The sequence below is a fragment of the Tenacibaculum aquaeponti genome, assembly GCF_057221555.1.
In genome coordinates this window covers 346,027-403,697 of the sequence record NZ_CM170147.1, presented here as the reverse complement: position 1 = coordinate 403,697, position 57,671 = coordinate 346,027, and the positions used below count along the sequence as shown (strand labels likewise).

General features: G+C 29.0%; 49 protein-coding genes and 2 tRNA genes (2 of these 51 only partly in view). 31 read left to right on the top strand and 20 right to left on the bottom strand.

Features of this window, described 5'->3' with window-relative positions:
• On the bottom strand, positions 1–1,681 hold the 5' portion of the coding sequence (rpsA, locus tag AC2TEO_RS01895) for a 30S ribosomal protein S1 (RefSeq protein ID WP_442266486.1). 92 nt of this gene lie to the left of the window's left edge; the window shows 1,681 of its 1,773 coding nt (coding positions 1–1,681); its start codon is at positions 1,679–1,681; its stop codon lies beyond the left edge, outside the window.
• Positions 1,682–2,062: 381 nt separating this feature from the next.
• Here rpsA and AC2TEO_RS01890 point away from each other — a divergent pair, with 381 nt between their 5' ends.
• The gene (locus tag AC2TEO_RS01890) at positions 2,063–3,232 is read left to right on the top strand and encodes a T9SS type A sorting domain-containing protein (protein ID WP_442266485.1); all 1,170 of its coding nucleotides are present in this window, start codon (positions 2,063–2,065) and stop codon (positions 3,230–3,232) included.
• Positions 3,233–3,300: 68 nt separating this feature from the next.
• Here the strand turns inward: AC2TEO_RS01890 and AC2TEO_RS01885 are convergent, their stop codons facing one another.
• The 6 genes from AC2TEO_RS01885 to AC2TEO_RS01860 form a co-directional block, all read right to left on the bottom strand.
• Positions 3,301–4,647 (bottom strand): hypothetical protein, encoded by a 1,347-nt coding sequence (locus tag AC2TEO_RS01885; protein WP_442266484.1) that lies wholly within the window; start codon positions 4,645–4,647, stop codon positions 3,301–3,303.
• Positions 4,648–4,715: 68 nt separating this feature from the next.
• The gene (locus AC2TEO_RS01880; protein ID WP_442266483.1) at positions 4,716–5,321 is read right to left on the bottom strand and encodes an IMPACT family protein; all 606 of its coding nucleotides are present in this window, start codon (positions 5,319–5,321) and stop codon (positions 4,716–4,718) included.
• 4 nt (positions 5,322–5,325) lie between these two features.
• On the bottom strand, positions 5,326–6,192 hold the full coding sequence (locus tag AC2TEO_RS01875; RefSeq protein WP_442266482.1) for a GRP family sugar transporter: 867 nt from the start codon (positions 6,190–6,192) through the stop codon (positions 5,326–5,328).
• Complete coding sequence (locus AC2TEO_RS01870) at positions 6,189–6,800, bottom strand: HAD hydrolase-like protein (protein WP_442266481.1); 612 nt, start codon at positions 6,798–6,800, stop codon at positions 6,189–6,191. Before AC2TEO_RS01870 ends, AC2TEO_RS01875 begins: the two co-directional genes overlap by 4 nt.
• A complete protein-coding gene (ribD, locus tag AC2TEO_RS01865) occupies positions 6,793–7,830 on the bottom strand; it encodes a bifunctional diaminohydroxyphosphoribosylaminopyrimidine deaminase/5-amino-6-(5-phosphoribosylamino)uracil reductase RibD (RefSeq protein ID WP_442266480.1) in 1,038 nt (345 codons plus the stop codon). The genes AC2TEO_RS01870 and ribD overlap by 8 nt, the downstream gene beginning before the upstream one ends.
• Before the next feature lie 10 nt (positions 7,831–7,840).
• Positions 7,841–8,305 (bottom strand): LEA type 2 family protein, encoded by a 465-nt coding sequence (locus AC2TEO_RS01860; RefSeq protein ID WP_442266479.1) that lies wholly within the window; start codon positions 8,303–8,305, stop codon positions 7,841–7,843.
• A 50-nt stretch (positions 8,306–8,355) separates the two neighbouring features.
• Here AC2TEO_RS01860 and prmC point away from each other — a divergent pair, with 50 nt between their 5' ends.
• Both prmC and AC2TEO_RS01850 read left to right on the top strand, forming a co-directional pair.
• Entirely contained in the window at positions 8,356–9,201 is an 846-nt protein-coding gene (prmC, locus tag AC2TEO_RS01855; RefSeq protein WP_442266478.1) for a peptide chain release factor N(5)-glutamine methyltransferase, read from the top strand.
• A gap of 10 nt (positions 9,202–9,211) precedes the next feature.
• Positions 9,212–10,159, top strand: coding sequence for a pentapeptide repeat-containing protein (locus AC2TEO_RS01850; RefSeq protein ID WP_442266477.1), 948 nt, complete (start codon positions 9,212–9,214; stop codon positions 10,157–10,159).
• Positions 10,160–10,215: 56 nt separating this feature from the next.
• Here AC2TEO_RS01850 and AC2TEO_RS01845 read toward each other — a convergent pair whose 3' ends face one another.
• A complete protein-coding gene (locus AC2TEO_RS01845) occupies positions 10,216–11,013 on the bottom strand; it encodes an outer membrane beta-barrel protein (RefSeq protein WP_442266476.1) in 798 nt (265 codons plus the stop codon).
• Between the two features lie 113 nt (positions 11,014–11,126).
• On the opposite strand from AC2TEO_RS01845, the gene AC2TEO_RS01840 reads away from it, so the two are divergent.
• From AC2TEO_RS01840 to AC2TEO_RS01810, 7 genes are all read left to right on the top strand, one after another.
• Entirely contained in the window at positions 11,127–12,308 is a 1,182-nt protein-coding gene (locus AC2TEO_RS01840; protein WP_442266475.1) for a THUMP-like domain-containing protein, read from the top strand.
• A gap of 196 nt (positions 12,309–12,504) precedes the next feature.
• Positions 12,505–13,131: an SPOR domain-containing protein gene (locus AC2TEO_RS01835; protein ID WP_442266474.1), complete on the top strand. Its 627-nt coding sequence runs from the start codon at positions 12,505–12,507 to the stop codon at positions 13,129–13,131.
• A gap of 6 nt (positions 13,132–13,137) precedes the next feature.
• On the top strand, positions 13,138–14,676 hold the full coding sequence (locus AC2TEO_RS01830) for a hypothetical protein (protein WP_442266473.1): 1,539 nt from the start codon (positions 13,138–13,140) through the stop codon (positions 14,674–14,676).
• 35 nt (positions 14,677–14,711) lie between these two features.
• A complete protein-coding gene (gene smpB, locus AC2TEO_RS01825; RefSeq protein ID WP_173862354.1) occupies positions 14,712–15,167 on the top strand; it encodes an SsrA-binding protein SmpB in 456 nt (151 codons plus the stop codon).
• A gap of 2 nt (positions 15,168–15,169) precedes the next feature.
• On the top strand, positions 15,170–15,751 hold the full coding sequence (locus AC2TEO_RS01820; protein ID WP_442266472.1) for a Maf family nucleotide pyrophosphatase: 582 nt from the start codon (positions 15,170–15,172) through the stop codon (positions 15,749–15,751).
• Positions 15,752–15,801: 50 nt separating this feature from the next.
• Positions 15,802–16,752 carry a transketolase family protein gene (locus AC2TEO_RS01815; protein ID WP_442266471.1) on the top strand — a complete coding sequence of 317 codons (951 nt, stop codon included), beginning with the start codon at positions 15,802–15,804 and terminating at the stop codon, positions 16,750–16,752.
• A gap of 51 nt (positions 16,753–16,803) precedes the next feature.
• Positions 16,804–17,427 carry a porin family protein gene (locus AC2TEO_RS01810; protein WP_442266470.1) on the top strand — a complete coding sequence of 208 codons (624 nt, stop codon included), beginning with the start codon at positions 16,804–16,806 and terminating at the stop codon, positions 17,425–17,427.
• Positions 17,428–17,520: 93 nt separating this feature from the next.
• Here the strand turns inward: AC2TEO_RS01810 and bamM are convergent, their stop codons facing one another.
• Positions 17,521–18,438 carry a beta-barrel assembly machine lipoprotein BamM gene (gene bamM / locus AC2TEO_RS01805; RefSeq protein ID WP_442266469.1) on the bottom strand — a complete coding sequence of 306 codons (918 nt, stop codon included), beginning with the start codon at positions 18,436–18,438 and terminating at the stop codon, positions 17,521–17,523.
• 76 nt (positions 18,439–18,514) lie between these two features.
• Here bamM and hslR point away from each other — a divergent pair, with 76 nt between their 5' ends.
• Both hslR and AC2TEO_RS01795 read left to right on the top strand, forming a co-directional pair.
• On the top strand, positions 18,515–18,895 hold the full coding sequence (hslR, locus tag AC2TEO_RS01800; RefSeq protein ID WP_442266468.1) for an Hsp15 family ribosome-associated heat shock protein: 381 nt from the start codon (positions 18,515–18,517) through the stop codon (positions 18,893–18,895).
• Between the two features lie 9 nt (positions 18,896–18,904).
• Entirely contained in the window at positions 18,905–19,408 is a 504-nt protein-coding gene (locus AC2TEO_RS01795) for a phosphoribosyltransferase family protein (protein ID WP_442266467.1), read from the top strand.
• Here the strand turns inward: AC2TEO_RS01795 and AC2TEO_RS01790 are convergent.
• Positions 19,389–19,913, bottom strand: coding sequence for a shikimate kinase (locus AC2TEO_RS01790; protein ID WP_442266466.1), 525 nt, complete (start codon positions 19,911–19,913; stop codon positions 19,389–19,391). The two genes, AC2TEO_RS01795 and AC2TEO_RS01790, sit on opposite strands and share 20 nt — an antisense overlap.
• Before the next feature lie 108 nt (positions 19,914–20,021).
• Here AC2TEO_RS01790 and AC2TEO_RS01785 point away from each other — a divergent pair.
• From AC2TEO_RS01785 to purL, 5 genes are all read left to right on the top strand, one after another.
• Positions 20,022–20,094 (top strand) — tRNA-Lys (locus AC2TEO_RS01785).
• Between the two features lie 37 nt (positions 20,095–20,131).
• Positions 20,132–20,215 (top strand) — tRNA-Leu (locus AC2TEO_RS01780).
• Positions 20,216–20,326: 111 nt separating this feature from the next.
• A complete protein-coding gene (locus AC2TEO_RS01775) occupies positions 20,327–21,112 on the top strand; it encodes a carboxypeptidase-like regulatory domain-containing protein (RefSeq protein WP_442266465.1) in 786 nt (261 codons plus the stop codon).
• 37 nt (positions 21,113–21,149) lie between these two features.
• Complete coding sequence (locus AC2TEO_RS01770; RefSeq protein WP_442266464.1) at positions 21,150–23,297, top strand: endonuclease; 2,148 nt, start codon at positions 21,150–21,152, stop codon at positions 23,295–23,297.
• A 102-nt stretch (positions 23,298–23,399) separates the two neighbouring features.
• Positions 23,400–27,071 carry a phosphoribosylformylglycinamidine synthase gene (gene purL, locus AC2TEO_RS01765; RefSeq protein WP_442266463.1) on the top strand — a complete coding sequence of 1,224 codons (3,672 nt, stop codon included), beginning with the start codon at positions 23,400–23,402 and terminating at the stop codon, positions 27,069–27,071.
• A 60-nt stretch (positions 27,072–27,131) separates the two neighbouring features.
• Here purL and AC2TEO_RS01760 read toward each other — a convergent pair.
• Positions 27,132–28,426 (bottom strand): IS3 family transposase gene (locus AC2TEO_RS01760; RefSeq protein WP_442266462.1). Its coding sequence is split into 2 segments (ribosomal slippage): positions 27,132–28,060 and positions 28,060–28,426, totalling 1,296 coding nucleotides; the frame shifts between segments, so codons are not numbered across the junction.
• Positions 28,427–28,889: 463 nt separating this feature from the next.
• Between AC2TEO_RS01760 and AC2TEO_RS01755 the strand changes: the two genes are divergently transcribed.
• Positions 28,890–29,321 (top strand): helix-turn-helix domain-containing protein, encoded by a 432-nt coding sequence (locus tag AC2TEO_RS01755; RefSeq protein ID WP_484730874.1) that lies wholly within the window; start codon positions 28,890–28,892, stop codon positions 29,319–29,321.
• 233 nt (positions 29,322–29,554) lie between these two features.
• On the opposite strand, the gene AC2TEO_RS01750 is transcribed toward AC2TEO_RS01755, so the two are convergent.
• Positions 29,555–31,297, bottom strand: a complete 1,743-nt coding sequence (locus AC2TEO_RS01750; RefSeq protein WP_442266460.1) for a hypothetical protein — start codon at positions 31,295–31,297, stop codon at positions 29,555–29,557.
• 247 nt (positions 31,298–31,544) lie between these two features.
• Between AC2TEO_RS01750 and AC2TEO_RS01745 the strand changes: the two genes are divergently transcribed.
• The 3 genes from AC2TEO_RS01745 to AC2TEO_RS01735 are packed head-to-tail and all read left to right on the top strand — an operon-like array spanning position 31,545 to position 35,283.
• Positions 31,545–32,060, top strand: a complete 516-nt coding sequence (locus tag AC2TEO_RS01745) for an RNA polymerase sigma factor (RefSeq protein WP_442266459.1) — start codon at positions 31,545–31,547, stop codon at positions 32,058–32,060.
• Between the two features lie 54 nt (positions 32,061–32,114).
• The gene (locus tag AC2TEO_RS01740) at positions 32,115–33,011 is read left to right on the top strand and encodes a FecR family protein (RefSeq protein WP_442266458.1); all 897 of its coding nucleotides are present in this window, start codon (positions 32,115–32,117) and stop codon (positions 33,009–33,011) included.
• The gene (locus AC2TEO_RS01735) at positions 32,995–35,283 is read left to right on the top strand and encodes a TonB-dependent receptor plug domain-containing protein (RefSeq protein WP_442266457.1); all 2,289 of its coding nucleotides are present in this window, start codon (positions 32,995–32,997) and stop codon (positions 35,281–35,283) included. Before AC2TEO_RS01740 ends, AC2TEO_RS01735 begins: the two co-directional genes overlap by 17 nt.
• An 18-nt stretch (positions 35,284–35,301) precedes the next feature.
• Here the strand turns inward: AC2TEO_RS01735 and AC2TEO_RS01730 are convergent, their stop codons facing one another.
• Both AC2TEO_RS01730 and AC2TEO_RS01725 read right to left on the bottom strand, forming a co-directional pair.
• Positions 35,302–35,661, bottom strand: a complete 360-nt coding sequence (locus AC2TEO_RS01730; RefSeq protein ID WP_442266456.1) for a DUF3887 domain-containing protein — start codon at positions 35,659–35,661, stop codon at positions 35,302–35,304.
• A 137-nt stretch (positions 35,662–35,798) separates the two neighbouring features.
• Entirely contained in the window at positions 35,799–37,448 is a 1,650-nt protein-coding gene (locus AC2TEO_RS01725; protein ID WP_442266455.1) for a M1 family metallopeptidase, read from the bottom strand.
• A 167-nt stretch (positions 37,449–37,615) separates the two neighbouring features.
• Between AC2TEO_RS01725 and gcvT the strand changes: the two genes are divergently transcribed.
• Positions 37,616–38,698: a glycine cleavage system aminomethyltransferase GcvT gene (gene gcvT / locus AC2TEO_RS01720; RefSeq protein ID WP_442266454.1), complete on the top strand. Its 1,083-nt coding sequence runs from the start codon at positions 37,616–37,618 to the stop codon at positions 38,696–38,698.
• Between the two features lie 20 nt (positions 38,699–38,718).
• Here the strand turns inward: gcvT and AC2TEO_RS01715 are convergent, their stop codons facing one another.
• Positions 38,719–39,276, bottom strand: a complete 558-nt coding sequence (locus tag AC2TEO_RS01715) for a 1-acyl-sn-glycerol-3-phosphate acyltransferase (protein WP_442267739.1) — start codon at positions 39,274–39,276, stop codon at positions 38,719–38,721.
• A gap of 50 nt (positions 39,277–39,326) precedes the next feature.
• Between AC2TEO_RS01715 and AC2TEO_RS01710 the strand changes: the two genes are divergently transcribed.
• From AC2TEO_RS01710 to AC2TEO_RS01685, 6 genes are all read left to right on the top strand, one after another.
• Complete coding sequence (locus AC2TEO_RS01710; protein ID WP_442266453.1) at positions 39,327–40,766, top strand: DNA recombination protein RmuC; 1,440 nt, start codon at positions 39,327–39,329, stop codon at positions 40,764–40,766.
• Positions 40,767–40,784: 18 nt separating this feature from the next.
• Positions 40,785–41,489, top strand: a complete 705-nt coding sequence (locus AC2TEO_RS01705; protein ID WP_442266452.1) for a DUF4178 domain-containing protein — start codon at positions 40,785–40,787, stop codon at positions 41,487–41,489.
• Between the two features lie 6 nt (positions 41,490–41,495).
• Complete coding sequence (locus tag AC2TEO_RS01700; protein WP_442266451.1) at positions 41,496–42,395, top strand: DUF350 domain-containing protein; 900 nt, start codon at positions 41,496–41,498, stop codon at positions 42,393–42,395.
• Complete coding sequence (locus AC2TEO_RS01695; protein ID WP_442266450.1) at positions 42,396–43,952, top strand: polyamine aminopropyltransferase; 1,557 nt, start codon at positions 42,396–42,398, stop codon at positions 43,950–43,952.
• 2 nt (positions 43,953–43,954) lie between these two features.
• Positions 43,955–44,263 carry an S-adenosylmethionine decarboxylase gene (locus tag AC2TEO_RS01690; RefSeq protein ID WP_442266449.1) on the top strand — a complete coding sequence of 103 codons (309 nt, stop codon included), beginning with the start codon at positions 43,955–43,957 and terminating at the stop codon, positions 44,261–44,263.
• A 303-nt stretch (positions 44,264–44,566) separates the two neighbouring features.
• Positions 44,567–47,185, top strand: coding sequence for a starch-binding protein (locus AC2TEO_RS01685; RefSeq protein ID WP_442266448.1), 2,619 nt, complete (start codon positions 44,567–44,569; stop codon positions 47,183–47,185).
• Positions 47,186–47,272: 87 nt separating this feature from the next.
• On the opposite strand, the gene glyA is transcribed toward AC2TEO_RS01685, so the two are convergent.
• From glyA to AC2TEO_RS01670, 3 genes are read right to left on the bottom strand one after another with little or no spacing between them, the layout of a single operon-like run.
• Complete coding sequence (gene glyA, locus AC2TEO_RS01680) at positions 47,273–48,547, bottom strand: serine hydroxymethyltransferase (RefSeq protein WP_442266447.1); 1,275 nt, start codon at positions 48,545–48,547, stop codon at positions 47,273–47,275.
• 9 nt (positions 48,548–48,556) lie between these two features.
• Positions 48,557–48,850 carry an LETM1 domain-containing protein gene (locus AC2TEO_RS01675; RefSeq protein WP_442266446.1) on the bottom strand — a complete coding sequence of 98 codons (294 nt, stop codon included), beginning with the start codon at positions 48,848–48,850 and terminating at the stop codon, positions 48,557–48,559.
• Positions 48,850–50,013: a proline dehydrogenase family protein gene (locus AC2TEO_RS01670; RefSeq protein ID WP_442266445.1), complete on the bottom strand. Its 1,164-nt coding sequence runs from the start codon at positions 50,011–50,013 to the stop codon at positions 48,850–48,852. Before AC2TEO_RS01670 ends, AC2TEO_RS01675 begins: the two co-directional genes overlap by 1 nt.
• A gap of 100 nt (positions 50,014–50,113) precedes the next feature.
• Between AC2TEO_RS01670 and aroB the strand changes: the two genes are divergently transcribed.
• Positions 50,114–51,172 carry a 3-dehydroquinate synthase gene (aroB, locus tag AC2TEO_RS01665; protein ID WP_442266444.1) on the top strand — a complete coding sequence of 353 codons (1,059 nt, stop codon included), beginning with the start codon at positions 50,114–50,116 and terminating at the stop codon, positions 51,170–51,172.
• Positions 51,173–51,454: 282 nt separating this feature from the next.
• Here the strand turns inward: aroB and bshA are convergent, their stop codons facing one another.
• Positions 51,455–52,576 (bottom strand): N-acetyl-alpha-D-glucosaminyl L-malate synthase BshA, encoded by a 1,122-nt coding sequence (gene bshA / locus AC2TEO_RS01660; RefSeq protein ID WP_442266443.1) that lies wholly within the window; start codon positions 52,574–52,576, stop codon positions 51,455–51,457.
• A 126-nt stretch (positions 52,577–52,702) separates the two neighbouring features.
• On the bottom strand, positions 52,703–53,548 hold the full coding sequence (locus tag AC2TEO_RS01655; protein WP_442266442.1) for a transketolase: 846 nt from the start codon (positions 53,546–53,548) through the stop codon (positions 52,703–52,705).
• Between the two features lie 313 nt (positions 53,549–53,861).
• On the opposite strand from AC2TEO_RS01655, the gene AC2TEO_RS01650 reads away from it, so the two are divergent.
• Both AC2TEO_RS01650 and AC2TEO_RS01645 read left to right on the top strand, forming a co-directional pair.
• A complete protein-coding gene (locus AC2TEO_RS01650; RefSeq protein ID WP_442266441.1) occupies positions 53,862–55,562 on the top strand; it encodes a helix-turn-helix domain-containing protein in 1,701 nt (566 codons plus the stop codon).
• 78 nt (positions 55,563–55,640) lie between these two features.
• A protein-coding gene (locus tag AC2TEO_RS01645; RefSeq protein ID WP_442266440.1) for a S41 family peptidase crosses the window boundary here: on the top strand, positions 55,641–57,671 show its 5' portion. It continues 1,212 nt past the right edge of the window; only the first 2,031 of its 3,243 coding nucleotides appear in the window; the start codon lies at positions 55,641–55,643; the stop codon falls past the right edge of the window.

Below are 57,671 nucleotides of genomic sequence, written 5' to 3'. Positions count from 1 at the left end.
CTTTCACATTTCTTTGCTCTTCTTCTCTGAAGATAGAAGTGTGAGAAACAACAATCTTACGATACTCTTTACTAAATTCAGTTACCATAAACTCTACAGTATCTCCTTTAGCTAATTTACTACCGTCTTCTTTTTCTAAGAAACGAGATGGTGCAAATGCTTCAATACCATCTTCAAAAGTTACAGTAGCTCCTTTGTCATTCTTGTTTGTTATAGTACCTTCGAATTTAGATCCGATAGCATACTTAGCTTCGTGAGCATCCCAAGGGTTATCTTGAGTTTGCTTATGACCTAAGTTTAACTTACGGTTCTCTACATCTAATTCTAATACTTGAACAGCTAATTTATCACCTACAGTTACAAACTCAGATGGGTGCTTAACTTTCTTAGTCCAAGATAAATCAGAAATGTAAACTAATCCATCAATTCCTTCTTCTAACTCTACGAATACACCAAAGTTAGTGTAATTGCGTACAGTTCCTTCGTGTTGAGAACCAACAGGGAATTTATTAGTGATATCTGTCCAAGGGTCTGGGTGTAATTGCTTCATACCTAAAGACATCTTACGCTCATCTCTATCTAAAGTTAAAATTTGAGCTTCAACTTCGTCTCCAACTTGCACAAAATCTTGAGCAGAACGTAAGTGTGTAGACCAAGACATTTCAGATACGTGGATTAATCCTTCTACTCCATCTTCTACTTCTACAAACGCACCATAGTCAGCTAATACAACTACTTTACCTTTTACTTTATCTCCTACTTTTAATCCTCCATCTAAAGCGTCCCATGGGTGAGCAGATAATTGTTTTAATCCTAATTGAATTCTAGATTTGTTATCATCAAAATCTAAGATTACAACGTTTAATTTTTGATCTAATTCAACAACTTCACTTGGGTGGTTGATACGAGACCAAGATAAATCAGTAATGTGAATTAATCCATCAACACCTCCTAAGTCAACAAATACACCATAAGAAGTTACATTCTTAACAACTCCTTCTAATACTTGTCCTTTCTCTAATTGACCAATGATTTCACGTTTTTGATCTTCTAAATCAGCTTCAATTAATGCTTTATGAGAAACTACTACATTCTTAAATTCGTGGTTGATTTTAACAACTTTGAATTCCATAGTTTTTTCAACATACTGATCGTAATCACGGATAGGTTTAACATCGATTTGAGAACCTGGTAAGAAAGCTTCAATACCAAATACATCTACGATCATACCACCACGAGTTCTACACTTAACAAAACCATTAACGATTTCTCCAGTTTCGTGTGCATTATTAACTCTATCCCATGCTTTAATCACACGAGCTTTTTTGTGAGATAATACTAATTGACCAGAAGAATCTTCTCTTTTGTCAACTAATACTTCTACTTTATCACCAACAGCTAAATTTGGGTTATAACGGAATTCATTTAAAGAAATAACTCCTTCAGATTTAGAGTTAATATCAATAATTGCATCACGATCTGTTACACGTACAACTTCACCTTCAATTACATCACGCTCGTTTACGAAACCAACAGTTCCTTCTAATGCTTGTTCGAATTCTTTTAATTTAGACTCATCAACTTCATCAATACCTTCTTCGTATTTATGCCAGTTAAAAGTTGCTAAAAATTGTGCTGGGTCTACAGTTGGATCAACTGTCTTTTTTGTTTCTTCAGACATGTCTGAAATAATTTTGTATCTTTTTGTTATTCAGATTTTTAACGGCAATAACTCAAAGAGAGATTAAACTTATAAATATAATTTTCAACCTTTTTAATAATCTGTTACCGTAAAAAGGCGTGCAAATTTACGGATTATTAATGAGTTAACCTATTTTAATTTCTTTTTTTATTTTAAGTTGTTATTTTATTTAATATGAAAAACATATAAAATCAAGATACTAATATTAAATATTTTTGTATCATTGCTAAAAAAAGAACTATAAAAAAAATACTACTATCTTTTTTGCTATACTTTATATTTTCAAATCTATCTTACTCACAAATTAATTGGAAGAAAGTTATTGATTTATCTGAAAAAGGGATTATAAATATAGAAAGCATGAAAGTTATAGATAAAAACAATGTTTACATATCATCTTTTCATGGATACCCTTTTAAAAGAAGAATACATCATTCTAAAGATGGAGGATTAACTTGGAGTGAAATTTATGACGAAAGAAGCTCTTTTTTTAGTTTTGATTTTGTTGATATAAAAAATGGATATTTTGTAAACGATAAATCTGGTGAAATTTATTTTGGTTCTACAAATAATGGAGGAGAATCATGGACCATTAAGAAAATTTCTTTGTGTAGTTCTTGTGGTACAAGAGCTTATAAAATCTTCTTTGAAGACACAAATAATGGATTCATTATAACTAATGAAGCTATTATTAACACATCAGATGGAGGCGCTACTTGGAACAAAAACTCTTCATTTTCTTTAAGAGATTTTAAAATAGATAAATCAACAGGTAAAGGTATTGGGACTGCGGATAAGAAAATATATAAAACAAGTAATTACGGAAGAGATTGGATAAAATCTTTTGATATGCCTACATCTGGTTCTGTTGAAAGTTATTCTGTGATTGATTTAGATGCACAAAATAATGTTTTTACAGGTATATACGATTATGGTGATTCTGGTTATCCTAGCGGTACTGAAGGAGCTATATTTAGAATACCAGAAAATAAAGTTTCCTATCAAAGAATTTATCAAAACAACCAAGAATTTACCTCTATAGCTAGTTTTGATAATAAAATTTTATATGCTTACAATAGAGAAAACAAGTACATTTATAAGATAATCAATTATAAGGATGCTAATATTAACCCAACATTTGAAAAAGATTTTGAAGCTGACAAATCTATATCTGAAATAATTATAAGAGAGGATTACGGCTACGCTTTTTCCTATTACGGAGACATATATAAGCTAGATAAAGAAACATTAAGCATTAAAGATGATTTATTGAATAATAACTTTAACATCTTCACTAAAGAAAATAAAGTTATTTTAGAATTAAAAAACAATAACTTTCAAGAAAACATTTTGATTAAACTTTATTCTATGAAAGGAGAATTAATTAATCAATTAGAGAATATTAATTTAAACTTAAATAACTCTAAAATAATCATCAACAAAAAACCTGTTTCTTCGGGAGTTTACATTGTAGTTATTAAAAGTGAGAAAGAAGAAATTACTAAAAAAATTCTTTTAAATTTTAAATAAACTAATTCAAAAACAATAAACACCTATCTTCAAATGAAGAAGGGTGTTTAATTCAATTAAAAGTAATTTTATAGCTTAATTAGTTCATCAATAATAAATCGATATGTTAACAACACATTGATGTTATTTTTTTTCAATCCTTTTAAATTAGGACTTAATCTTCCAATATTATTTAAGAATTGAAAATTCCCTTCTCCGGGAGCTTCAACTAGAGTTCCCCAATCAACACCTATTAAAACATTATGTCTTCTGAATTCGAACTTACTTCCTACAACAAAATGAATATGATTTCCATCTAAAATTGTATTTCTAAGCTCATTATTTACAGATTGTCTATTTCTGTAGGCGAAATTATTCGTTCTTAAACCTCCGGAAAGCTCTACTTTATTACTTATTTTTCTTGAATATCCAACTCCTACATTAAAAACCCCTTCACTACCATTTACCCATGAAGCATTATTGTTAACAGATTCAATAATTCCCATTTCATATTCAGAAATACTAGAATAATAACTTGCTGTAGCCCAAATTTTACTTCCTGTTTCAAACAAATAACTATAACCTAGAGAAAATTCCCAAGGTGTTTTAATTTCTGTATCTATATCATTATCAATAATCTGAACAGAATCATTAGTAGTGTTGTCAATATTTACAAAAGTACTAGTAAACTCACCATTACTATTCAATCTTAAATATTTAGGGGTAGTTATTGTAACACCAAAATCATGATTTTTTGAATCATATAAAAAACCAAATTTTGTAACAAAACCAATATCACCATAGTTACTATTCTGCTGAGAATTAAAATAACTATTCGATATAGCCATATTGTTGGTCATATCAAATTGCTCTATTAGAATATTGTTACTATAACTAAAATCGGCTACAGTTAAGAATTGACTTACACCTAAATGAGTTTTAGGTCCTATTTTAAAACTAGTTCCTGCTCCAAACCAACTATCTTCTCCTGTATACTTATACTCAAAAAATTGAGTAGTTAAATCATTTCCATTTGTAGTTTCTCTTTTAGCACTAAAATTATCTGTAAGAACACTTTTACTAATCTTTATGAAAGCAATATCAAAACCTTTTATATTTACTTTAAAAGAGATTAAAGAAGGTCTTAATCCGAAATTTGTATTTAATTGGCTAGTTTCATTTCCTCCCCAAAAATTATCAAACCCGAAACTTCGTATAGCTGGTTGAAACAACGAAATACTTACTTGAGAAGGAGCTTTATGAATTGCAGCTGGATTATAAAAAGTCATGCTTTCATCATCTGCTCCAGCAATTACTGAACCACCTAAAGTTGCACCTTTTATACCGAACTGCTCTGTATCGTATAAATAATTTTGAGAATATATAAGATTATTAATACAACAAAAAAGTAATAAGAGTAAATATCTTTTATGCATAGGGAAATGAATGAGAAATAGTAAAAGGTATTACTGAATACTATTTAAACTATTTTTTGGAGGTTATATTATATTTCTGAAATTTCTAATTTATATATACTTTGAAAAGTATTAAAGATATGTTCTGAATCTTTTTTTCGAACAGAAATCACATACTCACAATCTAATTCTAACTTTTGGTTTAAAATATCTAAGTTCTTTTCTTTAATAACTCGTTGAACTTTATTCATTAAATCATATCCGAATTTTAACTTAAAATGTACATCGATAGTTTTTTCTATAATTTCTGAAGCTTCTAAAGCCAATTGAGCGGAAGTTCTGTAGGCATTAATTAATCCTCCTACTCCAAGTTTTACTCCACCAAAATAACGAACAGAAACTATAAGAACATTTGTTACTTCAAATGCTTGTATCTGACCATAAATGGGCTGACCAGCAGAATTATTTGGTTCACCATCATCATTTACTCTAAACCTAATGTTTTCTGTTCCTAATTGCCAAGCATAACAATGATGTCTTGCTGTGTGATGTTTCTTTTTTACTTCTTCTAAGTATTTTTTTACATCATCTTCGGTTTGAACAGGAAAAGCGTAACCGAAAAACTTACTATTTCTGTCTTTAAATAAAGTTTCTTCAGATGGTTTAATTATTGTTTTGTAGGTATCTTTTTCCATAAAATTAAACCATTGTAATTAAAATGATACTAAAAACAGCTATGGCAATTCCAATCCAATTCCTATCTTCTAATTTTTCTTTAAAAAGAAATAAGCCAGCAATTGTAGTTAACAACACTATACTCACATTATTGATTGTAAAAAGTATAGCGCTATCAAAGCCTTCTATTTTAAGTGCTCGAATTAAAAATTCAATCGAAAAATAATTTGGAACACCTAATGCAATTCCTGCTATAATATTTTTAATATTTATATTTTTTCCATTTTGAAAAAGTAATTGATACAAAAAATATATTATACCTAAAACAAAAGCGATTCCGAATATAGAAGCTGAAAAAATAGATACATTCTCAGAAGAAACATGATTAACTTCAGTAAACTTAAGTAAAGTATCTATAGCTCCTGATCCTAAAAATAAAAGAACAGGAAAAAGTAAAGAACTACCTTCTATCGTTTTACTATTTTCTTTAACAGATGTTAAATATACAGCCACCAAAGCTAAAAGTATACCAATTACCTTTACAATCGTTACACTTTCGTTGTATAAAATAACACCAAAAATAATTGGAATAACAACAGCCATTCTTCCAGATACAGATGCTACTGAAAGTCCATTTCTTTGTGAAGTTAAAGCCATTAAATTGAAAATGGTAATAAATAAAAAACCTAAAAAACAGGCTCCTAAAAACCAAGATTGACTAGGAATTTCTTGTATTGGTAATTTTACAGGAGAATATAAATATCCTATTGAAAAAGCTACAATATAGTTTACTACTATAGCTTGAAATGTATCTACCTTAAATCTCTCGAAAAGTTTAAAAATCACATATAAACTGCTCGATATTAAAATGCTTAAAACTAAATAAATCATACGCTAAATTCCTCTCTCGAAAACAAATCTACAATATCTTCACTAGTAGGATCTATATTCCAAGCTTTAATTCCTAAATTCTTAACAGCATCAGTGTTCTCTTTAGTATCATCAATAAAGAATGTTTCTTCTGCAACTAATTGGTTTTCATTTAAAACAAATTCATAAATATTTTTGTTAGGTTTTCTCAAATTAATTTCATGAGATAAATAGAATTGTTCGTAACAAGATTTAAACTCTTTATATAATTCATCTCCCCAATTCTTTTGAATCCAAGAAATATGTAAATCATTTGTGTTACTTAGCAAAAACAAACGGTACTTTTTTGAATCTGCTAATTCTTTTAAAAAATTAAGCCTATGTAATGGAAAATCTAATAAAATAGCATTCCAAGCATCGATTAAAGATTCTTTATCTATCTTGAATTCATTATGAAAATAATCAACAAATTCATCAGTTGCCATTAATCCCATTTCATAATCATAATATACTTGCATCATAGATTCTGAAACTTCATTTACACCTAATTTGGCTAATGCTACATAAGTAGCTTGTTTATCGAGATTAATGAATACATCACCAAAATCGAAAATGATATTTTTAATCATTAAAAAAATACTTTAATGTGTTATTTTTTATTGTTTCTTGTTTTGATAAGAAGCTATTTAAAACAGGTGCTTTTATACCTTCAGAAAAACTAACATCCCCTATAAAAACTCTAGCTTCATCCCATAAATTATCATCTATGAAACTTTGTAAAGTTTGTGTTCCTCCTTCAATAATTACTGATTGAATTTTATGTTTTGATAAAACTCCACAAATTTGAAATGCTAATTCTTTTGAAAAATCAATACGTTCGAATATGATATTTTCTTTAGTACCTTCTTCTTTTTCTGTTAAAATTATAGTTGGAATACTTCCGTCTATAACACTTGAGTCATTTGGAATTCTAAGTGATTTATCTAACACAATTCTTGTAGGGTTATTTCCGCTCCAACTTCTTACATTTAATTTTGGATTATCCGCTAGAACTGTATTGGTTCCTACCAAAATCGCATGTTCTTCACTTCTCCATTTATGTACTAGTTGTTTAGCATAAGTATTGGAAATCCAAACTGGTTCTTGTTTTTCCTTATTTTTTGGAGCTATAAAACCATTGCTAGTTTCTGCCCATTTTAAAATTATGTAAGGTCTTTGTTTATTTTGAACGGTAAAAAAACGTTTATGATGTTGTTTACATTCTTCTTCTAAAACTCCAACTTTTACGTTACAACCTGCTTTTTTTAAACGTTTTATTCCTTCTCCAAAAACTAAACTGTTAGTATCTACAGTTCCAATAACAACATTTGGAATTTGTTTTCTAACAATTAAATCTGCACAAGGTGGTGTTTTTCCATGATGTGAACAAGGCTCTAAAGTCACATAAATTGTAGCTTCTTTTAGCAAAGATTCATCTTTAACCGAGTTTACAGCATTTACTTCTGCATGTGGTCCACCATACGAATCTGTAAACCCTTCTCCAATAATTTTATCATTATGAACAATTACAGCACCTACAGAAGGATTTGGTCTTGCAGTTCCAGTTCCGTTTTTGGCTAACTCAAGGCATCTAGCCATATATTTTTTATCGTAATTCAATGTAATTGTATTAAAACTTAATTTTAACTTCTTCAGTTTTATCAACAACGTAAGAATTTGAAAAACCTAATACTTTATATTTAATAACTCCTTTGAATTGAACTTTCAAATTATTGTTTATTAAAGAACTAAGAATTCCTCCTAAAATTCCATTTTTTTTATCATTGAAAATCTTATTAGCCGGCACAACAACATTTAATGGTATAAAAAATTCTTCGTTAGCAGGAACTTTAAACTCTTCCGAAGATACTTGTGCTACTTCTTCACCACTAATAATAACTTTAATCTCATCTGTAGCTAACTTCCCTCCTACATCATTTTCATTTTTAAAATAAGCTTTGGCTTGTAATCTTACAGTATCTGATTTTAATGATAAGAACTTAATGTCGTCTACTTTAATAAAGGTAGGTTTCTTTTTTACTGAACAATTCACCAATAAGAAACATATAGCTATAAAATAAATTAAATTCTTCATTTGTTTTCTATAAATTTGACTCATCAAAAGTACCAATTTACCTTGAATATATGAAGCTAAACGACTTCAGAACTTTTTTTAATAAAGAACTAGAAAATATATACCCTAAAAAAGAGATCGATGCTTTCTTTTTTAGAATTATTGAAGATAAAATGGGGTTAAGTTTACTTGATCTTTTTACTCAAAAGGCTACCATTATAAATCCAAACAAACTAGAATTATTCCATAATATATTAAATCGATTAAAAAATGAAGAACCAATTCAATACATTTTAGGTTCTACTGAATTTTATGGATATAGATTTTATGTAAACCCCAATGTTTTAATTCCTCGACCAGAAACCGAAGAACTGATTAGTTGGGTTAAAGAATCTTCTATTGTTGATAATAATATTAAAATATTAGATATTGGTACTGGATCAGGTTGTATTCCTATAACTATAAAAAAAGAAATTCCTTCAGCAGATGTATTTGCTTTAGATATTTCTGAGAAAGCAATTGAAACAGCAAAGAATAATGCTAAATACAATAATGTTAATGTTACTTTCCTTTTACATGATATACTTTCTGAAAAAGAATTAGAAAATACATTCGATATCATAATTTCTAACCCTCCTTATGTAAGAAATCTAGAAAAACAAGAAATAAAAAATAACGTACTAAATAATGAACCACATTTAGCGTTATTTGTAGAAGATGATGATCCGTTGATTTTTTATAAAAGAATTGCTGATGTAGCTAAATACGCTTTAAATCCAAATGGAATTCTTTTTTTTGAAATCAATCAGTATTTAGGAATAGAAACCAAAGAAATGTTGATTCATAAAGGGTTTAAAAACGTAACTTTAAAACAAGATTTATTTGGTAACGACAGAATGATTAAAGCCAATCTTTAAATAAATTATTATGGAAGATAATCTCCAAAACGAATTAGAAAAACTACAAAAAGAAAATGATGCTTTACGTGCTAAAGTAGACAGAGCAAACCAAAAAGCTCAACGAAAACAAGAACGTACAAAGAAAACTTTAAGTTGGACATGGAAATTATTCACAGGAGCTTCATTAAATAAAAACTTTAACAACTGGTTTACGGAATTTCATACAGAAAGAAAAGTTTCTCCAGATACTTCTGCTAATTTACTTACATCCTTAGTACAACGATTTGTTCGTGTACGTCTATTAAGTGTTATTTTATTATTGTTTTCTATAGTTCCGTCTTTAGTATCGTTATATATATTAGTAAAACAGAATGACTTAATTAGAACTCAAAACGCTCTTGTTGAAGGAACAAGAAAAAGTTCTTACAGCTTTCAATTAGAGGGTATTTATGATGCAATTGGAAGAAACAATGGAAAAGTAACCAAAAATATAAGATCTAGAATTATCTCACTTTCTCACAGTTTAACACCTTATAAAATTTTAGAAGAAGACAGTAAACTTTCTAATAAAACATATAGTTCAGAAAGAACTCAACTTTTATTATTCTTAGTAAACTCAGGTATTAACACAGATGAATTAGATAAAATTTATGCTGCTTCAGATTTTTCACATTGTTATTTTAAAAACACAAATTTAACAGGAGCTTATTTATCTGGAATTAATTTAGCTAATTCTAATTTTGAAAATGCTGAATTACAAAGAGCAAAATTAGAAGGGGCTAATTTAACTAACTCAAACCTTAGAAATATTCAGTTTTCTAATGGATGGGCGAGAAATACTATTTTTATTAATACTGATTTAACCGATGCAAGAATCACGAAAGCTAAAGATCTTTCTGGAGCAGATTTTACTGATGCCAAAATCAGTAACACTAATTTCGATCTATCAGAACTCAAAAACGTAAAAGGATTATAAAACAAAAAAGAGGCTTATTTAAGCCTCTTTTTTGTTTTTATGTAAAATTTTATTAATTACTTAAAGTTATAAGTAATTCCAAAATTGATTCCAAATGAAGAATATGGCGCTTCAGGAGAAGGTAATCCATTTTCACCCCACTGTAATCTTTCTTGTAATAATAAACTTAATTCTGATAAAGGAGTAGCTCCTAATTGTTGAGCTAAAGCTTCAGCTGGAACATCAATAACTCCATTTAATGTCGCTTTATATTCTCCCAATTCAGAAATATCTCTAGTAACATCGATAGACATATATTCTACTTCTGCAAATAAAGATAATCTCTCTGTAATCGGGAATTTATATCCAGCTGCACCAATAAATCCTAATGGGAATTCTCCTCTAAAATCTGTAGTAAAATCAGCTTTAATATCGCCTCTCCCTGTTAAAGCAGCAGGAAGCGTTAAATCTACTACAGCTTCTGTTTTTCCTGCAATTTTAGTAAGCATACCCGCACGTACATAAATGTTTTTAGTAACATTATAAACTCCAGACAAAGATGCACCAAAAGCTCTACCCCTAGTTTTCATGTCTAAAATCCCTTCTACTTTTTGAAACTGTTGGTCAGTTCCGTAGATATATCCTACACCTACTTCTACTCCCCATTTTTCATTAAAAAAGTAACCACCTCTTAATTGAGTTTGCACTCCTTCTCCATAACTACCTTCAAAAGTACCAAGATTAACAATACCTGTAGGAGATAAAACAGAATTAGTTCCAAATTCTTTCTCTCCTGCTGCGAATGCATATCCTCCACTAAAAGATACATAAAATTGTGCACTAGCTGTAAATGAACATAACACTAGACACAACATCAAAAAACTGTTTTTAATCATAAATATTAAATGTTTGTTGCAAAAATTGAGGCGCGAAATTCATAAAAATATCAGTATTTTTGACTATCAGAAGCCATATTTTTTTACTTTTTTTGAATACAAATATTTTAAGAACTGACGTACAGGATTTTATAAACTCCAATTTAAAAAGTGATATTTCGAAACTCATTTTTAAAGGGAGTCCTTTTGATAATATCACTATACAAGAACTCGTAAATCAGATACAAGCAAGACAAAAAAGCGAGAAAAAACTCCCAACTTGGTTTAACACTAAAAACATTTATTATCCTGCTAAAATTTCTATAGAGCAAACATCTTCGGAAATTACCGCAGCATACAAATCTAAACTAATTACAGGGAAAAGCATTGCAGATATATCAGGTGGTTTTGGAGTAGATTCTTATTATTTTTCAAAATTTTTTGATATTGTTTTTCATTGCGAAATCAATTCTGAGCTTTCTAATATAGTTCAGCACAATTTCATTCAACTTGACATTAATAACATTGAAACTATAAATGATAATGGTATTCAATTTGTAAAAAATCATAAAGAAAAACTTGACTGTATTTATGTTGATCCTTCCAGAAGAGACTCACAACAAAACAAAGTTTTTTTCTTAAAAGATTGTACTCCAAATGTACCAGATTCATTAGAAATTTTATTCTCAAAATCAAATCAAATATTTATAAAAGCCTCTCCTTTATTAGATCTTTCTTCTGCTATAAATGAATTAAGAAATGTAAAAACAATTCACATTATAGCAATTAATAATGAAGTTAAAGAGTTATTGTTTTTGTTAGAGAAAAATTACAATAACGAAACAATAATAAAAACTGCAAATATTTTAAAAACAGAAATCCAAAAATTTAAGTTTGGTATTTCTGAAATTAAGCAAAATCCAGAATACAGTTTGCCTTTAGAATATCTTTACGAACCAAATGCAGCAATTCTTAAGTCTGGAGCTTTTTATCAAATTGCAACACATTTCAATATAAAAAAACTACATAAACATACTCATTTATACACATCAAATGAATTAATAGATTTTCCTGGAAGGACTTTTAAAATAAAAAAAACTATACCCTATAATAAAAAAAATATTATAAGAGAAGTCCCTCAAAAAAAAGCCAATATAACTGTAAGAAACTTTGGGAAATCTGTAGATCAAATAAGAAAAGAAACTAAAATTAAATCCGGTGGAGATCTTTATCTTTTTGGAACAAAGCTCCTTAATGAATCTAAGGTTTTTATAATCAGTTCAAAAATTAAATAGTTTTTTTTATATTTGACTTAGTTACTTAACTAAGTTAGAGGTAGCTACTGAAAAGTGTTTAAGGGGGAAACACTAGCGTAGCCTAGGTCTTTTAGGCTACGCGCCCCTTATAAATTATAACTACTTACACAACAGTTTATTTATATTTTAAAAAGATTTGTATTTTAGCTATTAATAATCAATTTAACTCAACTCAATGCCTTTTTTAAACGATCAAGAACTAGAAGATTTACAACAAGAAATTAAAGACTTAAATTCTAAAAATGAAGATTTAGAAAATGAATTGAATGAAAAAGCAGAAGAAATAGCAGATGTAAAAAGTATTTCTAGAAATAGGAATATAATACTAAGCTTTATAGCTGGTATTAGTTTGGCCATAGCTTATTTCGCCTATCAGGGGAAATTTGGTGGGCCTTCCTCAAAAACATCAGCATTAAATCAAGAACAAATAGATAGAATTATCGATAGTATTCAAACAGCAAACACAGGTGATCTCCAAGGTGAGGATTATAATGATGAATATAATGATGAAGTTTCTTCTACTGGAAATGGTAAAATATCTGCTATTAAGGATGGAATTAAAGGTAAGAAAGTATATTCAGTACAAATCGGTGCTTTTACAGAAAAAAGATACCCTTTATTATCTAAAACAATTGCAGGAAATTTATCTGATGACGATTACTTGAGATACTCTATCGGTTTATTTGAAACATTAAAAGAAGCTCAAAATTTTAGACGTCAATTATTAAAATATGGATTTGACGATGCTTTCGTTGCTTCATATATAAATGGAAAAAGACAACAAATTCATAAACCATATTAAGAACTAATGACTAACAGTTTTTTCAGAACGCTAGTGTTATTTTTATCACTAAGCGTTCATTTTTTTTACGCACAAATTAAAGAAACAACAAACCATAAAACTCAAATAGGATTTGCGCAAGTAGATTTTTTAAGTATCAAAATGCCTAATAATAATGAACCTAATATGGATTTTACAGGTATTCATTATAACATAAAATTGAATGATTGGAGTTATGCAGGATTAGGTTTCTATGGTGCCATAGGTGGTATTAGAGGTGGTTTTTTTACTTTAGGAGTGAATGCTGGTGTTAATTATAAATTTTATAAAAACTTTTTTGTTGACACTGGAATACATTTTGGTGGTGGTGGTGGTGCTTCAGCTCCTGATGGAGGCGGTGCTTTTATACTACCTCATTTTAATTTAGGTTATGATTTTAAGCACTTCTCTATATCTTCAGGTTGGAGTTACATAGACTTTTTTGATGGTGGCACAATTAATAGCAATCAATTTTATGCTTCAGTACAAATACCATTGAATTTTAATCATTCTGATTTTAAAAATAAAGAAGTTAAATACACTTTTGAAGATTTAAAAAATAGCAATTGGAACACTAAATCTAACAGAATTTCTTTAATGGTGCATTTAAATAATTTATCAGTTGAGGGTGATTCACAATTCACAACAGGAGAAGCTATTAAAGAAAGAACTATAAGGCTAGCTGGTTTTGAATTTATATCTTTTTTAAATAAGAATTGGCTATTCTTTGTTAGAGCAGACGGTGCTTTCCATGGAATTCCTGCTGGTTATATGGACATTTTCTTAGGTGGCGGTTATCATTTATCTCTGAATAAAAATAGAACTAATATTCAAGCTAAATTTGGAATTGGAGCCGGTGGCGGCGGCGGAGTTGACACTAAAGGTGGTTTCTTAATTTATCCTGATATTTCATTAGAGCAAAAATTATTTGACAATTTTTATGCAACCATAAATAAAGGATACTTAATGAGTCCTGATGCTCATTTTTTAACTTCTACTTTTGGAGTTGGATTAAAATATTATGTTGATAAAGAAGGAACTACTTCAAGTTTTTCTGAACCAAATAGTTTTAAATTCAAAGGAATACAAACTATCATAAAACAAGATTGGTATTTGGATGCTGCAAGAAATGGTAATTTCAACTTAGACATGCATCAAATTTCATTACAAGTCAATGTATTCTTAAATAAATACATATATGCTGCTGGTCAGACTTCATTTGCTAATTTTGGAGATGCAGGAGCATATGCAGAAGGAATTGTTGGTTTAGGTGCTGAATCTAAACGTTTTCTAAAAGATAAATTAAGTATCTATGGTCAATTATTAGGTGGAGCTGCTGGAGGTGGCGGAATAAGTACTGGACAAGGGTTAATTGTGAAACCTAGTTTTGGTGTTGATATAAAACTATTAGAAAACTTAAGTCTAAGAAGTGGTATTGGTTATGTAAAAGCAAGAGGCGGACGTTTGAGTAGTACTTTTGCTAACTTTGGAATTAATTATAATATTTCTATGCTTACTGCTAAATAATATTATTTAATTTTGTAGCTTATTGCTGAGGAATTATGCAGAAAAAAATAAACATACAGAATAAAAAAGCTCGTTTTGAATACGAGATTATAGATAAATATACTGCTGGTATCCAATTAACGGGTACAGAAATCAAATCTATTCGACAAAGTAAAGCTAGAATCACAGAAAGCTTTTGTGAATTTAATGAACGAGGTGAATTGTTTGTAATTAATATGTATATAGAAGAATATGCTTTTGGACACCATTACAATCATAATCCTAAAAGTGAACGTAGACTTTTATTAAATAAACAAGAACTAAAAAAACTAGCTCGTGAAGTTGAAGCAAAAGGTAATACAATAGTTCCCTTACGTTTATTTATCAATGAAAATGGTTGGGCTAAATTAGATATTGCCTTAGCTAAAGGTAAAAAAACTCATGACAAACGAAACACAATAAAAGATCGTGATAATAAAAGAGATTTAGCTCGTTTGAAAAAGAATTACTAATCATGCTTAAAGAAAAACTAGCAAAATATAATATCATTCTTGCTTCTGGTTCACCAAGACGTCAACAATTTTTTCGAGATTTAAATTTAGAATTTGAGATTCGTTTAAAAGAAGTAGATGAAATTTTTCCTGATCATTTTAAAGAAGTACAAATTACAGATTTTTTAGCCGATTTAAAATCAAAAGCTTTTGATAATGAACTTAAAGATAATGATATATTAATTACATCTGATACTATTGTTTGGCTAAACGATAAAGCACTTGGTAAACCAAAAGATTATGATGACGCTTTTAATATGCTTAAAAGTTTATCCAATAGAAGTCATAAAGTAATTACCTCTGTAAGTATTAAAGGAAAAAACTTTCAAAAAATACTTCATGATACTTCTTTGGTTAACTTTAGAGAACTTACAAATGAAGAAATTCATTACTATATAGAAAATTACGAACCTTTTGATAAAGCTGGAGCATACGGAATACAAGATTGGATAGGTAAAATAGGAATTAACAAAATAGAAGGAAGCTATTTTAATGTTATGGGACTACCTGTTCATAAATTATATAAAGAATTAGAAAATTTATAAGCTTCTTATAAGCTAAAAGTTTATTTTTGGTCAGAATTTACAACACAACAATGAAAAAATACACATTTACAGAAAAAAAAGATACACGTTCTGGTTTTGGTGACGGTTTAACTGAATTAGGAAAAACAAATCCTAATGTAGTAGCCTTATGTGCTGATTTAACAGGTTCATTAAAAATGAATGAATTCGAAAAAAATCATCCAGATCGCTTTTTTCAAGTAGGTATTGCAGAAGCAAACATGATGGGAATAGCAGCTGGACTTACTATTGGCGGTAAAATTCCTTTCACTGGAACATTTGCTAACTTCTCTACGGGAAGAGTTTACGATCAAATTCGTCAATCTATCGCGTATTCACACAAAAATGTTAAAATATGTGCTTCTCACGCAGGTTTAACTTTAGGTGAAGATGGAGCTACACACCAAATTTTAGAAGATATCGGGTTAATGAAAATGTTACCTGGTATGACTGTAATTAATACTTGTGACTATAACCAAACTAAAGAAGCTACTATCGCTATCGCTGAGCATGATGGACCAGTTTATTTACGATTTGGAAGACCAAAAGTTCCTGTATTCATGCCACAAGGTGAATTTAAAATTGGAAAAGCTATCAAATTAACTGAAGGTACAGATGTAACTATCGTTGCAACTGGTCATTTAGTTTGGGAATCTTTATTAGCTGCAGAAGCATTAGAAAAAGATGGAATTTCTGCTGAAGTAATTAACATTCACACTATAAAACCTTTAGATGAAGAAGCTATTTTAGCATCTGTAGCTAAAACAAAATGTATTGTTACTGCTGAAGAACATAATAAATTAGGTGGATTAGGCGAAAGCGTAGCACGTTGTTTAGCAGAGAACACTCCTACTCCACAAGAATTTGTTGCTGTAGATGATAGTTTTGGTGAATCTGGAACACCAGATCAATTGATGAAAAAATACAAAATTAACGATGAAGCAGTAATAGCAGCAGTTAAGAAAGTAATAAAGAGAAAATAAACGAGTTATTAACTCGTTTTTTTTATATATAATAATTCTAAAAGTAAAATTATGAAGAAACTTATTTTTACATTATGCTTATTATTTGCAGCAGTACAATTTTCTGAAGCGCAAATAGGTTTTGGTATTAAAGGAGGTATAAACTACAACTCAGATTCGTTTAAAGAAGTGTCAGATGATATTATTAACGGGAATGCTGAAAGCAGAACAGGTTTTCACGCCGGTGTTTGGTTACGATTTAAATTACCAATGTCTGGCTGGTATGTTCGTCCTGAATTAGTTTATACTTCTTTAAAAAGTGAAGTAGATTTAAAAACTACTGCTACTACTACACAAAAAGTAGGTTATGATTTTCAAAAAATTGATATTCCTGTACTATTAGGAAAAAAATTCTTTAAAGTTGCTTACGCGCATATTGGTCCTTCTTTTCAATATCTTCTTGATGGTGATTTGAATTTTGATGCAGTTTCTGATCTTAAAGCTGATGGGTTTACTGTAGGCTTACAATTAGGTGGTGGTGTTGAATTAGGTAAAGTTGGTATAGATTTACGCTGGGAAAGAGCTTTTTCTGATGTTGAATCTGAAATAATTTCTAATATTGGAGGAGTTAATAATACTACTAATTTTGACACTCGAGTTAATCAAATTATTATAGGACTTTCATATAGATTTTAATTAAAAAGAAATTATAAATTTCCTCAAATAAAAAGGACAACGAATTCGTTGTCCTTTTTATTTTTTATACTATACTATTTAAAAAAAATGAATTTAGTCATCTTTTGATTTTCTAACTTCTGGATTTAAATAATCTGGTAAAGTTGGATTGTTAGGGTCACTAAAATCATTTAATGGGTTACCATCTTTAATTTTTGTATCCTCATTTCTTGTTAAAACAAGGTCTCCATCATCATCTGTATCAACAAAATTTGGTAAACCGTCTCCATCTGTATCATCATTCCATGGTTTCCCATCGCCATCTAAATCTTCTAATATAGAAGGTATTCCATCAACATCTCCATCAGTATCTACAACAATATCATTTACTTCTACATAAAACATTAAAATATCATTAGCTAAAATTCCTCCAGCAACAAGGCCTTCATTTCTATAAGCTAATCCAGAAGGAATAAATAAAACTCCTTTACCTTTATTTGAAAAAGTTAATGGTTCGTTAGGATTAGTGGTATTTATTCCTCCTTTAAAATTTGTCATTCCATAAGTCCAACCACGTATTACTCCAGATCCTAAAACGAACCAAGTGTTTACATTAACATCAAATTGCACAGGACTAATTCTTTCAGTATCTAAGATCTTTCTTCCTGAATAATTTACTAAAACAGAATCTACTACAGTTGGAAATCCTTTAGGAGAAGAACCTTCATTTCTAACATAGGCATATAATTTAAAATCAATTTCTTTCCCATTTATATTATCAACTACATCTTGAGTTTTTAAATTAGGATCTTCTGATAGTGGCGTTTTTCCTGCCTCCATCGGCTTTACTATATCTGTATCTAAATCATAATAATGATTTTTAAAAAATTTAACCAACGAATCATTATCAATAGCAGATTGTGCTGCATGATCAAAGTTTGGGTCTACTGTACTTACAGGACCATCATCACCACACGAATACACTAAAATTGAAATAATACCAACTAATAGTATATGTTTTATTTTCATCATTTATTTTTATTTAGGGCTGCAATTTACCATTTTTATACCTTTGTAAAAAGAAGTCAACAAAAAATTAACTTTTTGAATGAGAATTGATAAATATTTATGGTGTATCAGATTGTTTAAAACAAGAAATATAGCTACAACTGCTTGTAAAAAAGGACAGGTAAAAATAGATGATAAAATATGTAAACCTTCTAGAGATATTTTTGGAAGTGAAACTATAACAATCCGTAAAAATCAAATCAATTATAAAATAATTGTTCTAGACATACCACCGAATAGAGTTGGTGCTAAATTAGTTGATTTATATAGAAAAGATATAACTCCAAAGGAAGAGTTTGAAAAAACTGAATTGTTAAAATACGCAAAAGACTATTATAGAAAAAAAGGCACAGGAAGACCTACCAAAAAAGACAGAAGAGATATTGAAGATTATTACGAAACTAATGAAGAAGATTCATAAATTTGCACCATGATCGAGACAAACAATATCATACTGAACACGACACAGGTTCATCAAAAAATTAAAAGAATCGCATATCAGATTTACGAAGTAAATCATTTAGAAAATGAAGTTGTTATTGCAGGTATAGCAAATAATGGTTTTTTGTTAGCAGAAAAGATTGTTGAAGAACTTAAAAATATTTCTGATTTAAATATCACTCTCTGTAAAGTAAGTATTAACAAAAAAAATCCTTTAGAAGAAATTACAACTGATATTACCGTTAAAGATTATACTAACAAACCTTTGGTATTAGTAGATGATGTTTTACATTCTGGAACTACTTTGATATATGCTGTAAAACACTTTTTAGGCGTTCCTTTAAAGAAATTTAAAACAGCTGTATTGGTAAATAGAAATCATAAAAAATACCCTATAAAAGCCGATTTTAAAGGTATTTCATTATCAACATCTATAAAAGAACATGTTGTAGTTGAATTTAATGATAATAATATTATCGCTTTTTTAGAATAGATTTAATTTCTAATAAAATATCATCTATATTTTTATTGTTAGTATTTATTTTATGTGAAGCTTGTTCGTAGAAAAAACTACGTTCAAATAAATGTTTTGCTATAAACTCATGTAATTCACCATCATTTAATTTAGCAATTAAAGGTCTTGATTCTTTTTCTTTCTTTAACCTTTCTACTATTGTATTAATGGAAGTTCTTAAGTAAATGGAAATTACATTTTCTTTCTTATTAATTACATCCATATTTCCAGCATAACAAGGAGTGCCACCTCCTAAAGAAAGAATAAAATCATTTTCTCTTTCTAAAAGTTCTTTTAAGCATTCATGCTCTTTTAATCTAAAAAATATCTCTCCTTCTACATCGAAAATTTCTGGAATTGTTTTATTTAATTTACCTTCTATATAATGATCTAGATCAATAAAAGGTAGTTTTTTCTCTTCCGAAAGTAATTTTCCGATAGTAGATTTACCACTCCCCATATAACCTAACAGTATAGTTTTCATTGAAATAATTTTTAGAGTTACAAAGATTAAAAAAAAAACATAAAAAATACTTTCAAGTTTCAAAAAACGTATATATATTTGCACTCGCTTTTCGAAAGAAGAGTTATTGACCGGGTAGCTCAGTTGGTAGAGCATCTCCCTTTTAAGGAGAGGGTCCTGGGTTCGAGCCCCAGCCCGGTCACATAAAGTTAAGCATTTGCTTAACTTTTTTTATTTAAGCGCATATGGCGGAATTGGTAGACGCGCTGCCTTGAGGGGGCAGTATTCTTATGAATGTGGAAGTTCGAATCTTCTTATGCGCACTCAAAACGTTTCTTTATAATTAGAGAAACGTTTTTTTATGGTATATTTTTTGAAAGTTCTTTAACGTATAATTGACTAATATCACCATAAATATTCCGTATTATTGCATTATGCTAAAAAAATTATCTTTACTATTACTTATCTTAACAGTTTACAACACTTTCGCTCAAGAAAACAAATTAAGAGGGCAAGTTGTTCATGCAGTTACAAAGAAACCGCTTAGCGCTTCACATGTACTTAATTTAAATACCGTAATTGGTACTATCACAAATGAAAAAGGACTTTTTGAATTAACTGCTAAAGCAAACGACACTGTTTTAGTATCTTTTTTAGGTTTTGAGTCTATTAAATTGAAAGTAACTAATGATTTACTAAAAGGTAACGAATTAGAAATAGCTTTGAACGAAAAACCAGAAGAAGTTAAAGAAATTATTATAAAGTCTACTAAATTAATTGGTGTATTAGAAGTAGATATAAAACAGGTTCCTAAAGATAAATTTACTAGAATACATTTAAATGGATTACCACAGACTTATGAAGTTGGAAGACCACAAAAAATCTCCTCTCCCATTGCTAAACTTCTCAACCCTGTAGATCTCGTTTATAACTTATTTGGGAAAAAACCTAAACAACTAAAAAAATTACAAAAGCTAAAGAAAGAAGATGACTTGCGTAAAATGTTAGCAGGCAAATTTGACAGAGAAGTAATGATGGAATATTTAGAAATGGATAAACAACAATTAACAAAACTGTTAGATGATTGTAATTATTCTGAATACTTCATTAAAAAAGCTAGTGACTTACAGTTAATTGAGGCTGTGTTAAATTGTTATGAAAATTATAAAGCAATTAAAAAAGGTAAAATTGAAAGAGATAGAATACCTAGAAAAAATTAAATTATAGTTTTTAAATCAATTCTTAAAAAAGTTATTTATGGTAAAAAAAATACCTTTAACTATTTTTGCTTTGTTATACTTTACTATAACAAGCTCTATTTATGCCCAGCAAAGTTACTACAGTGATGTAGACTTAAACCTTACCGGAACATCATTAAAAAACGCTTTGGCTGTAAAAATAATTAATACTCACACCAACGCTTTAGATTATACTCCTGGAATATGGGAAGCTTCAAGAGCTACTGATATTAATCCCGTTAACAGTTCTGAAGTTTTACTTATTTATGGTTACAGTACTTCTGGATCTACTTCTAGAACTAGAGGAATTAATGATAATGGAGGAAACAACGGAGAATGGAACCGAGAGCATGTTTATGCTAACTCATTAGCCAATCCTGATCTAGATGCAGGTGGTACTAACGGACCTCCGTATGCTGACGCTCATAATTTACGTCCTTCTGATACGCAAATTAATTCATCAAGGGGTAATAAAAAATTTGCTACAGGATCTGGTAATTCTGGAGCTGTTACAAATGGATGGTACCCTGGAGACGAATGGAAAGGTGATGTAGCTAGAATTATTATGTACATGTATTTGAGATATGGAGACCAATGTAAACCTACACAAGTTGGTGTTGGTAATTCATCTGCTACTCCAGATGACATGATTGATTTATTTTTACAATGGAATGCAGAAGATCCTGTTTCTGATGTTGAAAAACAAAGAAATACTTTTCATGAAAATACTTCAAACACTTATGCTCAAGGAAATAGAAACCCTTTCATCGATAATCCAAGATTAGCTACAAGAATTTGGGGAGGACCAGATGCGGAAGATATTTGGGGAATTTATTCAAATTCAGATACAGAAGCTCCAACTGTACCAACAAATTTAATGGCAAGTAACATCACTACTTCATCTATTGACATTTCTTGGACAGCTTCAACGGACAATGTTGATGTAACTAGTTACGATATTTATGTAGATGGAAATCTAAACACTAATGTAACAAGTACAAACCATACGTTAAATAATTTAGCTTCTAATACAACATTTTCTATTTCGGTTTTAGCTAAAGATGCTGTTGGTAATGAGTCAGCTCAAACTTCTCCAATAACACCTAAAACTTTAGAAGATACAACTGCTCCTACTACTCCAACAAATATTGTTATTAGTAACGAAACAGATACTACATTTAAAGTTTCTTGGAGTGCATCTACCGATAATACTGCTGTCACTGAATATGAAATTTATATTGATGGAAGTGTAAATGGAACTAGTACGAATACAGAATATACTGCAAATAGTTTAACAGCCTCTACTACTTATAGTGTTCAAGTTTTAGCAAAAGATGCAGTTGGTAATTCTTCTTCATTAAGTACTGTAGTAAACGCAACAACTACAGATGGGGGAACTTCAAGCGCAAATGAACTATTTTTCTCAGAATATGTAGAAGGGTCAAGTAATAATAAAGCTATTGAAATCGCAAATGTTACTTCTAATCCAATTGATTTATCTGTGTATAGTATTAAAAGAAACGGAAATGGTGGTTCAACTTGGTCTGCTCCTCTTAATCTTTCAGGAACAATAGCTGCAGGCGATGTGTATGTAATCATTAACGGTAGCTCTTCTATTCAAAAACTAATTGATGAAGCTGACTTGAATCATCCAAATTCTAGTGCAACTAACAACGGAGAACCAATAAACTTTAATGGAAATGATCCTGTAGGTTTATTTAAAAATGATGTTTTAATAGATATTATTGGTGTTTTCAATGGAGGAACAGCTAATTTTGCTAAAGACAAAACATTACGAAGAAAATTAACTGTAGTTACCCCTAACACTACTTTTGATTTAATAAATGAATGGGAAGAATTTCCACAAGATAATGTAGACAATATCGGAATTCATAATACAGCTACAGCTAGCGTAAATGAAGAAATTCTAAATAATATTAAAGTTTTTCCTATTCCAACTATTAATGGAACTATAAAGATTCAAAACAAAACTAATATTACTATTAATAGAATAAGTGTATTTTCTATAGATGGTAAAGAAGTTTTTAATTCTTCTAAAAACTTAAATGAAAACACAATCTTCATTAAAAATTTACTAACTGGAATATACTTTTTAAAAATAAAGACAAATTCTGGAGATAAACATCAAAAGATATTAGTAAAGTAAAAATTAAAGCGGCAAAATTTTGCCGCTTTTTTTATGCTTCTATTTCATCCAAAAGAATTAAATTTACACCCTTATAACAACACGTAAACACAACTTAACATAATGATTCATTTCTTTGGAAACACAAGCAGCAAGGTTTTTGCTGTTCAAACAACAGAAGAATTAACATCTGAGACTATAGCAAAATTAACTTGGTTATTTGGTAATCAACCTAAAATAAACGTGGCGTCTATCGACGCCTTTTTTGTTGGACCAAGAGCGGCTATGATTACACCTTGGAGTACAAATGCCGTTGAAATCACCCAAAATATGGGTATTGAAGGTATTATAAGAATTGAAGAATTTAATGCTGTAGCTAAAGATTTTTCAGAATTTGATCCAATGATTTCTCAAAAATTTGAAAAATTAGATCAAGAAACGTACACCATAAACATTAGACCCGAACCAATTATAGCAATTGAAGATATTGCAACTTATAATGAGCAAGAAGGTTTAGCATTAAGTAGCGAAGAAGTTGAATATTTGAATGAAGTTTCTGAAAGAATTGGAAGAAAACTTACAGATTCTGAAGTTTTTGGTTTTTCACAAGTAAACTCAGAACACTGTAGACATAAAATTTTTAATGGAACTTTTGTCATAGATGGAGAAGAACAACCTACTTCTTTATTCAAAATGATTAAAGAAACTTCGAAACAAAATCCAAATGATATTGTTTCTGCATATAAAGATAATGTCGCTTTTATAAAAGGTCCTAAGGTTGAACAATTTGCTCCAAAAAGTGCAGATAAACCTGATTTCTACGAAACCAAAGAGTTTGAATCTGTGATTTCATTAAAAGCAGAAACACATAACTTCCCTACTACTGTAGAGCCATTTAATGGAGCAGCTACTGGTTCGGGGGGAGAAATTAGAGATCGTTTAGCGGGTGGTAAAGGTTCTATTCCAATGGCCGGTACTGCTGTATACATGACTTCTTATTCTCGCTTAGAAGAAAATCGTCCTTGGGAAAAAGCCATGGATGAAAGAAAATGGTTATACCAAACACCAATAGATATTTTAATTAAAGCTTCAAATGGAGCTTCTGATTTCGGAAATAAATTCGGACAGCCATTAATTTGTGGATCAGTTTTAACTTTTGAACATGAAGAAGATGCTAGAAAGTTAGGGTTTGATAAAGTAATTATGCAAGCTGGTGGAATTGGATATGCTAAAGCAGATCAAGCTTTAAAAGACACACCTAAAGAAGGTGATAAAATTGTAATTCTTGGAGGTGAAAATTACAGAATTGGTATGGGAGGAGCTGCAGTTTCTTCTGCTGATACTGGTGAATTTTCTTCAGGTATTGAATTAAATGCTGTTCAAAGATCTAATCCAGAAATGCAAAAACGTGCTGCCAATGCAGTAAGAGGAATGGTTGAAAGTGAAGAAAACTTTATTGTTTCTATTCACGATCATGGAGCTGGTGGACATTTAAATTGTTTATCTGAATTAGTAGAAGATACAGGTGGAAAAATTGACTTAGATCAACTTCCTGTTGGAGATCCTACATTATCTGATAAAGAGATTATTGGAAACGAATCTCAAGAAAGAATGGGATTAGTAATTTCAGAAGAAAATTCTGAAATATTAAATAGAATTGCAGAAAGAGAACGTTCTCCTATCTATACTGTTGGTGATGTTACTAACGATCATCGTTTTACATTTAAATCTAAAACTAAAGGTAATACACCAATGGATTTAGCTTTATCTGACATGTTTGGAAGTTCTCCAAAAACAATAATGACAGATAAAACAATCAATCGTAACTATAAAGAAATTACATATTCTAGTGAAAACTTTGAATCGTACTTACATCAAGTTTTACAATTAGAAGCTGTTGCTTGTAAAGATTGGTTAACAAATAAAGTAGATCGTTGTGTTGGTGGTAAAGTAGCTAAACAACAGTGTGTTGGACAATTACAAATACCTTTAAATAATGTTGGTGTTATGGCACTAGACTTTAAAGGTAAAGAAGGAATTGCTACTTCTATTGGCCACTCTCCTATTTCTGGTTTGATAGATTCTAGAGCAGGAAGTTTAAATTCAATTGCTGAAGCTTTAACGAATATTATTTGGGCACCTTTGAAAGATAATTTACAATCGGTTTCTTTATCTGCAAACTGGATGTGGCCTTGTAAAAATGAAGGTGAAGATGCTAGATTATACAAAGCTGTAAAAGCAGTTTCTGAATTCTCTATTGATTTAGGTATAAATGTTCCTACAGGTAAAGATTCTTTATCAATGAAACAAAAGTATCCTAATGAAGACGTGATTTCTCCAGGTACAGTAGTTATATCAGCAGCTGCAAATTGTAATGATATTACTAAAGTTGTAGAGCCAGTTTTTCAACAAAATAAAGGAGATATTTACTACATCAATTTATCACAGGATAGTTTTAAATTAGGTGGTAGTTCTTTTAGTCAAGTTGTAAATAAGATAGGTAATGAAGTACCATCAATAAAAAATGCAGCTTTTTTCAAAAAAGCTTTTAATACTATTCAAGAATTAATTAAGCAAGAAAAGATTGTTGCTGGACATGATGTTGCTTCGGGTGGTTTAATTACTACTCTTTTAGAATTATGTTTTGCAAATACAAATACCGGAGCTAACTTAGATTTATCTGCGCTAAATGAAAATGATTCTTTACGTTTATTATTTGCTGAAAACTCAGGAATTGTAATCCAAGCAAGTGATAGTTCTATAGAAGATACATTAAAAGCTAATGCTATTGAATTCTTTAAAATAGGTTCAGTAACTGAATCTGATAGAATTAATATTAAGAATAATACTGATTTATTTTCTTTATCAATTAGTGAATTAAGAGATGTTTGGTATAAAACTTCATATTTATTAGATCAAAAACAAACTGCAAATAACTTAGCTGAAGATCGTTACCAAAACTATAAAAACCAGCCTTTAACATATACTTTTCCTAATAATTTTACTGGTGAATTACCAAAAATAGATACTACCAAGCCAAAACCTAAGGCTGCTATTATTAGAGAAAAAGGTTCTAACTCAGAAAGAGAAATGGCAAATGCCATGTATTTAGCTGGTTTTGACGTTAAAGATGTTCATATGACTGATTTAATATCTGGAAGAGAAACTTTAGAAGACATCCAATTCATTGGTGCTGTAGGTGGTTTTTCTAACTCAGATGTTTTAGGTTCTGCTAAAGGATGGGCTGGAGCATTTTTATATAATGAAAAAGCAAATACTGCATTAAAGAAATTCTTTGAAAGAGAAGATACTTTATCAGTTGGTATTTGTAATGGGTGTCAGCTATGGATGGAATTAGAGCTAATTAATCCAGAACATGATATTCATGGAAAAATGATTCATAACGATTCTAACAAGCATGAGAGTTCGTTTACATCTGTGAAAGTTCAAGAAAATAACTCTGTAATGCTATCTAGTTTAGCAGGAAGTACTTTAGGTGTTTGGATTTCTCATGGTGAAGGTAAATTTAATTTACCTAAACAAGAAAACGAATATAATGTTGTAGCTAAGTACGCTTACGAAGAATACCCTCATAATCCTAACGGTTCAGATTATAACGTAGCCATGTTAACTGATAAAACAGGAAGACATTTAGTTACTATGCCACATATTGAACGTTCTACATTCCAATGGAACTGGCCATATTATCCTGAAGGTAGAAAAGACGAAGTTTCTCCATGGTTAGAAGCATTTATTAATGCTAAAAATTGGATCGATAATAAAAATGATGATTAAGTAATTTAATTATATGACTAGTCCTAAATAACCGTTACAGTTATTTATTGATTAAATATATTAAACATCATCTAAAGCTATAGCTTTAGATGATGTTTTTTTTCGATATGATTTTATCTTCATTTTATTTTGTTGATGTGCCTGGTTAGGAGTTTTAAAATGACATGACCAATGCGGTCTTTTAGAGTTATAAATAGTTATTGATTGCTTTACTATTTTCTTCATTATCTTAATATCTAGATTTGTGGTAGCAATAAAGAACTCTTGTTTTAAGATTCCATTAACCCGTTCAGCTATCGCATTTTGATATGGATCGTATGATTCTGTCATACTACATTTAATATTATGTTTTGATAAAATATTTTGATAGATGTTACTACAGTACTGCAATCCTCTATCTGAATGATGGATAAGTTCCTTCTCTGGATATACTCTATTTTTCATAGCTATCTCCAAGGCTTTTACCGTTGAGCTTACTTCTAAAGTTTTATCCAAATGATATCCTATGATTTTCTTAGAATATGCATCTGTAATTAATGATAAATACATAGGGTTCTTACGATTGCCTAAATATGTAATATCTGCTACCCATACTTGTTCTGGTCTATTTATTTCCAGATTTTCAATAAGATTAGTATGTTTTCTAAAACGATGATGAGAGTTGGTTGTAATGTGATAACTCTTTTGTCGTTTTATCAATAGTTTATTAGCTCGTAAAATATCAAATAATCGATCTCTTCCAACAGCTAAACTGCTTAATTCCTCCGAAAGAAGATAATACAGTTTTCTTGTCCCAATCCTTGGTTGTTCCATTCTTACACGCTTAACCAATTCAACAACCTTATTGGCTATTGATTGAGATTTCTTAACTCTATAGTTAGCTTGATAATAGACCTGTCTGCTAAACCCAAGTAATTTACAGGTAGAAGAAATACTTTCTTTCTTTTGTAAAACAAACATATCAATTACTCGGTTTTGGAGTTTTTTCTAATAGGAATATTATACTCTTTCTCAGCTAAATCAATCATCATATCAAACAGTATCGCTTTCTTCTCTGATGCTGCTGCTTGAGCTTTTAAACGATTGTTTTGCTTTTCTAATTGACGTAATTTTTGCTCTAACTCTAATAATTTTTGTTCTGGTGATTTTGGCATATTAGATGGTGTTTGATCAGTCCAATCAAAGTTACCATATTTTCTCAACCATACTAAAACAGTACTTCTTCCTTGAATCCCATATTTAAGTTGAGCTTGTTTGTAGGTTAATTCGCCTTTTTCTACTTCCGATACAACCGAAAGTTTAAAACTCATCGTATAATCTTTCTGAGTACGTTTGCGGTAAATGTTGTCGTTCATAAGGTTACAAATTTGTGTAACGCTATTTCAGGACGAGACAATATGATAAAATTAAGAGACACTATTATTAGTGTCTCTTTTTTTTTACAATTGTATACTAATAGATAGTTTACATAGTTAAACTAATTAAGATCTAGATAATTTTACAATTGTAACCTCTGATTAGGTTGTTAATTATGCTCAAAAGGATGGCTAATAGCAAATATTGGTTTATTAATATATGTATTTTTAAGGTAATTTACTACTTTTAGGTGTTTACATTTGTATTTTAAACCCCTAAAAACGCATTATTACTCAATTATAAGTATAATTTATAGTATATATCTAAATAACTGTAATACAATAAGTTAAACATAGTTAATTAAAGTATTTTATAGCTGTAAATACTGGTTATACTCATCTAATACAAGGAATTTTTTGCTATTCAACTTAGATTACTTATATTTACACTTGTAAACACTAAATGTTAGTTTACGTTTGTAAAATGATAGATCGTTTAAAATTGATTTTAGATCATTATAATCTAACGTCAACAAATTTTGCTGAAAAAATAGATGTTCCTAAATCTAGTATTTCACATCTACTCTCTGGCAGAAATAAACCTAGTTTAGATTTTATTATGAAAGTAGATAAAGCTTTCGAAGAAGTCGATTTAGATTGGTTGCTTTATGGTAAAGGATATTTTCCTAAAAATAAAGAACAATCTACTTCACAACAACAATCTACTTCTTTATTTAATCAAGAAATAGAAGAAAGCAGAAAAAAAGAATCAATTTTAGAAAATAATTTTGATAGGTCAGAAAAAATTAATAACTTATCAACTCTACCCCCGAAAACTTTAACCAAAATTATTTTACTGTATAACGACGGTACATTTGATGTATTTGACAAGTAATTCCTTAAAGAGTTACTGATTTTAAATAATCCCCTTAAGAAATAAGCCTGTATAAAAATACAGGCTTATTTATTTATATAAAATACTGATATACAGGTAAAAAAAAACACTTAACCTAAATCAAATATTTAAAAAAAGTCTATATTAAAAATATTTAATATGGACTTTAAATAAATATATCTAAAACATATAATAACCTATAATTAAACCATAGCAATATTTTGTACAATAAATTAAATACACTGTCTTTCTAGTTTCATTTCATGTATTCCATTTATACCTTCAACAAATAAATTTAACTTATCGTCTTCCAAAAGAACAACCTCGAAGAATCCTTTAATTTCATTACTTAGGTTTTGAGAACTTAATAAAAATACAACTTTATTTGTTCTTTCAGCTTTCCAAATACCTACTGAATAATCTCCACCACCAAACGCATTATAAAATATAAAAGTCCCATCTTGGAAAAACTTAAACCTGTACATTGTATAATTTGCAGTTAAATTATTACCGTCTTTATTTAAATCTGCTATTTTCCAAATACAATTAAGAACTAAAAAATTTAATCTATCAACACTTATATCATCAGGAGCTGTACTACAATCCTTTTGAAGTTTAATAGTTTTTCCAGAATTACTCTGAATTAATACATTACTATTTTCTAAACTAGCCACAAAATACTGATCAACAATATCAGAAAATACTGAAGAAATATTAATAGTAACATTTCCAAACTCATTAGTTTCTACTTTCCATAAGCCTGTATATGTATCCGTTCCGTCTGTAATTTCAAATGTTTCATCTGATTTGAACTTAAATTTAAAATCGGAATATTGATCAGACAGATTGTTACCATTATCTATAAAATCTGTAATTGCCCAATTACAACCTGACAAAACTTCTTTTACTTTATCTTCGGTAAAATCTGGACATATTTTTTCAATTTTCATTATGTCATCATTTAATTTTACCTCTAAAAATTTATCTCCACATTCTTTTATTATCCATTCACCATTAAAGTTTGTTATAGTTGAAGATAATTTTAACACATTTCCATCAGCTAAAGAATCAACAGACCAATCTCCAAATCCTTCAATTGTTCCATTTTGAATTATTGTAAAAGTTAAATCACTACTAAACCTTAAGCTATAATTCTCTAATAATGAATTATTAGCATATGATGTAACTTTCCATAAACATTTTTCTATACTCTGTTTAACAAAATCAACATTGCAATAATCAGGGTCATCATCATTGTAATTAAAATCATCATCTTCATCACAACTATCTGCTGCATCAATAATAGCTTCTTGTAATTCTTTATTATTATTAACTGAAATTAATGTATCATCTGCTTTTATTAAAGTAATTGGATATTTGATATTTGCAATAGTTGAAGCGTCAAGGTTTTGTAAAAAAACATAAAGGTTAGCATCATTATTTACAGTTTTAGTATCAAGAATATCAAAATCCGTATTGAAAACAGAAATTGATATTGGGTATACAAAATCAATACATTCTATATCATCATCTTTTTCATTTTCACCTTTACATGTGCTAACTAATTCCTTTAATTCATTTTCATTATCTATTTCTATTTCAGTGAATTCATTTGTAACAATTTTTATTGGATATTGAATATCAATTCTATCAATATCGTCATTAAATCTATCAAAAATTTCTTCAATTACTTGATAATCTTCTATTGAATTAATCTCGACTCCAGTTCCATTTACTACAACAAAAACAGGTAATTTGACTTCTAAACAATTAGCTTGATCTATTATATTATCTATTGAACCATCATTAGTTACAGTTTGAGTAATTAAAGTTGTTAAAGTAGAATTTGTAGTTAACTTTATTTCTTCTTCTTGAGAACTAGATATTTCTATAACTTCTTTTTGACAGGAAAATAGTATTAACGTTATAACAACTAGCAAAAAAAAAGCTAAAAACTGATTACGCTTGACACTCATAATAAAATTAATATTCAACAACTTACAAAAACTTAAATTAAAAAAGCAAACTCAAAATTAAGGATTAATGTTTCAATAAAATAAAAATAAGTTTGATTTCATAAAAAAATTATACAAAGCGTTGTTAACTATTAAAAATCAACCTCGTAATTTTTGTTTGCTCATTATTATAACAACAAACTAAAAAAAAATCCTACCTTCGTAATCGTTTTTTTATAAATTACAAAAAAATTATGGCTGTTGCTTAATGGAAAAACCAATACATAAAAATATTTGTAACGAAAATCTTTTCTCTTCTTTTTTTAATAAGCATTTTAAAGATTTATATAATTTTTTATACTATAAATTTGGTGAAAAACTAAATCCTGAAGATAAAGTTCAAGAAGCTTTTTTAAAAGTTTGGCAAAATTGCCATCGTATCACACCAGATAAAGCAAAAAGCTTTTTATACACTACTGCAAATAATTTGATGTTAAATCAAGTTAACCACGAAAAAGTAAAATTAAAGTACGCTGAAATCCCCCAAAAAAAATCTACTAATGAATCACCTGATTTCGTTTTAGAAGAAAAGGAATACATGAATAAAATTCAAAACGCAATTAGCAATCTAACTGAATCTCAAAGGGTTGCTTTTTTACTAAATCGTATAGAAGGAAAAAGATTTAAAGAAATTGCAGAAATTTTAGGTATTTCAGTAAAAGCTGTTGAAAAAAGAATTTACGGTGCATTAAAAAAATTAAGAGAAGATATTGATGGATTATAATCTTTTTGGGGTAGGAATTTTTATTCTCTACTTGTTATAGTATTGTAGATAGATATGGAAAAAACAGAATTAATAAAAAAATGGTTAGATCACGATCTTAATCCTCAAGAACTTGAAAGCTTTAAGTCTATTGAAGATTATGATGAACTGATGTATATTTCTGAAAGTCTTAAGAAATTTAAGGCAGAACATAATGTTAATCAACAACAAATTTTAAACAACATTATTTCTAAAAAGAAAAAAAACAGTTTAAATATTTTTAGTGTACTAACTAAAATTGCAGCTCTTTTTGTAATTACCTTAGGAGCTTATTATTTTTTATTCAACAAAGACAATATTACTAAAGTTGAAACAGGCTATGCTAACAAAATTACAACATCTTTACCCGATGCTTCTACAGTAAAATTAAACGCAGTAAGTTCAATTAATTACAATAAAAATTCTTGGGATAAAAAGAGAGAAGTTATTTTAAAAGGTGAAGCATTTTTTAAGGTAGCCAAAGGTTCTACTTTTAAAGTAATTACAGAACAAGGTAATGTGACTGTATTAGGAACAGAATTTAATATAAAAACTAGGGATAGCATCTTTCAGGTTGTTTGTTATGAAGGTCTTGTAAGTGTAGAATACAAAAACAAAATAGTAAAATTATCACCAGGAGATTCTTTTAAATTTGGGCGATTTATAGAAAAAGAAACAGGAAATATTTCTCCTTCTTGGATTAACAATGAAAGTGAATTTGTTAGTGAGCCTTTTTTAGAAGTAATTAAAGAATTTGAAAGACAATATAAAGTCAATTTCACAATAAATAATATCAACACTCAACAATTATTTACTGGTAAATTTAACCATAAAGACTTGAATTTAGCTTTAAATTCAATAACTTTACCTTTAAATTTAAGTTACACAATCCGAGGAGATGAAATTATTTTAAAGCGTGAGAATCCTCAATAAGTTTTTTTTTGTTCTATTAATATTTAATCTTAACATTTTCATTTCTTTAGGTCAAAATGAAAATGAAATACCTCTTGTTAAATTTTTAAAAAAAACTGAACGAAAATTTAATATAAGTTTTTCTTATGCTGATAAGACAATTGAGGAGATTTATATATCACCTCCGACAAATAGTTCTTTAAGTTTAGATAAAATTTTATTTTTCTTAGAAGATAAAACAAAGTTAGAATTTAAAATTTTAAATGATCGTTTTATTATCATTAAAACTAAAAACACAGAAAATATTTTATTTGAAAATTTAGAAGAAATTTCTGTTCAAGGCTATTTAACCTCAGGGATTTCAAAAAACAATGATGGATCAATTAGTGTTAAAACAGATAAGCTAGGAATTTTACCAGGACTTATTGAACCAGATGTTTTACAAGCAATAAATGCTTTTCCTGGTGTAGTAAGTTCAGATGAATCTATTTCAAATTTAAATATTAGAGGTGGTACACATGATCAAAATTTAATTCTTTTTGATGGTATTCGTATGTACCAATCTGGTCATTTTTTTGGTTTAATTTCTGCCTTTAATCCTAATCTTAAATACAATATAACTTTATCAAAAACAGGAAGTAGTGCTAAATACGGTGAAAGTACATCTAGTATCATAGATATGAAGTTACCTAATAAAATTACAAATAAATTTGAATTAGGCTTCGGTATGAATTTACTTAATCTAGATATTTTGAGTACTATACCTATGAAAAAGAATTTAGAATTACAGATTGCAGCAAGAAGATCTACCACAGATTTCTTAAACACACCTACTTTTGATCAATATTTCCAAAGAGCATTTCAAAATTCTGACTTACAACTGATTTCCGATGATAGCAGTATTATTACAAAAGATGAAAATTTTAAATTTCATGACTTTTACGGTAAATTAATATGGGATATAAAAGAGAATCATCAACTTAGATTTGTACTATTAAATATAGAAAATGACTTAACCTATAACGAATCTTTGATTAACTCTTTGAGAGATGAAGAGCTAAAAAGTGAACTTAATCAGAACAATATAAGCACTGGAATAACTTATGTTGGAGATTTAAACGATCGTTTTAAACTTACTGCTCAAGCTTATTTTTCTTTTTATAACTTATCTTCTACCAATGCTAATATTATAGATAAACAAAACTTCACTCAAGAAAACGAAATTCAAGATAATGGGTATAAATTTGATACAGAATTAATTATATCTCCAAATACAACTTGGTCTAACGGATATCACTTTTCTCAAATAGCTATAAGTAATTTAGAAAAAATTGATGATCCTTTTTTCAGACGCTTTATTAAGCAAGTATTAATAACACACTCATTATACACGCAACTAAATTACTCTAGTGATAATTTTTATTTAAAAGGAGGATTAAGGATAAGTTATTTTGAAAAATTTAAGCGATTTTCATTTGAACCTAGATTAGCTTTTAACTATAAATTTCATGAAAATTTTAAATTTGAGTTTACAACAGATTTCAAAAGTCAAGGAACATCACAAATAATTGATTTACAAAATGATTTTTTAGGAATAGAAAAAAGAAGATGGGTATTAGCTAATGAAAATACTCCTATACTTACAAGTCAGCAACTTGGATTAGGTTTATTTTACGAAAAAAACAAATGGTTAATTAGTATAGAAACTTATTATAAAAAAGTTAATAATATAAGTAGTAGAAGTCAAGGATTTCAAAATCAATTTCAATTAATTAATGACATTGGAAATTATGAGGTTAAAGGTGTAGACTTATTGATTCATAAAAAACTTAAGAACTTAAAAACATGGTTAAGTTACAGTTACAGTAAAAACGATTATATTTTCGAGAATTTAAATGAATCAAAAAGCTTTCCAAATAATGTAGATATTAGAAGTGTAATTAGTTTAGATGGGACATATAGTTATAAAAATATAGATTTTGCGCTTGGCTTTAATTGGCATTCAGGTAGACCTTTTACAGAACCTAATGGGGTAAGTTCAACAGGAAGTAGTATTAATTATGAAGATCCTAATAGTAGCAGATTACCCAATTACTTCAGATTAGATGCTTCTATAAACTACAACTTTAAAATATGGAAATCACATGCTAGTACTGGTTTATCAATGTGGAATATTTTAGATAGAAAAAATGTATTAAATACCTACTATGATATAGAAAACGGAAATTTATCTAAAATTGATAATATTTCTTTAGGCTTTACTCCAAATATTAGTTTCAGAGTTAAATTATAAACACTTGTTTTTAGTTATTTAATACTCTTCAATATTGAAAACTGATATTTTATTTTCTGGTAGTAACTTTACTATTAAAACCATAGTAGCCTGTTCAAATTCTAATAAATAACAATTACCTAATTCACCTTCCATCCAAAACTCTGTAGAAGTAATTTTCCCAAGTTCTTTTTGATGATTAAGAATAGTCTTTCTTAGACTTTCAAAACTATTTTCTTTTTTTAAATTGTCAGAAAACAATTCATAAACACTTTTAAAATCTTGACTATTAATGAATTTGGTAACTTTTTCAACTAATTTTTCGTAATCAGAATCAGTTTGAGAAAATGATGCTAAATTTATACATAATAATAAAAATATGCAGATCACTTTTTTCATATAGATGAAAATGTTTATGTTAAAATTGAGGTTAACTAGTTATAAAAACAAAAAATTAATATAAATATAGTACATAACTTTTGATTTTTAGTTGATCTATATAACTATTTGATTAATAAATAAAAAACAACTAAACACTACTTTTTTTCTTGATTAATATAATAGTTCTCATTTATAAAAACTCTATCAGAATTAATTTTAATTTCTTGCCATAATTCAGTGGGTTTTAAAACAATTTCTTCGGTTTTAAATTTCACTCTTAAAGGCATATTAAATCCTTTAACTACATTATTCCATTTATAATACAATTTACCATTTTCAATTTTATTTTCTAAAACAGGAATTTTAACTGTTCTAAGGTATTGATCAAAAACTTTTGAAAGGTCAACTCCTGCCATTGTACTAATATAATTCTCTATTTCTTCAGTAGTTACTGTTTTATGAAAAAATGTTTCATTTAAACCTCTTAAAATAATTCTCCATTTTTCATCATCATTTATTATTGTTCTTATAGTATTAAGCATATTTGAGCCTTTATAATACATATCTCCAGATCCTTCATGATTCACATTATATACTCCAATTATAGGCTTATCATTAGCAATATTTCTTCTTGTTCCAATTACATATTCCGAACCTGCTTTTTTACCATAATAATACTCTAAAAATAAACTTTCTGAATATGCTGTAAAACTTTCATGTATCCACATATCAGCAATATCCTTATTTGTAATATTATTTGCGAACCACTCATGACCAGCTTCATGAATAATAATAAAATCAAATTTTAATCCCCAACCAGTTCCAGATAAATCATTTCCTAAATAGCCTTTTAAATATTTATTCCCATAGGTAACAGAGCTTTGATGTTCCATACCTAAATAAGGCACTTCAACTAATTTAAAACTATCTTCATAAAAAGGATATTTTCCAAACCAATATTCAAAAGCTTTCATCATTTTAGGAGCGTCTTTAAAATGTTCTTTAGCCTCAGATAAATTGTCTTTTAAAACATAATAATTCATATCTAGCTCTCCTCCTTCTCCATTATATTTTTCAGAAAAATTAACATAATCACCAATATTAACATTTACGCCATAATTATTAATTGGATTTTTCACAAACCAATGATAACTAGTAGTGTTATCATTATGCTTTTCTATTTTTTGTAATCTTCCATTAGCAACTCCTGTTAAATCTTTTGGTACTCTAACACTTATAGCCATACTATCAACTTCATCGTACATATGATCTTTATTTGGCCACCATACACTAGCTCCTAAACCTTGACAAGAAGTTGCTATAAAATGATTTCCATTACCGTCTTTCTTCCATGAAAAACCACCATCCCAAGGTGCATTTTTTGCAGCTTTAGGATTTCCTTCATAATAAACAGTAATTGAATTTTGACTTCCCTTCTTTTGCTTCTTTTTTAAGTTTACAAAATGTGCATTTATATCTGAAGAAAATTTTAATTCTTTTCCATCTTGAGTAATTTTCGTGATTTTTAAAGGCGGTTGTAAATCAACTTGTAATGTTTGAAATGAATTTAAAACTTTATATCGAATTTCGTTTTTCCCTTTAATAAATTTTTCCTCTGGATTTACAGTAACATCTAAATGATAATATGTTAAATCCCACCAAGCTCTTTCAGGTGTAATAGTTCCTCTTAAAGTATCTTGCTTAGTAAATTTATGTTTATGAACAAATAAACCTTCTTGCGCTTTTACATTTATATTTATTAAACATATAATCACAAATAAAAAGCTACTTTTTTCTCTAACCATAATTTTAAACATTTTGTATTCGCGAATATATTGTATTTATAACAACATACCTCTTTGTTAAACTTAATAATAAAATTTACATAAAAAATTAAGAGATTATTTAAAAAGATTATAGTCTTTAAAAAGGATTCAATATTTTTGAATCATCTAAAAAACAAACAATTCAAATGAAAAATACTGCGTTAACACACGTACATGAAGCTCTTGGTGCAAAAATGGTCCCATTTGCTGGATATAACATGCCGGTGCAATACGAAGGTGTAAATATTGAACATGAAACGGTTAGAAATGGTGTTGGTGTTTTTGATGTAAGTCATATGGGAGAGTTTTTTCTAAAAGGAGAAAACGCTTTAGCTTTAATTCAAAAAATTACAACCAACGATGCTTCAAAGTTAGTTCCTGGAAAAGCTCAATATACTTGTATGCCTAATAATACAGGTGGTATTGTAGATGATTTAATCATTTACATGATAAAAGAAAACGAGTATATGCTAGTTGTAAATGCATCTAATATTGAAAAAGATTGGAACTGGATTTCTCAACATAACGATTTAAATGTTGATATGGAAGATAGATCTGAAAACTGGTCTTTATTAGCTATTCAAGGTCCAAAGGCTGCAGAAGCTATGCAATCTTTAACTAAAGTAGATTTATCAACCATTAAATTTTACACATTTGAAATCACCGATTTTGCAGGTATTCCAAACGTGGTGGTATCTGCCACAGGATATACAGGGTCTGGCGGTTTTGAAGTTTATGTAAAAAATGAAGATGTAGAAGCTTTATGGAAAAAAGTGTTTGAAGCTGGTGCTGACTGGGGCATTAAACCTGTTGGATTAGCAGCTCGAGATACTTTACGTTTAGAAATGGGATATTGTTTATATGGAAATGATATTACAGATACTACCTCTCCTATTGAAGCTGGTTTAAGTTGGATTACAAAATTCTCTAAGGATTTTGTGAATGCTGAAGCCTTAAAAGCTCAAAAAGAAAACGGTGTTTCAAGAAAATTAGTGGCTTTTGAAATGAATGAACGTGGTATTCCTCGTAAAGATTATGAAATCGTAAATACAAACGGAGAAGTAATCGGAGAAGTAACTTCCGGTACTATGAGTCCGAGTTTAGGTAAAGGAATTGGTTTAGGATATGTCACTATTGAAAACTCTAAAGTAGATTCTGATATATTAATACAAATTAGAAAGAAACAAATTCCAGCAAAAGTGGTTAAACTGCCATTTTACAAAGGATAATACATAAAGAAAGCTGCTTTTTAAAGCAGCTTTTTATTATTAAAGAGTTCTGGTTTAGCAGGAACAATATCTTTATAAAAATTTAGAAAATGATTAAAATCGTTTTCTTTATCATCTGTTAAATAATAAGGTTCTGCAACTTTTATTTGTTTGTTTCCAAAATCAAAAGCAAACATTACTATAGGTACATTTGCACCTTTCGCTATATAATAAAATCCAGTTTTCCATTTCTCAGTAAATTGTCTAGTTCCTTCTGGAGAAAGTGCTAATCTAAATTCTTCTTTCTCTTCAAAAATAGACACAATACTATCTACCAAATTACTACTCTTTGTTCTATTAACTGGAGTACCACCAAGTTTTCTAAAAATAAATCCAAAAGGAGGTTTAAATAAAGACGCTTTTGCTATATAATTAATTTTAACTCCAACGGTATTTCTAGCTAAAATAGCAATATGAAAATCTTTCCAACTTGTATGGGGAGCACCAATAACTATGTATTTTTTTAAATCTTTAGGAAAACTACCTGTTACTTTCCAACCTAATATTTTGGTGAAAATAAATTTAGAAATTGCTTGTATCATTAATTCATGTTAAAGTGGTAAATTTACCGTTTTAATTTTTTATATAAATGAGCGAACAGTTATTATACATTTTAGCAACTGGTTTTGTAGGAATTATCATAGGTTTTTTGGTAGGTTTTATCATTCAAAAAAGTAAAGCTTCTGTTCTAGAAAAAGACAATTCTAGTCTTCAGGAACGAAATTCAATGCTTTTGGAGCAAAAAACTACTGCTGAAAATAATATAGTAATTCTAAAGGAAGAATTAAAAACTATTCAAACAGAAAAAGATACTTTAAAAGAAAGAAATCAATCTTTAACTGAATATAAATTTTCTTCTGAAAAAAATGTAGAAGAATTAAAAAATGAATTAAAGTTTTTACAAACAGAAAAAGAAAGTTTAATAAAAGTCAATACGCGTCAAGATGTTGATCTAAAAAACTTACAACATAAGCTTACTGAACAAAAAGGTGAATTAGAAGGATTACAAGAAAAATTCACAAAAGAATTCGAAAACTTAGCGAATAAAATTTTAGAAGAAAAGTCGAATAAATTTACTGTTCAGAATAAGGAGAATATTCAAAACATTTTAAATCCTTTAGAAAAGAAAATTAAAGATTTTGAGGATAAAGTAGATAAAACTCATAAGGAAAGTATTGATTACCACTCTGCTTTACGTCAACAAATTCTTGGTTTAAGAGAATTAAATGCTCAAATGAGCAAAGAAACTTTAAACTTAACTAGAGCTTTAAAAGGTGATAGTAAAACTCAAGGAAATTGGGGAGAATTAGTTTTAGAACGTGTTTTAGAAAAATCTGGTTTAGAAAAAGATAGAGAGTATTTTGTACAACAATCGTTTACAAATGAAGAAGGAAAACGTATTTTACCTGATGTTGTAATTCATTTACCTGATAATAAAAAAATGGTTATCGATAGTAAAGTGTCGTTAACTGCTTACGAGAAGTTTGTAAATTCTGATGATGACACAGAAAAAGCAACCTTCTTAAAAGAACATTTAATTTCTTTAAAAAGACACGTTGAACAACTTTCTGAAAAGAAATATGAAGATATTTACAAAATAGAATCTCCAGATTTCGTGTTACTTTTCGTTCCTATAGAACCTGCTTTTGCTGTAGCTTTAAATGAAGACAATACGTTATACAATAAAGCTTTTGAAAGAAATATTGTAATTGTAACTCCTACTACTTTATTAGCTACTTTACGAACAATCGATACGATGTGGAATAATGAAAAGCAACAGCGTAATGCTATAGAAATTGCTCGTCAAGCTGGAGCCTTATATGATAAATTTGAAGGTCTTTTAAAAGATTTAATTAATATAGGAAAGAAAATAGATGCAACCAAAAGTGATTATAGTGCAGCTATGAATAAATTAGTTGATGGAAGAGGAAACTTAATTACCAGTGTAGAAAAACTTAAAAAAATGGGAGCTAAAGCTAAAAAAGCACTTCCAGAAAGTATTATTGAAAGAGCAAATGACGATAATTAATCAAAAATTGAAGTGTAAATGCAAGAGTTAAAAAAAGGATACTTATTCAATTATAAAACTCAGACCTGGAAAGTTGTTGATATATATAAGATTAATTGGGATGATGGTTCTAATACAACAGAATATAAAGTAAAAGATAAAAACGGTATTATTCGATATTTAATGATCGAATATGTTAGAAAAGAATCGCCTAAATATACGTTTTGGGAAAAACTATATAGCATAGATCATTTCTTATCTCAAATTACAAAAACTGAAACAGATTATGTTTCTATCAATAATGCAAAATTTCCTAAGAAATTCAATTACAAAAGCGTAGCGTATGATTTTGATGAGCGTTGCGATGGAACTTGTTATTATGATTACGAATCGGAAAGAGTAAATTCTTTAGATTATACCAACACAGACGATACAAAATTTTTCTCTATTCAATTATGGGATGATGAAATTGAAATTTGTACTGGGAAATTGATTTCTAAAACTGAAATCAAAAATATTCAAGAAAGAAAAACTTTTGTTGATACTAGTTCTTTAGGAAGTTTTATCAGTCGATATTTTGTAGGCCTAATCTTTGGAGCTTTTATTTTAATGACATTAATGCTTGGAAAATGCTCAAATAATAATTCTTGGAATAGTAACAGAGATTATAATGACTCTACGAAAGTTTATAGAAATACAAACAATTACTACAGAGGTAGAAGCTCAAGAGGATTTGGTAAATAGAAAATTATGGAAGAAAATACACTTATTTGGCTTACTAAAACCGTAACGTATGTAACGCTATTTTATGCCTCGTTTATTATTGCTAAACTGTTTTTTAAATTAAAAAATAGAAAAATAGACATTGAAAGCGAATTAACCATAAAAGATAATGTAGCATTTGCTGTAACTGCTACGGGTTATTTTATTGCTACTTTAACCATTTTTGTTGGCGTTCTGCATGGTGAATCACACGGATTAATAAAAGATATAATTTTAATCTTATTCTATTCTTTCTTCGGGAATTTACTATTGATTCTTACTTCTATTATTAATGAAAAAATAGTTTTTGGAAAAAAGTTCCGATTTTATAAAGAAATTATAAAAGATGAAAATTTAGGAACTGGTTTTATGGAAGCTGCTAATTTTATTGGAGCAGGATTAATCATTTATGGTGCTATTTCTGGTAGAAACATCAATTTATTTCCAGATCACGGAGAAATAGGACATTATTTATCTGACTTTTTAAGTTTATTATTCTTCTGGTTATTAGGTCAAGTTATCTTATACATATTTTTAAAAGTATATCGCAAGTTTGTGAAATACGATTTTATCAAAGAAATTCAAAAAGATAATAATGCTGTAGGAATAGTATATGCTAGTATTTTTGTGGCAGTTTCTTTCTTATATTCATTTGCTTCTAGAGGTGATATAGAATCATGGGAAATAGCTTTAGAAGATATTGCATATCATTTAGGTTTAGCTATTATTTTACTTCCATTATCTAGAATTTTTGTTGAAAAAATAATACTACCTAAGAGTAATCTAACTGATGAAATTGTACATCAAGAAATTCCGAATAAAGGAGCTGCTTTAATAGAAGCTTTTGCTTATATCGGTAGTGCTATCATTATAAGTTATTGTATGTAAATGGCATCCATAAAAGTTAAAAGAAGAATTTTATTTCTTGCCTTGTTTGCAACAGGATTATCGGGTATAGTTGCTGAATATTGTTTCGCCACGTTATCTACTTATTTTATTGGAGATTCTGTTAAGCAGTGGTCTATTGTAATTTCTTTGATGCTATTTAGCATGGGATTAGGTAGTCGAATTACGAAATCTTTTGATGGAAATGTATTTAAACTTTTCATTTTTACAGAATTCGCTCTTTCCTTATTAGTTTCTTTCTCGGCAGTTACAACCTATTATCTAGCTACTCAATTAGAATATGTATCTATTTACATTTACTCAATGGCTATTTTAACAGGAATGTTAATTGGTATGGAACTTCCTTTGGCAATGCGATTAAACAACGATTTTCAATCACTAAAACTAAACGTAGCTAATATTTTAGAAAAAGATTATTACGGAAGTCTAATTGGTGGATTATTTTTTGTGTTTATTGGTCTTCCTTATTTAGGGCTAACTCATACGCCTTTTATCTTAGGTTTTATTAATCTTTTTGTAGCCATTCTTCTACTTATATTTTTTAAAAATAAATTGAATAAGCAAGAGAAAAACATGCTATTCTCTTTTGCAGGAGTATTGGTTACCATATTAATTATCGGAAATATTTTTGCTGGAAAAATCATTTTACATGGAGAACAAAGTAAGTATAAAGATAAAATTGTTTTCCAAGAGCAATCTATTTATCAGAAAATTGTGGTTACCAAATGGAAAAATGATTACTGGTTATATTTAAATGATAATTTACAGTTTTCTACTTTTGATGAACCTATGTACCATGAGGTTCTAGTGCATCCTGTAATGCATATTTTAGACAAACCTAAGAAAGTTTTGATTCTTGGTGGTGGTGATGGTTGTGCTGCTAGGGAATTATTAAAATATCCTTCTTTAGAACAAATAACTCTTGTCGATTTAGATAAAAAACTAACCGATCTTTTTATTAATGAATCAGAATTGGTAGCTATTAATGAAAAGTCTCTAACAAATGAAAAAGTTCGTATTGTTAATCAAGATGGATTTAAATATGTTACGGATACCAAAGAGTTTTTCGATTTAATTCTTATCGATCTTCCTGATCCTAGAAATGTAGAATTAGCTCGTTTGTATTCTAAAGAATTTTATGAACTGTGTCGATTAAAGCTAACTCCAAATGGTGGTTTAATTACTCAAGCTGGTAGTCCTTATTATACTCCTTATGCATATAAATGTATAGAAAAGACTATGGAAAAAGCCAATTATAGTGTTTTAGCATTACATAATCAGGTACTTTCTATGGGAGAATGGGGTTGGATTTTAGGAACTAAAAATCAACTTTCTAAACAAGAAATGATGGCTAAATTGAATCAATTAGATACGAAAGTAATTACAACAAAATGGTTAAATAAAGAAGCCATGCAATTAATTACTTCCTTCGGAAAAGACTTTTTTAAAAAGAAAAAATTAGATTCAATAGAAATCAATCAGATTAGTAATCCAGTACTTTACGAATATTATAACAAAGGAAACTGGGACATTTATTAATTATGAAAAAAAATAACGAAAAATACATTGCTTTAAAGGCAGAAATGTTCCACTTTGATACTTGGTTATCTACCACTAATACTGATCAATTAAAACACAAATTAGAAAGGTTATTAATCGATTCGGGATTTAACATTGTTAACTTCATAGAACATAATTTTCCTATTAAAGGATACACTGCTGTTTGGTTATTAGCTGAAAGTCATTTAGCGATTCATACTTTTCCAGATCAAGAAAAAACATATTTGCAAATCAGCAGTTGTAATGAGAATAAATTAGTATTGCTTAAACAAAAAATAAAAATAACTTAACAATCAATTCACTTCATTATAATCTTACAAAACGACAACGATATCGTAATACATAAAAACAAGTTTTAATCAACTAAAATTTAATTATTGATAATCATTTCGTAGAAAATCGATTTATTTATTAACACGAAATCGATTTAGTTTTCCTTTCCTTTTTTTTGATTGACTATTTCACAATAAATTCGTTTTAAAGTGATAATAATTTCACTTTTTTCTTAAAAACATTATCAAAATAAACAATTTAAAATGTTTTTTAAGAACAACTATCCTATTATAACCTTTCAAATAAACTCAAATAACACAATGAAACGAACTCTAAAATTATTACAAATTATTTTAATATTCTCTTTAGCATGGAATATACAAGCACAAGACGAAGATGTAATGTTTCAAGCTTTCGATTGGAATGTTCAAAACCAACCTGCTGGACAAACATGGTTTAATGTTGTCACTCAAAATAGTGCAGAAATAAGTAGTGCTGGTGTCGATTTAATTTGGTTACCTCCAGTGAGTGACTCTGCAGCTCCACAAGGATATTTACCAAGAGAATTATATAATTTTAATAGTGCTTATGGTACAGAAGCTCAATTAAGAGACTTAATTAATCAATATCATAATTTAGGAATGAAAATTATTGGAGATATTGTAATTAACCATAGAGTTGGTACTAGTGACGCAGTTACTTTCACAAATCCTGCTTGGCCAACAACATTTATTACTGCCGATGATGAAGGAAGAAACTTTGTTAACTTTCCTGTAGAGTTTAGTATTAATTCAGATTACTTTCCTGGTACAGCTTTAAAAGCTGATGGTTCAAACGGAACTTATGGTCCTGCTAGAGATTTAGATCATAGAAATCCAGCTGTAAGACAAGAGATAAAAAACTGGATGAATTTCTTAAAGAATGATTTAGGATTCGACGGTTGGAGATATGATTTTGTTCATGGATATGATCCAATATATAACAAAGAATATAATGATGCTACACAGCCTTACTTTGCTGTAGGAGAGTTATTAGAAAGTAGTAGAGTTCAAACAAATAACTGGGTAAACTTTACACAACAGTCTTCTTCTGCATTTGACTTTAATACTAAAGTTACTTTACAAGATGCTATTAGAGACAACAATATGTCATACCTAAGAGATGGACAAGGAAGACCATCTGGAATGATTGGTATTAATCCAGGAAAATCGGTAACGTTCTTAGATAATCACGATACTGGTTTTGCACAACAATGTTGTGGTTCTAACTATGTTTTCCCTGGTGGTGAAACAAACTTAAGAAAGGGATATGCTTACATTCTAACTCACCCAGGTAATCCTATGATTTTCTGGACACATTATTTTGATGCTGGAAATGGCGTAAGACAGGCAATCAAAGATTTGATAGCAATTAGAAAAGATGTAAGAATTTTTGCGAGTTCGTCTATTAATATTGCTGAAGCAAGAAACGATGTTTATGCAGCTTACATTGATGGAAGAAATGGAACGATTGCAATGAAACTTGGTGGTGGTAATTGGTCTCCTCAAGGTTCAGGTTGGACTTTGCGTACTTCTGGAACAGATTATGCAGTTTGGACAAAAGGTGGAATTGTTACGCCTCCTCCTCCTCCAGCTCAAGTTGATCCTTTTACTGTAAACTTTAAAAAACCTAGTGGTTGGGGAAATAATGTAAATGTATATTTATTTGATACTTCTACAAATGCTATTATTCCGGGAACTACAGGTTGGCCAGGACAATCAGCTACTAATATTAATGGAACTCCATGGTATTCATTACAAGTTAACCCATCTTCTGGTGTTGCTGCTGAAAATATTAGAGTGATTTTTAATGATGGAACTAGTCAAACTGATAATTTAAGCAGAAGTACTAATGGTTGGTATGATAATGGAACATGGTCTAATACATGTCCGTCTGATTGCAGTGGAAGTACAAATCCACCGACAACTAATACTAGATTTATTGTTAACTTTAAAAAACCAAATGGTTGGGAAAATGGTGTAAACGCTTATTTCTTTGATGCTGGTTCTAATACTACAATTTCTGGAACCGCAGGTTGGCCAGGACAGGCAACAACTAACATTTCTGGAACACCTTGGTTTTCTTACGAAGTTGCTATTCCTTCTGGAACTTCGTTAAATAATGTTCGTGTAATTTTTAATGATGGAAATAACCAAACTGATGATTTAACAAGAAGCTCAACTGGTTGGTATGACAATGGCACATGGACAAATGCGTGTCCGTCTGACTGTGATGGTGCTACTCCACCACCTCCAAGTAATAATAATGTTACATTAAACTTTTTAAGAACATCTTCTTGGGGAAATACTGTAAATGTATATTTATATAACACGAATACAAATTCTACTTTAGCTGGAACTCCTGCTTGGCCAGGTAGAACAATGCAAAATCAAGCTAGTACTTCTTGGTCTTCAACTTCATTTACATTACCTAGTAATGTTTCTGTAAATAATGTTGGAGTTGTTTTTAACAATGGAAATGGTCAGCAAACTGTAGACTTAAATAGAGGAACTTCAGGATGGTTTAGAATTACTGGAAGTTCTAATGGAAAAGCTACAGGAGTTTGGTCTAATTCATGTCCTAGTGGATGTGTTTCTTCAAGACAAATATCAGTAAATAATAATTCTGATTTAACAACAGAAAACTCTGTAAGAATAGCTCCTAATCCAATTAATCAGAATGGAAACTTATTTATTACAACAACTCAAAAAGGTGTTTTAAAAGTATCTGTAATGAATTTATTAGGACAATCTAAAACAGTTTATGAGAAAACAAATAAAGCTGGAAATCATACAATTCAATTAAACAGTAATGATTTTGGGTTAAAAGGAATTTACATTATCACTACTACTTTAAATAATGTACATATTACAAGACCTATGAAAATAATTAAAAATTAACTCTTTTCAGTAGTTATTAATAATCCCCAAATAAAAACGGTTGTTTTAAATAACAACCGTTTTTTAATTATATATGTTACATACAAATTACATTACAAATAATCTTCTATGGTGCATTAAATCCTGTACCTTTTCACCTATTTCATGTAATTTTTCATCATTATCAGCATTTTGTATAGCTTCGTCGATTAAATCAACAACAATAAGCATATCTTCTTCAACTAAACCTCTTGTTGTAATCGCTGGTGTTCCAATTCTAATTCCTGAAGTGACAAATGGAGATTCTGTATCAAATGGAACCATATTTTTATTTACTGTAATTTCTGCTTTACCTAAAGCTAATTCAGCATCTTTACCCGTAATTCCTTTATTTCTAAGGTCAATTAACATCATATGATTATCTGTTCCTCCAGAAATAATATGATATCCTTTCTCTACAAATGCAGCAGCCATTGCTTGAGCATTTGCTCTAACTTGAATTTGATACTCTAAGAATTCATCAGTTAAAGCTTCTCCGAAAGCAACTGCTTTAGCAGCAATTACATGCTCTAACGGTCCTCCTTGGTTTCCTGGGAAAACTGCACTGTTTATTAAAGTAGACATTTTCTTTAATTTTCCACTTTTTAATTTTAAACCAAATGGATTTTCGAAATCTTTACCAATCATAATCATACCACCTCTTGGCCCACGTAATGTTTTATGAGTTGTAGTAGTTACAATATGACAGTGAGGTAACGGATCATTTAAAATACCTTTAGCAATTAATCCAGAAGGGTGAGAAATATCGGCCATTAAAATAGCTCCAACGCTATCTGCAATTTCACGGAAACGTTTAAAATCCATATCTCTTGAGTAAGCAGATGCTCCAGCAATTATTAACTTTGGCTTATGTTCTTTTGCTTGACTTTCGATATGATCATAATCTAACAAACCAGTTTCTTTATCAACTCCATAAAAAACTGGATTATAAAGTTTTCCTGAGAAGTTTACAGGTGATCCGTGAGTTAAATGTCCTCCGTGTGATAAATCAAATCCTAAAATAGTATCTCCAGGTTGTAAACATGCAGCAAAAACAGCTGTATTTGCCTGACTTCCTGAGTGAGGTTGTACATTTACATATTCAGCTCCAAAAAGCTCTTTTGCTCTATCAATTGCAATCTGCTCAACTACATCTACTACTTCACATCCTCCATAGTAACGCTTACCTGGATATCCTTCTGCATATTTATTAGTTAGTACAGATCCTTGAGCTTTCATTACTTGCTCACTTACAAAATTTTCAGAAGCAATCAACTCTAAACCATTAAGTTGACGTTCTTTCTCTTCTTGAATTAAATCAAATATTTGATGATCTTGTTGCATTGTTGTTTGTTATTTTAAATCTTCTATATCTTTTCTAAAAGAACTTGGTAAAATTGTAGGGATCAATTTCACTAACAAAGGTAATAATAAAGAACCTCCTGGTAGTAAGAAAATTGCAAAAGCTGGTATAGCTTTACAAATATCTAATAACTGTTCCTCTATCTTATGTTTTTCTTCTGTAGTTAACTTATTCGTTGTTGATTTTTTAAGTAGTAAAATAAGTTCTTTACTCTCTTTTAATTCATTTAAAAAACGAATTTTATTACTTACTAGTAAAGCTTTTATTTCTTCTACTCCAGTCATTACAGTTTTCTACGTTTTTTTTCAACTTTAAGGAGTTTTAACTCTCGTGAAGTTTGTCCCTCTACAGATGTATTTTCTTCTGCCCTTCTAATTAGATAAGGCATCACATCTCGAACAGGTCCAAATGGAACATATTTTGCTACATTATATCCTTCTTTAGCGAGATTAAAACTAATATGATCACTCATTCCATATAATTGACCAAACCACATTCTTTTGTCGTCTTTTTCTATATTATATTTCTCAGCTAATTGCATTAATAAATATGAACTTTCCTCATTATGAGTTCCTGCGAATAAAGCCATATTTTTATGTTCCATCATATATAAAATAGCTTCATCGTAGTTTTTATCTGTTAGTTCTTTAGTTTTACAAATAGGAGAAAGATAATCGAATTCTTCTGCTCTAGCTCTTTCCTTTTCCATGTATGCGCCTCGAACTACTTTCATTCCAATATGAAAACCTTTCTGATGTGCTCTTTGATGTAAAGCCTTTAAATATTCCATACGATCGTGACGATACATTTGAAGTGTATTAAATACAATTGCTTTATCTTTATTGTATTTCTCCATAAGTTCCTCAACTAAATCATCTGCTGCATCTTGCATCCAGCTTTCTTCTGCATCAATTAACAAAGGAACATCTTTCTTAAAAGCCAATTCGCAAACTTTGTAAAACCTTGCTTTAACTCTCTTCCACTCTTCTTCCTCTTCAACAGTTAATGGCTTTTTTTCTCCAATTTTTTGATATAAGGCAAATCGACCAAACCCTGTTGGTTTAAAAACAGCAAAAGGAATTGAGTTTTTTTCTTCAGAGAACTTAATAATATTTTCAATAGTTTTTACTGCACTATCAAAGCTTTCCTCCTCTTCTTTTCCTTCTACAGAATAATCCAAAACACTATGAACATTTCCTTCATTGTACATTTTTTCTATGTTAGGAATACAGTCTTCTTCTGTTATTCCTCCACAAAAATGATCGAACACTGTAGAACGAATTAAACCTTCAACTGGTAAATGTGCTTTTAAAGCAAAGTTTGTAACAGCAGTTCCTATTTTTACCATAGGTTGACTCTGTATTAAGCGAAACAGAAAATGAGCTCTTTCTAACTCAGAATCTGATTTTAATTTAAACGCTACTTCGGTATTTTCAAAAAGTTTCATTGATAGTAGTAACTAGTTTACTTTATTCCGACAAATATAGAAGACAACATTTAAATATTTTAATATTTTCTATTTAATTTGCATCATATTAAAACAACCAATGAATACAATTCAAGCAACTACATATCCAGTACATTTTTCTGACAAAGCATATCAAGAATTAAATTTACATTTAAAAGAAAATACGTATTCATCAATTTTTATATTGGTTGATGATAACACTATTGAATATTGCTATCCTAAATTCATACAACATTTAGAAACCGACTTAAAAATTGAATTAATTCAAATCGACTCAGGAGAGATTCATAAAAACTTAGACACTTGTTTGGGTGTTTGGAATGCTATGACTGAATTAGGAGCAGATCGTAAAAGTTTATTAATTACACTTGGTGGTGGAGTTATAACAGATTTAGGTGGTTTTGTTGCTTCTACATTTAAACGAGGAATCGACTTTATCAATCTTCCTACTACGCTACTTTCAATGGTAGATGCTTCTGTTGGTGGAAAAACTGGAGTAGATTTAGGAGTTTTAAAAAATCAAATTGGAGTTTTTGCTAATCCACAAATGGTATTAGTTGATCCAGAGTATTTACACACATTAGATCCAAGGGAAATTCGCTCTGGCACTGCTGAGATTATTAAATATGGAATGACACACGACATTCACTTATTTAATGAAATAAAAGATAATCCTGATTTAAATATCATTGACTTAATTCATAGATCTATTGAGATTAAAAACGAAGTTGTAACTGAAGATCCTAAGGAAAAAGGGTTGCGTAAAGTTTTAAATTGGGGTCATACAATTGGACATGCTGTTGAGTCTTACTTTTTAGATTCTGAACATAAAGAAAATCTTACCCACGGTGAAGCCATTGCTATAGGAATGGTTTGTGAAGCTTATTTATCTTCTAAAATTTTAAATTTCTCAGAAGAAAAAACAGCTGAAATTAAAGAAGCTATCATCAATATTTACGGAAAAATTGAAATTTCTACAGAAGACATTAGCCCGATTATGGGATTATTGATTCACGATAAGAAAAATGAAGCTGGTGTTGTAAAGTTTGTTTTACTAAATGATTATGAAGATTTTGAATTAAGTTGTGAGGCTTCTGAAGAATTAATTCGAGAGAGTATTAGATTTTATAATTTATAAAAGTTAAAAGTTGGTTTAAAAGCCAACTTTTTTATTTAAAAACGATATTACTCTAATAATAAAAACATTATTATTTTCAATATTATTAAGTTTATCAAAAAAATTAAACTGAATATTAGAATCTAAGTCCAATAAAAAAATTAAAACCAAGTTATATATCTCTAGGGAAGATTTTATATTTTTTTAAAATAAACCAGATCTAAGGACATAGTTAGGTGATTACATAAAATTAAATATAAAAAAACAGTCAACTAACAATTAATCACAATAACGTTTTGTAACTTAAAAACAAGCTTGATAAATCTTTTCATATTGTGGTAAAATCTTATCTAAAGAAAACTGTTTTGTATGCGCTTTAGCTCTTTGTTTAAACCCTAATAAAGAAGCGTCGTTTTCTAAAATTTTCAATGTGTTATTTGCCATATCTTCAACATCTCCAACATCACTTAAAAAACCTGTTTTTCCATGAACATTTACTTCTGGTAAACCTCCTGCATTTGTTGATATTACAGCTGTATTTGCTGCCATAGCTTCTAAAGCTGCTAACCCGAAACTTTCTGCTACTGATGGTAATAAAAACACATCGGTATAACATAAAAGTTTAGCTACTTCGTTACTGTTTCCTAAGAATAATATCTTATCTGCAATTCCTAATTCTTTAGCTAAATTTTCAGCTTTTAAACGCTCTGGTCCATCACCTACCATTAATAGTTTTGCAGGTGTTTTTTGTTGTACTTTATGAAAAACCTTAACTACATCTAAAACTCTTTTTACAGGTCTAAAATTACTTACATGAGTTAAGATTCTTTCTTCAGGATTTGCAACTGCACTACGCATACATTCTTCTTGATCAGCCATATCGTACTTAACTGTATCTATAAAATTATATACCACTTTAATATCTTTTTCAATATTAAATAATCGTAATGTATCTTCTCTTAAACTATTAGAAACAGCAGTCACTTCATCAGATTTATTAATACTAAACTCTGCAGCTGTTTTGTATGACGGATGACTTCCAACTAAAGTAATATCTGTCCCATGTAATGTAGTTACCACTTTTACTTTAATACCTTTCTCTTTAAGCATTTTTTTAGCCATATAGGCAGCATAGGCATGTGGAATAGCATAATGTACATGTAAAACTTCTAAATTATATTGTTTTACAACTTCTACCATTTTAGTAGATAATGCTAATTCATAAGGCTGATATTGAAATAATGGGTATTCTTCTAACATCACTTCATGAAAATGCAAGTTATGTGAAATAAAATCTAAACGAACAGGTTGATTGTATGTTATAAAATGAACTTCATGTCCTTTATTAGCTAATGCCATTCCTAATTCAGTTGCCATTACTCCACTTCCACCAAAAGTAGGATAGCATACAATACCTATTTTCATTGAGTTAAAATTGTTTGATCTTTTAGTACGTAAAAATACATATTTGTTTACGCTGAAATGTTAATAATAATAAAAAAGAAACGCCGCTATGTTAAGTAGCGGCGTTTTATATTGATATTAATCTGATTAGTAATCTCCTAAAGTAGCAGGATTTTGAGCTAATGCAGATTCTAATTGCTCATCGTTAGGAGCTTTTCCATGCCAAGCATGTGTGTGCATCATAAAATCTACTCCATTCCCCATTTCTGTATATAATAAAATACAAACTGGTTTTCCTTTTCCTGTTCTAGATTTAGCTTCATTTAAACCTTCTAAAACAGCTGCAACGTCATTTCCTTGTTTAACTTCTAAAACATCCCATCCAAAAGCTTCAAATTTAGCTTTTAAACTTCCCATAGCTAATACTTCATCTGTAGTACCATCTATTTGTTTTTCGTTTACATCTACAGTTGAAATTAAGTTGTCTACTTTTTTAGCAGCTGCGTACATTGCTGCCTCCCAAACTTGACCTTCTTGTAATTCTCCATCACCATGTAAAGAGAATACTAATTTATTATCATTATTTAATTTCTTAGCTTCTGCTGCACCAATTGCAACACTCATTCCTTGCCCTAAAGAACCAGATGCAATTCTAATTCCTGGTAAATGTTCGTGAGTAGTTGGGTGACCTTGTAAACGAGAATCTAATTTTCTGAAAGTAGCTAATTCTTCTACTGGAAAGAAACCACTTCTTGATAAAACACTATAATATACTGGTGAAATATGACCGTTAGATAAGAAAAATAAATCTTCATTTTCTCCATTCATATTAAAATCAGTAGAATAATCCATTACCTCCTGATATAAACATGTAAAAAATTCTGCACATCCTAATGATCCACCAGGGTGACCTGAATTTACTGCATGTACCATACGAAGTATATCTCGACGAACTTGTTGTGTAAAATCTTGAAGTTGTTGTGTTGTTGGCATTGTATATTATTTTGTTGACACAAAAGTAATAGATTCAGAATGAAAAAAAAGCTAATTGACAAAGAAAAAAGGGCTCGATTATTTAGTTGATTAAATTTTCTTTTTCCTAAGAGATTTTCCCGTCCTCTTTAATTCCCCCGAACCCTTTTCTTACCCCAAAGAAAATCTTAAAGTTTTAATTACACAATAAATTGTACCCACGTTTTATAAAAAACGAGTCCTAAAACATCTAAACTACTATAAAACAAAACCATAAAATGAGTACTTATTTTTAACTTTTTAATACTTATTTTTGTTAAAAATCGCTTCGTTAATGAAATTTTATAAATTCTTTTTTCTCTTTTTTTCTACTTTTTTAATCAATCAAAATTTAAAAGGACAAGAAATTGTAAACGATAGTTTAGCTGAGAAATCATATGCTTATTTCATAAACTCTTTCTACAAGAATTTAAAAGATACTGCAATAGCAAAAGTTTATGCTCGTGCATATTTAAAAAAAGCAGAAAAGAATAAATCATTTACTTATAAACTTTACGGAAACTTTTTATTATCTCAATACAAAAATGATTATAGGGAATTTCATGTTTTTTGTGACTCTCTTATAAAAATATATGAACCTCAAAAAAAATATGATTTTTTAATTGAGATCAGAAGTCAGAAAGCAAATGCATACGAAGTAAAAAAACTTAAAAACAAAGCTTTAAAAGAATATTTAGCGATTAAGAAAATTATAAATTATTATAAAAATGATAGTATTTATGAATTTGTTAATTATAGAATAGGAACAATTAAACTCGCTAACAAACAATATAAAGGAGCAAAAGATATTTTTAATGAAATATTGAAAAAAAAGAAAACTAATTCAAATAATCCTATTTTAACATATAAAATATATAACAAACTTACATTAATTTACTCATTATTAAAAAAATACGACTCTGCATATTATTTTTTAGATAAAGGTTATGGAATTCCATATCAATATAAATCTTTAGAACATACTAGAACTCTTCTATACTACAATGCTAAACTTAAATTTGAAGAAAAAAAGTATGACATCGCTATTAAACATTTAAAAAGATATGTCAAATTTATTATTTCTGATCACGTAGCAATTAATCGACTGTCTTACTGCTACACACAACTAGCTATATGTTATGATAAAACAAATAATTATAAAGAAGCTCAAAGATTTCACTATAAAGTTGACTCTATTTACAAGAAGGAAAATATTATAAATCCTGAAATTGAAAAGACATATTATTTTCTAATTGAAAAATCAAAAAACGAAAATAACTTAACTGAACAATTAAACTACTTAAATAGTCTAATTGATATTAACAACTACAACAACAAAACAAATAAAGAACTAAATATTTCATTATCAGAAAATTACGATAAACCCAAACTCATTGCTGAGAAAAATAAAATTATTGCTAAGTTGCAAAAAAAAGCAAATCGAAATCAACTTTATAAACTATTATATGGAACCGGAATTTTAATAATTCTTCTAATTTTAATCTACCAAACCAAAAGAAAACGTAATTATAAACGTCAATTTTCAAAACTAATTGAAAAAGAACAAAACTCTAATACAGTATCATTTAATAATACAACTTTAATACCTAGACAAGATTCTTACCAAATTTCAAAAGAAATAAGTGAAGCTATACTTAAGGAATTAGATTTATTCGAAAAAAATAAAGAATTTTTAAACCCAGAAATCAATCTTAAAAAATTAGCTAGTCATTTAGAAACAAATTCTTCTTATTTATCCAAAGTTATCAATCAGCACAAACAACAAAATTTCTCTAATTATATTAATCAACTTCGTATAAAGTACATCGTTAACGAGTTAAAACATAATTCTACTTTTCAAAAATATACTGTAAAAGCACTTGCCGAAGAAGTTGGTTTTAAAAGTGCTGAATCTTTCTCTAAGGCATTTTATAAATTCACTAATGTAAAACCTTCTTACTTTATTAATGAATTGAAAAAAAATAATTCAAATTAAATATTCCTCGAGCTTTTTAACCAAAATTAACATAATTAACTTCCATCTATTTAGTAGATTGGCCGAAAAATTAACCAAATGAAATACATTTCAATATTATTTACATTATTAACCTTTAATTTATTCTCTCAAGAGAAACCTAATTGGTTAAGACACTCATCTATTTCACCTGATGGAAAAGAAATAGTATTCACCTATAAAGGTGACTTGTACAAAGTTTCTTCTAATGGAGGAAACGCAACACAATTAACTTTCCATAAAGCACATGATTATAAAGCTATTTGGAGTAAAGATGGTAAAAAAATCGCTTTTGCTTCTAATCGTTACGGAAACTTTGACATTTATGTTATGGATGCTCGTGGAGGTGCTGCAGAAAGATTAACTTTTCATTCTAGTAATGAAACTCCATTTTCATTTTCAGCAGATAATAAAAATGTAATCTTCGGTGCTCAACGCCAAGATCATGTAAAGCATAGACAATACCCTACTGGATCGCAACCAGAATTATATAGTGTTCCGGTTTCTAGTGGTAGAGTGAGTCAATTGTTAACTGTTCCTGCTGAAGATGTTCAAGTATCTAAAGACGGACAAACAATGCTATATCATGATAAGAAAGGTGGAGAAAATGAATGGCGTAAGCATCATAAATCTTCAATTACTAGAGATATCTGGAGTTACAATACTAAAAATAAAACTCATAAAATGATTACTTCATTTGAAGGAGAAGATAGACAACCTATTTTTTCTGAAGATGAAAAAAGCATGTATTATTTAAGTGAAAAAAGTGGAACATTTAATGTTTATAAAATTAACTTAAATAACCCTAATCAAAATCAACAGATAACTAGTTTCAAGTTGCATCCTGTTCGTTTTCTAAGCATGGGTAACGGAACTTTAAGTTTTGGTTACGACGGTGAGTTATATACAATGAAAGAAGGAGAAAAACCTTCTAAAGTAAATGTTATTATTAGAACACAGAGTATTGATAACAGTGACAAATTTGTATCTATTAATGGAGGTGTAAACGAAATGGCTATTTCTCCTAATGGAAAAGAAATTGCTTTTATAGCTCGCGGTGAAGTTTTTGTTACTTCTGTAAATGAATCGTTTACAAAAAGATTAACAAATACTCCTGAAAGAGAACGTTTTGTTACTTGGACACCAGATGGTAAATCTGTAGTATATAGTAGTGAAAGAAATGGAAAATGGAGTATTTACAAAACTGAAAAAGTTAGAAAAGAAGAACCTTTCTTTTTTGCTTCTACTTTAATTAAAGAATCTCCAGTAATTGAAAATAAATTTGATAATTACTTACCTGAGTTTTCTCCTGACGGATCTAAAATTGCTTTTGTTGAAGGTCGTCGTACTTTAAAAGTAATGGATTTAAAATCTAAAAAGCAAGTAACATTACTTACTCCAAAAGATTTATTCCATATGAGAGATGGAGATAAATATTATACTTGGAGTCCAGATAGCAAATGGTTATTAGTCGGATGGAGTAAAACGTTAAGCAATAGTGAAGTTTTATTAATGGCCGCAGACGGATCTAAACGTGTTAATTTAACTGAAAGCGGATATAGTGATTATTATCCGAAATGGGTTAACGGAGGAAAGCAAATGCTATGGTTTAGTAATCGAAATGGTTTAAAATCTTACGCAACTAGCGGTCAGTCTCAAACTGATGTATACAGTATGTTCTTTACACAAGATGCTTGGGATCAATTTAATCTTAGTGATGAAGATTTCAAATTAATGGAAGCTATTAAAGCTGAACAAAAGAAGAACAAGAAAAAAGAGACTGCCAAAAAGGACAAAAAAGACGATAAAAAAGATAAGAAGAAAACTGATAAAAAGAAGGAAATTAAACCTCTTACTTTCGATTGGGACAGTATGAAAGATCGTACTAAGAGACTTACTATTCATTCTTCTAGTTTAGGTGATGCTGTATTATCAAAGAAAGGTGATATTTTATACTACTTAGCTCGTTTTGAAGGAAAAATGAACCTTTGGAGTACAAATTTACGCACAAAGGAAACTAAAATGGTAATGCGTTTAAATGCTAATTTTGGTTCACTTCAATGGGATAAGGATATGAAAAACTTATACTTA

Coding starts and splice junctions, on each gene's coding strand:
- AC2TEO_RS01835 (WP_442266474.1), top strand. CDS start 12,505: ATGCCTTTTTTAAACGATCAAGAACTAGAAGATTTACAACAAGAAATT.
- AC2TEO_RS01885 (WP_442266484.1), bottom strand. CDS start 4,647: ATGCATAAAAGATATTTACTCTTATTACTTTTTTGTTGTATTAATAAT.
- AC2TEO_RS01730 (WP_442266456.1), bottom strand. CDS start 35,661: ATGAAAAAAGTGATCTGCATATTTTTATTATTATGTATAAATTTAGCA.
- AC2TEO_RS01775 (WP_442266465.1), top strand. CDS start 20,327: ATGCTAAAAAAATTATCTTTACTATTACTTATCTTAACAGTTTACAAC.
- AC2TEO_RS01675 (WP_442266446.1), bottom strand. CDS start 48,850: ATGACTGGAGTAGAAGAAATAAAAGCTTTACTAGTAAGTAATAAAATT.
- AC2TEO_RS01650 (WP_442266441.1), top strand. CDS start 53,862: ATGAAATTTTATAAATTCTTTTTTCTCTTTTTTTCTACTTTTTTAATC.
- AC2TEO_RS01755 (WP_484730874.1), top strand. CDS start 28,890: ATGTTAGTTTACGTTTGTAAAATGATAGATCGTTTAAAATTGATTTTA.
- smpB (WP_173862354.1), top strand. CDS start 14,712: ATGCAGAAAAAAATAAACATACAGAATAAAAAAGCTCGTTTTGAATAC.
- AC2TEO_RS01725 (WP_442266455.1), bottom strand. CDS start 37,448: ATGGTTAGAGAAAAAAGTAGCTTTTTATTTGTGATTATATGTTTAATA.
- AC2TEO_RS01690 (WP_442266449.1), top strand. CDS start 43,955: ATGAAAAAAAATAACGAAAAATACATTGCTTTAAAGGCAGAAATGTTC.
- AC2TEO_RS01740 (WP_442266458.1), top strand. CDS start 32,115: ATGGAAAAAACAGAATTAATAAAAAAATGGTTAGATCACGATCTTAAT.
- AC2TEO_RS01830 (WP_442266473.1), top strand. CDS start 13,138: ATGACTAACAGTTTTTTCAGAACGCTAGTGTTATTTTTATCACTAAGC.
- AC2TEO_RS01700 (WP_442266451.1), top strand. CDS start 41,496: ATGGAAGAAAATACACTTATTTGGCTTACTAAAACCGTAACGTATGTA.
- prmC (WP_442266478.1), top strand. CDS start 8,356: ATGAAGCTAAACGACTTCAGAACTTTTTTTAATAAAGAACTAGAAAAT.
- AC2TEO_RS01770 (WP_442266464.1), top strand. CDS start 21,150: ATGGTAAAAAAAATACCTTTAACTATTTTTGCTTTGTTATACTTTACT.
- hslR (WP_442266468.1), top strand. CDS start 18,515: ATGAGAATTGATAAATATTTATGGTGTATCAGATTGTTTAAAACAAGA.
- AC2TEO_RS01710 (WP_442266453.1), top strand. CDS start 39,327: ATGAGCGAACAGTTATTATACATTTTAGCAACTGGTTTTGTAGGAATT.
- AC2TEO_RS01790 (WP_442266466.1), bottom strand. CDS start 19,913: ATGAAAACTATACTGTTAGGTTATATGGGGAGTGGTAAATCTACTATC.
- AC2TEO_RS01850 (WP_442266477.1), top strand. CDS start 9,212: ATGGAAGATAATCTCCAAAACGAATTAGAAAAACTACAAAAAGAAAAT.
- gcvT (WP_442266454.1), top strand. CDS start 37,616: ATGAAAAATACTGCGTTAACACACGTACATGAAGCTCTTGGTGCAAAA.
- AC2TEO_RS01695 (WP_442266450.1), top strand. CDS start 42,396: ATGGCATCCATAAAAGTTAAAAGAAGAATTTTATTTCTTGCCTTGTTT.
- AC2TEO_RS01815 (WP_442266471.1), top strand. CDS start 15,802: ATGAAAAAATACACATTTACAGAAAAAAAAGATACACGTTCTGGTTTT.
- AC2TEO_RS01845 (WP_442266476.1), bottom strand. CDS start 11,013: ATGTTGTGTCTAGTGTTATGTTCATTTACAGCTAGTGCACAATTTTAT.
- AC2TEO_RS01685 (WP_442266448.1), top strand. CDS start 44,567: ATGAAACGAACTCTAAAATTATTACAAATTATTTTAATATTCTCTTTA.
- AC2TEO_RS01880 (WP_442266483.1), bottom strand. CDS start 5,321: ATGGAAAAAGATACCTACAAAACAATAATTAAACCATCTGAAGAAACT.
- purL (WP_442266463.1), top strand. CDS start 23,400: ATGATTCATTTCTTTGGAAACACAAGCAGCAAGGTTTTTGCTGTTCAA.
- glyA (WP_442266447.1), bottom strand. CDS start 48,547: ATGCAACAAGATCATCAAATATTTGATTTAATTCAAGAAGAGAAAGAA.
- AC2TEO_RS01810 (WP_442266470.1), top strand. CDS start 16,804: ATGAAGAAACTTATTTTTACATTATGCTTATTATTTGCAGCAGTACAA.
- AC2TEO_RS01820 (WP_442266472.1), top strand. CDS start 15,170: ATGCTTAAAGAAAAACTAGCAAAATATAATATCATTCTTGCTTCTGGT.
- bshA (WP_442266443.1), bottom strand. CDS start 52,576: ATGAAAATAGGTATTGTATGCTATCCTACTTTTGGTGGAAGTGGAGTA.
- AC2TEO_RS01670 (WP_442266445.1), bottom strand. CDS start 50,013: ATGAAACTTTTTGAAAATACCGAAGTAGCGTTTAAATTAAAATCAGAT.
- bamM (WP_442266469.1), bottom strand. CDS start 18,438: ATGATGAAAATAAAACATATACTATTAGTTGGTATTATTTCAATTTTA.
- AC2TEO_RS01875 (WP_442266482.1), bottom strand. CDS start 6,192: ATGATTTATTTAGTTTTAAGCATTTTAATATCGAGCAGTTTATATGTG.
- AC2TEO_RS01860 (WP_442266479.1), bottom strand. CDS start 8,305: ATGAAGAATTTAATTTATTTTATAGCTATATGTTTCTTATTGGTGAAT.
- aroB (WP_442266444.1), top strand. CDS start 50,114: ATGAATACAATTCAAGCAACTACATATCCAGTACATTTTTCTGACAAA.
- AC2TEO_RS01750 (WP_442266460.1), bottom strand. CDS start 31,297: ATGAGTGTCAAGCGTAATCAGTTTTTAGCTTTTTTTTTGCTAGTTGTT.
- AC2TEO_RS01655 (WP_442266442.1), bottom strand. CDS start 53,548: ATGCCAACAACACAACAACTTCAAGATTTTACACAACAAGTTCGTCGA.
- AC2TEO_RS01705 (WP_442266452.1), top strand. CDS start 40,785: ATGCAAGAGTTAAAAAAAGGATACTTATTCAATTATAAAACTCAGACC.
- AC2TEO_RS01795 (WP_442266467.1), top strand. CDS start 18,905: ATGATCGAGACAAACAATATCATACTGAACACGACACAGGTTCATCAA.
- AC2TEO_RS01870 (WP_442266481.1), bottom strand. CDS start 6,800: ATGATTAAAAATATCATTTTCGATTTTGGTGATGTATTCATTAATCTC.
- AC2TEO_RS01745 (WP_442266459.1), top strand. CDS start 31,545: ATGGAAAAACCAATACATAAAAATATTTGTAACGAAAATCTTTTCTCT.
- AC2TEO_RS01890 (WP_442266485.1), top strand. CDS start 2,063: ATGAAAGTTATAGATAAAAACAATGTTTACATATCATCTTTTCATGGA.